Origin of the sequence: Micromonospora sp. LOL_025, assembly GCF_048060285.1 — a bacterium.
In the GTDB taxonomy this organism is placed as follows: Bacteria; Actinomycetota; Actinomycetes; order Mycobacteriales; family Micromonosporaceae; genus Micromonospora.
Genome location: NZ_JBHMIR010000028.1, coordinates 1 through 57472, shown reverse-complemented (window position 1 = coordinate 57472; position 57472 = coordinate 1). Strand labels below are relative to the sequence as shown.

Annotated in this window: 48 protein-coding genes and 1 pseudogene (1 of these 49 cut by a window edge); 14 read left to right on the top strand and 35 right to left on the bottom strand. The window is 73.5% G+C overall.

The genetic code is table 11. The annotated features are described in order from the left end of the window. Both ACFHW0_RS25815 and ACFHW0_RS25810 read left to right on the top strand, forming a co-directional pair. Positions 1 to 1303, top strand: partial view of a penicillin acylase family protein gene (locus ACFHW0_RS25815; RefSeq protein WP_416611612.1) — the 3' portion only. Its footprint begins 767 nt before the window's first position; only the last 1303 of its 2070 coding nucleotides appear in the window; its start codon lies off the left edge, out of view; the stop codon is at positions 1301 to 1303. Next, positions 1300 to 1860, top strand: a complete 561-nt coding sequence (locus ACFHW0_RS25810; protein WP_416611610.1) for a GNAT family N-acetyltransferase — start codon at positions 1300 to 1302, stop codon at positions 1858 to 1860. The genes ACFHW0_RS25815 and ACFHW0_RS25810 overlap by 4 nt, the downstream gene beginning before the upstream one ends. A 212-nt stretch (positions 1861 to 2072) precedes the next feature. Here ACFHW0_RS25810 and ACFHW0_RS25805 read toward each other — a convergent pair whose 3' ends face one another. After that, positions 2073 to 3545, bottom strand: coding sequence for a cellulase family glycosylhydrolase (locus tag ACFHW0_RS25805; protein ID WP_416611608.1), 1473 nt, complete (start codon positions 3543 to 3545; stop codon positions 2073 to 2075). Between the two features lie 289 nt (positions 3546 to 3834). Continuing rightward, the gene (locus ACFHW0_RS25800; RefSeq protein WP_416611606.1) at positions 3835 to 5070 is read right to left on the bottom strand and encodes a S8 family peptidase; all 1236 of its coding nucleotides are present in this window, start codon (positions 5068 to 5070) and stop codon (positions 3835 to 3837) included. Positions 5071 to 5339: 269 nt separating this feature from the next. Between ACFHW0_RS25800 and ACFHW0_RS25795 the strand changes: the two genes are divergently transcribed. Both ACFHW0_RS25795 and ACFHW0_RS25790 read left to right on the top strand, forming a co-directional pair. Further along, positions 5340 to 6446, top strand: coding sequence for a cellulose binding domain-containing protein (locus tag ACFHW0_RS25795; protein WP_416611604.1), 1107 nt, complete (start codon positions 5340 to 5342; stop codon positions 6444 to 6446). Between the two features lie 438 nt (positions 6447 to 6884). Next, positions 6885 to 7751: a hypothetical protein gene (locus ACFHW0_RS25790; protein WP_416611602.1), complete on the top strand. Its 867-nt coding sequence runs from the start codon at positions 6885 to 6887 to the stop codon at positions 7749 to 7751. Between the two features lie 76 nt (positions 7752 to 7827). On the opposite strand, the gene ACFHW0_RS25785 is transcribed toward ACFHW0_RS25790, so the two are convergent. The 10 genes from ACFHW0_RS25785 to ACFHW0_RS25740 form a co-directional block, all read right to left on the bottom strand. Beyond that, positions 7828 to 10497 (bottom strand): hypothetical protein, encoded by a 2670-nt coding sequence (locus ACFHW0_RS25785; RefSeq protein WP_416611600.1) that lies wholly within the window; start codon positions 10495 to 10497, stop codon positions 7828 to 7830. 70 nt (positions 10498 to 10567) lie between these two features. Then, positions 10568 to 10750, bottom strand: coding sequence for a thiomuracin/GE37468 family thiazolyl RiPP peptide (locus ACFHW0_RS25780; RefSeq protein WP_416611598.1), 183 nt, complete (start codon positions 10748 to 10750; stop codon positions 10568 to 10570). Positions 10751 to 10975: 225 nt separating this feature from the next. After that, positions 10976 to 11188 carry a thiomuracin/GE37468 family thiazolyl RiPP peptide gene (locus ACFHW0_RS25775; protein ID WP_416611596.1) on the bottom strand — a complete coding sequence of 71 codons (213 nt, stop codon included), beginning with the start codon at positions 11186 to 11188 and terminating at the stop codon, positions 10976 to 10978. Positions 11189 to 11362: 174 nt separating this feature from the next. After that, the gene (locus ACFHW0_RS25770; RefSeq protein WP_416611594.1) at positions 11363 to 13300 is read right to left on the bottom strand and encodes a TOMM precursor leader peptide-binding protein; all 1938 of its coding nucleotides are present in this window, start codon (positions 13298 to 13300) and stop codon (positions 11363 to 11365) included. Continuing rightward, a complete protein-coding gene (locus tag ACFHW0_RS25765) occupies positions 13293 to 15233 on the bottom strand; it encodes a hypothetical protein (protein ID WP_416611592.1) in 1941 nt (646 codons plus the stop codon). The genes ACFHW0_RS25770 and ACFHW0_RS25765 overlap by 8 nt, the downstream gene beginning before the upstream one ends. Positions 15234 to 15241: 8 nt before the next feature. After that, positions 15242 to 16579, bottom strand: a complete 1338-nt coding sequence (locus tag ACFHW0_RS25760; protein WP_416611590.1) for a SagB family peptide dehydrogenase — start codon at positions 16577 to 16579, stop codon at positions 15242 to 15244. Beyond that, positions 16576 to 17664: a thiopeptide maturation pyridine synthase gene (locus tag ACFHW0_RS25755; protein ID WP_416611588.1), complete on the bottom strand. Its 1089-nt coding sequence runs from the start codon at positions 17662 to 17664 to the stop codon at positions 16576 to 16578. Before ACFHW0_RS25755 ends, ACFHW0_RS25760 begins: the two co-directional genes overlap by 4 nt. Then, positions 17661 to 18560, bottom strand: coding sequence for a lantibiotic dehydratase C-terminal domain-containing protein (locus ACFHW0_RS25750; RefSeq protein WP_416611586.1), 900 nt, complete (start codon positions 18558 to 18560; stop codon positions 17661 to 17663). Before ACFHW0_RS25750 ends, ACFHW0_RS25755 begins: the two co-directional genes overlap by 4 nt. Next, positions 18550 to 19545, bottom strand: coding sequence for a transcriptional regulator protein (locus ACFHW0_RS25745; RefSeq protein WP_416611584.1), 996 nt, complete (start codon positions 19543 to 19545; stop codon positions 18550 to 18552). The genes ACFHW0_RS25750 and ACFHW0_RS25745 overlap by 11 nt, the downstream gene beginning before the upstream one ends. A 424-nt stretch (positions 19546 to 19969) precedes the next feature. Beyond that, positions 19970 to 22876, bottom strand: coding sequence for a BTAD domain-containing putative transcriptional regulator (locus ACFHW0_RS25740; protein ID WP_416611646.1), 2907 nt, complete (start codon positions 22874 to 22876; stop codon positions 19970 to 19972). A gap of 335 nt (positions 22877 to 23211) precedes the next feature. Here ACFHW0_RS25740 and ACFHW0_RS25735 point away from each other — a divergent pair, with 335 nt between their 5' ends. Then, a complete protein-coding gene (locus ACFHW0_RS25735; RefSeq protein WP_416611582.1) occupies positions 23212 to 23508 on the top strand; it encodes a hypothetical protein in 297 nt (98 codons plus the stop codon). A 111-nt stretch (positions 23509 to 23619) separates the two neighbouring features. Here ACFHW0_RS25735 and ACFHW0_RS25730 read toward each other — a convergent pair whose 3' ends face one another. Further along, positions 23620 to 25260 carry an MDR family MFS transporter gene (locus ACFHW0_RS25730; RefSeq protein WP_416611580.1) on the bottom strand — a complete coding sequence of 547 codons (1641 nt, stop codon included), beginning with the start codon at positions 25258 to 25260 and terminating at the stop codon, positions 23620 to 23622. Beyond that, positions 25257 to 25724: a MarR family winged helix-turn-helix transcriptional regulator gene (locus tag ACFHW0_RS25725; RefSeq protein ID WP_416611578.1), complete on the bottom strand. Its 468-nt coding sequence runs from the start codon at positions 25722 to 25724 to the stop codon at positions 25257 to 25259. Before ACFHW0_RS25725 ends, ACFHW0_RS25730 begins: the two co-directional genes overlap by 4 nt. Positions 25725 to 25833: 109 nt before the next feature. Between ACFHW0_RS25725 and ACFHW0_RS25720 the strand changes: the two genes are divergently transcribed. Next, positions 25834 to 26451 carry a TetR/AcrR family transcriptional regulator gene (locus ACFHW0_RS25720; RefSeq protein ID WP_416611576.1) on the top strand — a complete coding sequence of 206 codons (618 nt, stop codon included), beginning with the start codon at positions 25834 to 25836 and terminating at the stop codon, positions 26449 to 26451. A 108-nt stretch (positions 26452 to 26559) separates the two neighbouring features. On the opposite strand, the gene ACFHW0_RS25715 is transcribed toward ACFHW0_RS25720, so the two are convergent. Then, the gene (locus ACFHW0_RS25715; protein WP_416611573.1) at positions 26560 to 29112 is read right to left on the bottom strand and encodes a glycosyl hydrolase family 18 protein; all 2553 of its coding nucleotides are present in this window, start codon (positions 29110 to 29112) and stop codon (positions 26560 to 26562) included. Positions 29113 to 29307: 195 nt separating this feature from the next. Here ACFHW0_RS25715 and ACFHW0_RS25710 point away from each other — a divergent pair, with 195 nt between their 5' ends. Both ACFHW0_RS25710 and ACFHW0_RS25705 read left to right on the top strand, forming a co-directional pair. Next, positions 29308 to 30276: a GlxA family transcriptional regulator gene (locus tag ACFHW0_RS25710; RefSeq protein WP_416611571.1), complete on the top strand. Its 969-nt coding sequence runs from the start codon at positions 29308 to 29310 to the stop codon at positions 30274 to 30276. A 7-nt stretch (positions 30277 to 30283) separates the two neighbouring features. Then, positions 30284 to 31048 carry an HD domain-containing protein gene (locus ACFHW0_RS25705; protein WP_416611569.1) on the top strand — a complete coding sequence of 255 codons (765 nt, stop codon included), beginning with the start codon at positions 30284 to 30286 and terminating at the stop codon, positions 31046 to 31048. Between the two features lie 170 nt (positions 31049 to 31218). Here ACFHW0_RS25705 and ACFHW0_RS25700 read toward each other — a convergent pair whose 3' ends face one another. From ACFHW0_RS25700 to ACFHW0_RS25675, 6 genes are read right to left on the bottom strand one after another with little or no spacing between them, the layout of a single operon-like run. Further along, positions 31219 to 32796: a hypothetical protein gene (locus ACFHW0_RS25700; RefSeq protein ID WP_416611567.1), complete on the bottom strand. Its 1578-nt coding sequence runs from the start codon at positions 32794 to 32796 to the stop codon at positions 31219 to 31221. Beyond that, on the bottom strand, positions 32796 to 33095 hold the full coding sequence (locus ACFHW0_RS25695; RefSeq protein ID WP_416611565.1) for a YciI family protein: 300 nt from the start codon (positions 33093 to 33095) through the stop codon (positions 32796 to 32798). Before ACFHW0_RS25695 ends, ACFHW0_RS25700 begins: the two co-directional genes overlap by 1 nt. Beyond that, on the bottom strand, positions 33092 to 34414 hold the full coding sequence (locus tag ACFHW0_RS25690) for a hypothetical protein (RefSeq protein WP_416611564.1): 1323 nt from the start codon (positions 34412 to 34414) through the stop codon (positions 33092 to 33094). The genes ACFHW0_RS25695 and ACFHW0_RS25690 overlap by 4 nt, the downstream gene beginning before the upstream one ends. A 40-nt stretch (positions 34415 to 34454) precedes the next feature. Further along, positions 34455 to 35216, bottom strand: a complete 762-nt coding sequence (locus ACFHW0_RS25685) for an SDR family NAD(P)-dependent oxidoreductase (protein WP_416611561.1) — start codon at positions 35214 to 35216, stop codon at positions 34455 to 34457. After that, a complete protein-coding gene (locus tag ACFHW0_RS25680; protein WP_416611559.1) occupies positions 35213 to 36193 on the bottom strand; it encodes an alpha-ketoacid dehydrogenase subunit beta in 981 nt (326 codons plus the stop codon). The genes ACFHW0_RS25685 and ACFHW0_RS25680 overlap by 4 nt, the downstream gene beginning before the upstream one ends. Next, positions 36186 to 37121 carry a thiamine pyrophosphate-dependent dehydrogenase E1 component subunit alpha gene (locus tag ACFHW0_RS25675; RefSeq protein WP_416611557.1) on the bottom strand — a complete coding sequence of 312 codons (936 nt, stop codon included), beginning with the start codon at positions 37119 to 37121 and terminating at the stop codon, positions 36186 to 36188. Before ACFHW0_RS25675 ends, ACFHW0_RS25680 begins: the two co-directional genes overlap by 8 nt. Before the next feature lie 132 nt (positions 37122 to 37253). Here ACFHW0_RS25675 and ACFHW0_RS25670 point away from each other — a divergent pair, with 132 nt between their 5' ends. Beyond that, positions 37254 to 38384, top strand: coding sequence for a mandelate racemase/muconate lactonizing enzyme family protein (locus ACFHW0_RS25670; RefSeq protein WP_416611555.1), 1131 nt, complete (start codon positions 37254 to 37256; stop codon positions 38382 to 38384). Between the two features lie 62 nt (positions 38385 to 38446). On the opposite strand, the gene ACFHW0_RS25665 is transcribed toward ACFHW0_RS25670, so the two are convergent. Genes ACFHW0_RS25665 through ACFHW0_RS25640 form a run of 6 tightly spaced genes read right to left on the bottom strand, consistent with a single transcriptional unit; the run spans position 38447 to position 44281 of the window. Beyond that, complete coding sequence (locus tag ACFHW0_RS25665; RefSeq protein ID WP_416611553.1) at positions 38447 to 38914, bottom strand: L-rhamnose mutarotase; 468 nt, start codon at positions 38912 to 38914, stop codon at positions 38447 to 38449. Further along, positions 38911 to 39744 carry a carbohydrate ABC transporter permease gene (locus ACFHW0_RS25660; protein ID WP_101409386.1) on the bottom strand — a complete coding sequence of 278 codons (834 nt, stop codon included), beginning with the start codon at positions 39742 to 39744 and terminating at the stop codon, positions 38911 to 38913. Before ACFHW0_RS25660 ends, ACFHW0_RS25665 begins: the two co-directional genes overlap by 4 nt. Beyond that, positions 39741 to 40700 carry a carbohydrate ABC transporter permease gene (locus ACFHW0_RS25655; protein WP_416611550.1) on the bottom strand — a complete coding sequence of 320 codons (960 nt, stop codon included), beginning with the start codon at positions 40698 to 40700 and terminating at the stop codon, positions 39741 to 39743. The genes ACFHW0_RS25660 and ACFHW0_RS25655 overlap by 4 nt, the downstream gene beginning before the upstream one ends. A 54-nt stretch (positions 40701 to 40754) precedes the next feature. Beyond that, the gene (locus ACFHW0_RS25650; RefSeq protein ID WP_416611548.1) at positions 40755 to 42053 is read right to left on the bottom strand and encodes an ABC transporter substrate-binding protein; all 1299 of its coding nucleotides are present in this window, start codon (positions 42051 to 42053) and stop codon (positions 40755 to 40757) included. 15 nt (positions 42054 to 42068) lie between these two features. Continuing rightward, on the bottom strand, positions 42069 to 43070 hold the full coding sequence (locus ACFHW0_RS25645) for a Gfo/Idh/MocA family protein (protein ID WP_416611546.1): 1002 nt from the start codon (positions 43068 to 43070) through the stop codon (positions 42069 to 42071). Next, positions 43067 to 44281: a M20 metallopeptidase family protein gene (locus ACFHW0_RS25640; protein ID WP_416611544.1), complete on the bottom strand. Its 1215-nt coding sequence runs from the start codon at positions 44279 to 44281 to the stop codon at positions 43067 to 43069. The genes ACFHW0_RS25645 and ACFHW0_RS25640 overlap by 4 nt, the downstream gene beginning before the upstream one ends. Positions 44282 to 44392: 111 nt before the next feature. Here ACFHW0_RS25640 and ACFHW0_RS25635 point away from each other — a divergent pair, with 111 nt between their 5' ends. From ACFHW0_RS25635 to ACFHW0_RS25625, 3 genes are all read left to right on the top strand, one after another. After that, a complete protein-coding gene (locus tag ACFHW0_RS25635) occupies positions 44393 to 45289 on the top strand; it encodes an amidohydrolase family protein (RefSeq protein WP_416611542.1) in 897 nt (298 codons plus the stop codon). Next, positions 45286 to 46266 carry a DUF2804 domain-containing protein gene (locus ACFHW0_RS25630; RefSeq protein WP_416611541.1) on the top strand — a complete coding sequence of 327 codons (981 nt, stop codon included), beginning with the start codon at positions 45286 to 45288 and terminating at the stop codon, positions 46264 to 46266. The genes ACFHW0_RS25635 and ACFHW0_RS25630 overlap by 4 nt, the downstream gene beginning before the upstream one ends. Positions 46267 to 46337: 71 nt before the next feature. Continuing rightward, on the top strand, positions 46338 to 47564 hold the full coding sequence (locus ACFHW0_RS25625; protein ID WP_416611539.1) for a MalY/PatB family protein: 1227 nt from the start codon (positions 46338 to 46340) through the stop codon (positions 47562 to 47564). 56 nt (positions 47565 to 47620) lie between these two features. Here the strand turns inward: ACFHW0_RS25625 and ACFHW0_RS25620 are convergent, their stop codons facing one another. Next, a complete protein-coding gene (locus tag ACFHW0_RS25620) occupies positions 47621 to 48724 on the bottom strand; it encodes a hypothetical protein (protein ID WP_416611537.1) in 1104 nt (367 codons plus the stop codon). 208 nt (positions 48725 to 48932) lie between these two features. On the opposite strand from ACFHW0_RS25620, the gene ACFHW0_RS25615 reads away from it, so the two are divergent. Continuing rightward, the gene (locus ACFHW0_RS25615) at positions 48933 to 49139 is read left to right on the top strand and encodes a hypothetical protein (protein WP_416611535.1); all 207 of its coding nucleotides are present in this window, start codon (positions 48933 to 48935) and stop codon (positions 49137 to 49139) included. Positions 49140 to 49339: 200 nt separating this feature from the next. Then, positions 49340 to 49536, top strand: a pseudogene (locus ACFHW0_RS25610) (hypothetical protein). Between the two features lie 30 nt (positions 49537 to 49566). Here ACFHW0_RS25610 and ACFHW0_RS25605 read toward each other — a convergent pair. From ACFHW0_RS25605 to ACFHW0_RS25575, 7 genes are all read right to left on the bottom strand, one after another. Then, positions 49567 to 50475 carry a hypothetical protein gene (locus tag ACFHW0_RS25605; RefSeq protein ID WP_416611533.1) on the bottom strand — a complete coding sequence of 303 codons (909 nt, stop codon included), beginning with the start codon at positions 50473 to 50475 and terminating at the stop codon, positions 49567 to 49569. Between the two features lie 170 nt (positions 50476 to 50645). Next, complete coding sequence (locus ACFHW0_RS25600) at positions 50646 to 51686, bottom strand: trypsin-like serine peptidase (protein ID WP_416611531.1); 1041 nt, start codon at positions 51684 to 51686, stop codon at positions 50646 to 50648. A 160-nt stretch (positions 51687 to 51846) separates the two neighbouring features. Beyond that, entirely contained in the window at positions 51847 to 53886 is a 2040-nt protein-coding gene (locus tag ACFHW0_RS25595; protein ID WP_416611530.1) for a hypothetical protein, read from the bottom strand. Between the two features lie 320 nt (positions 53887 to 54206). Next, positions 54207 to 55070 (bottom strand): alpha/beta fold hydrolase, encoded by an 864-nt coding sequence (locus ACFHW0_RS25590; protein WP_416611528.1) that lies wholly within the window; start codon positions 55068 to 55070, stop codon positions 54207 to 54209. Between the two features lie 96 nt (positions 55071 to 55166). Next, positions 55167 to 55943 (bottom strand): alpha/beta hydrolase family protein, encoded by a 777-nt coding sequence (locus ACFHW0_RS25585; protein ID WP_416611526.1) that lies wholly within the window; start codon positions 55941 to 55943, stop codon positions 55167 to 55169. A gap of 173 nt (positions 55944 to 56116) precedes the next feature. Continuing rightward, on the bottom strand, positions 56117 to 56323 hold the full coding sequence (locus tag ACFHW0_RS25580; RefSeq protein ID WP_416611524.1) for an MbtH family protein: 207 nt from the start codon (positions 56321 to 56323) through the stop codon (positions 56117 to 56119). Positions 56324 to 56363: 40 nt separating this feature from the next. Beyond that, positions 56364 to 57472 (bottom strand): thioesterase domain-containing protein (locus ACFHW0_RS25575; RefSeq protein ID WP_416611522.1); only part of this gene is annotated, 1109 nt, incomplete at its 5' end.

The window sequence follows — 57472 nt, the reverse complement described above, 5'->3', positions numbered from 1 at the left end:
CCGGGTCCTCGTCCGCGAGGCGGACGGCTGGGCGCCGGCGCACCGGCACGTCGAGCGGATCGAGGTCCGCGGCGGCGAACCGGCGTCCGTCGAGGTGATCGAGACGCCGCGCGGCCCGGTCGTCGACCACGACCGGGCCACCGGCGAGGCGATCAGCCTGCGTACCCCCAGCCGGGTCGAGCAGCGCCTGGGCTTCGACGCGCTGCTGCCGCTGCTGCGGGCCCGCAGCGTCGACGACGTCGCCGACGCGCTGCGCGACTGGGTCGAGCCGGTCAACAGCGTCCTGGTCGCCGACCGGCGCGGAACGGTCCACCAGTTGGTCGCCGGGCTCGTCCCGCTGCGCGACGACCGGTGCCGCCGCGAGCCGGTGCCCGGCGACGATCCCCGGTACCGGTGGCACGGCGGCTACGCCGAGCCTCGTCGCACCGCCGTCGACGGGTTCGCGGTCTGCGCCAACGACCGCCGCCCCGACGTGGCGGACCTCGGCACCGGCTTCGCCCCGCCGCACCGGGCCCGCCGCATCCGCGCCCTGCTCGCCGACGGCGCCCGGGCGGAGGCCGTACACATGGACACCCGGCTGGAGGCCGGGACGCTGCGCGGCGTGCTCGACCGGGTCGACCCCGACGGGCTCAGCGAACCAGCCCGGCGGCTGCGGGACCGGCTGACCACGTGGGACGGGGACATGCGGGCCGACAGCGCCGACGCCGGCGCCTGGGCCGCCTGGCGCGCGGCCCTGGCCCGCCGGCTGTACGACCACCCGTGCCTGCGCCCGCTGCGCGACGCCCCGAGCGCGTTCGACGGCCTGTTCGCGCCGTGGACCGACCCGCTGTCCCGCATCGGCCACGCCCTGGACGGGGTGGCGACCGGGCTGCACCGCCTCGGCGGCGAGATCGGCCCCGTGGCGGCCGGGGCGCTCGAGGACGTCGCGGCGGGCGACCCGCCGGGGCCGTGGGGCCGGCGGCACGTGCTGCACCCCGTCCACCTCGGCGTGGCGGCGGCCGTCGACGAGGCGGTACGCGGCATGCGCGAGCGGGTCGCGCTGGCCGGCGACGCCGACTGCGTGCTGGCCACGTCGAGCGTGCCCGGCGTGTCCGACGCGTGCTGGCGGGGCCCGGTGGCCCGCTACGTGTGGGACCTGACCGACCGCGCGCGGAGCCGTTGGGTCGTCCCCTTCGGCGCGTCCGGGCGCCCCGGCGACCCGCACTTCGACGACCAACTGCCACTGTGGGCCGGCGGCGAGCTGGTTCCGGTGGTCACCGACTGGCGAGAACTCACCCCAGAACCAGGAGACGCGGCACCGTGACATATCAGGAAGACATCCCCGGCTTCGGCAAGCTGTCGCTCGTCGCGCTGGACCCGAAGGCCCACGCGGAGCTGGTGCACGGTTGGGTGACCGAGCCCCGGGCGGCGTTCTGGGGCATGGGTTCGCACTCGGTCGACGAGGTGCGGGAGATCTACGAGTTCGTCGACAGCCTCGACACCCACCACGCGTACCTGATCATGCTCGACGACGCGCCGATCGGCCTGTTCCAGACCTACCAGCCGGAGGCGGACCCGGTCGGCGAGCGCTACACCGTGCGCCCCGGCGACGTCGGGATGCACCTGCTGCTCGCTCCCGGGCGGCGCCCGCCGAAGGGCCTCACCACGGCCATCGGCCCCGCCCTCGCCCGCTACCTGTTCGCCGACCCCACCCAGCTGCGGATCGTCGTCGAGCCCGACGTCCGCAACGAGCGCGCGCTCGACCGGCTGCGGCGGGAGGGCTTCACCTTCGCCGACGAGATCGACATGCCCGACAAGCGGGCCCAGTTGGCGTTCCTGACCCGGGAGCGGTTCGAGTCGGACCACGCCGTACCCGCCTGAGGACGCGTGCGACCGGTCGGCTGCGTCTCATCACGCGGCTGCCGGCCGGATGACGGTGGATCGTCCACGACATCAGCTCGACAGGTCCCGCGGGGCGACCTCGCGGCGACGCAGCCGGCCCCGCCGTGGATCCTCCGCCGGCCGGCGCCCATCCCATGACGAGCACGGCGAGGCCCCGCCGGGTGCGGCGGGGCCTCGCGCGGGGAACGGGATCAGGCGGTGGGGAAGTTGTCCGGCGTACGGATGCGGTCCCGCATCAGGGCGCCCGACTCGGTGAGCACGCCCGGGCCGGTGTAGGTGCTCCCGGCACAGGTGCCCGGCCGCAGCGCGGCGCTGCCCTCGGCCTTGTCCGAGTAGGTCCAGTTCGCGTAGCTGATCTTCAGCCGGTCCAGCAGGTCGAGCCAGGCGTTGCTGCTGGCGACGTCGACCCCACCGTCACCGGTGTAGGCCACCGTGCCGAACTCGGTCACGAACAGCGGCAGCCGGGCGGCGGCCCGCTCCACCTCGGCCCGGTAGTTGTCCCGGTGGGACGCGGCGTAGAAGTGGAACGTGTACATCACGTTGGCGGCGTTCACCGGGTTGTTGATGATCTCGTTGGCGTTGGAGCCGTCGGAGACGCCCAGCGAGGACCAGCCGCGCGTGCCGACCACGACCACCGCGTCCGGGTCGTTGGCGCGGATCACCGGGATGACCTGCTCGGCGTAGCTCTTGATGGTCGCCCAGCTGACGCCGTTGGGCTCGTTGGCGATCTCGTAGATGACGTTCTTCTTGGCGGCGTTGCGGGCGGAGACGGCGGCGAAGAAGGTCTTGGCCCGGTCGAGGTTGTGCATCGGGTCGCCCGGCGTCAGGGTGTGGAAGTCGATCAGCGCGTACATGCCGCGCTGCTCGGCCTCGTCGACCAGGGCGTTGACCCGGTTGGTGAAGCCGGCCGGGTCGGTCTCGTAGCCGTCCTCCTGGACGTACATGGCGATCCGCAGCAGGTCGGCCCGCCAGTCGTCCGCGAGCGCGTCGAGGGAGGCGTCGTTGTAGCAGCGGGCGAACCACTGGATGCCGTGGGTGCTCATGCCCCGCAGCTGGATCGGCCGGCCGTACTGGTTGCACAGGTTGACCCCGCACACCCGTAGCTGGCCGTTGATCGCGACCGGGGTCTGACCGCCCGGCGGCGGGGTCGTGGGCGGCGGGGTCGTGGGCGGCGGGCTGGTCGGCGGCGGGGTCGTGGGCGGCGGCGTGGTGGGGGCCGGCGGGGTGGTCGGCGTGGTCGCGCCGGTGCAGGCGGTGCCGTTGAGGGTGAACGCCGTCGGCGCGGGGTTGGCGGCGCTCCACGTGCCGTTGAACCCGATGCTTGTCGACGCGCCGGTCGCCAGCGCGCCGTTCCAGCTCACGCTGCGCGCGGTGACGGCGGTGCCGGCCTGGCTCCAGGTCGCCGACCAGCCCTGGCCGACCCGCTGGCCGGCGTCGGGGAAGGCGAAGCCGAGCGTCCACCCGTCGACCGCGTCGCCCAGGTTCTTGATCGTGATGTTGGCGGTGAAGCCGCCGGACCAACTGCTGGTGGTGTAGGTGACGGCGCAGCCGGTGGCGGCCTGGGCGTCGGCGGCCGGGACGGCGGCCGACGCCGCGACGGTCAGCGCGCCGACCGCGCCGGCCATGACCAGGGTGCGCCGGGACAGGCGCGGTAGGAGCTTCATGCGGGTGCCTTCGCTTCCGATCGGTGGTGGGGGTGCCGGCAGCGCAGGGCGGCGGGACGCCACGTCCGCCCGGACGGTTACGGCAGTTCGTACGCCGGCGGCCCGCAGGCGGATCGTCCGGCCGGGAGGCTCGCGACAGAACCCTGCCCACGGGCCCGGGAGCGCTCCCACTGAGGGCAGCTTAGGCGCGTCTCGGGCTCACCCGCAACATGGACAACCATCGACCTCTCCGCACGCGCGCCGGCCCCGGGGCGTGAACGCCCCGGGGCCGGTGTGCCGACGGTGTCGGTCAGAAGGTGGGGGCCAGGTAGAGCAGCCGGTTCGGCGAGCCGGTGCCGGGGTTGGTGATCACGTTGGGCGTGGCCTGGCTGACGATGTACGAGTGGACCTGGGCGGGCGTCCAGCTCGGGTTGACGCTGAGCACCCGGGCGGCCGCGCCCGCGACGTGCGGCGAGGCCATCGACGTGCCGCTGATGGTGTTGGTGGCGGTGTTGCTGTTGTACCAGGCCGACAGGACGCCCACGCCCGGGGCGAACAGGTCGGTGCAGGTCCCCCAGTTGGAGAACGACGCCCGGGCGTCGTTGCTCTGCGACGCGTTGACGGTCAGCGCCGTCGGCACGGAGGCCGGCGAGAAGTTGCAGGCGTTGGCGTTCGAGTTGCCGGAGGCCACCGCGTAGGTGATGCCGTCGGCGATCGAGTTCGCCACCGCGGTGTTCAGGGAGGCGTTGGTGGAGCCGCCCAGGCTCATGTTCGCCACCGCCGGCTGGCCCGCCTGGTGGTTCGAGGTCACCCAGTTGATGCCGGCGATGACCTGCGCCCAGGTGCCGCTGCCCTGGCAGTTCAGCACGCGGACGGCCACCAGCCGGACGTCCTTCGCCACGCCGTAGGTGTTGCCGCCGACGGTGCCCGCGACGTGGGTGCCGTGGCCGTTGCAGTCGGCGGCCGGCAGCGCGTTGTCGATCGCGTCGTAGCCGTCGACGGCCTGACCGGCGAAGTCGTTGTGGGTGGTCCGGATGCCGGTGTCGATGATGTACGCCGTCACGCCGGTGCCGCTGCTGTTGTAGGTGTAGGTGCGGCTCAGCGGGAGGTTCCGCTGGTCGATGCGGTCCAGGCCCCACGGCGGGTTGTTCTGGGTGGCCGTCATCGTCACGGTGTGGTTCTGCTCGACGTAGTCGACGGCGGGGTGCGCCGCGAGGCGCTTGGCGGCCCGCTCGGAGAGCTTCACCTCGAAGCCGTTGAGCGCGTCACCGTAGACGTGGCCGACGCTGCCGCCGAAGCGGGCGGCGAGGGAGCCCGCCGCGCTCTTCACCTCGCCCTGCCGGGTGCCGGCGCGACCGCCGACGCTGGTGTCCTTGAGTACCACGATGTAGCTGTCGGCCACGGCGGTCGCGCCACCGGCGCTGAGGATCTCGCCGGTGGCCGAGGCCGCCGCCGGGGCGCCGATCATGGCGGTGACCATGGCGGCGCTGGCGAACACGCTGGCCGCAGCGGCGAGGGTCCGCCGATGAGTGCGAGGGAGTGTCATCTCCCGGTCCTCCTACTGTGGTGGCCCCCGGGTGGCTCGTGGCGCACCCGACAGGCGGTCTGGACGATGAGCAAACCTTAGCCGTTACATTCATGATCGTAAATTTTGTTGATGTTCACGATATGAGGACGATGTTGAGAGAAAGTGGGCGTGAATGCCTTGCGTGAAACGGGGTTCCATTGAGATACGTCTACTTTGCTGGTTGACTGTCGGGGGAGAACCGGGCCGTCACACACCGCACCTCGACCTGTGACAGGAGTTCCTCCACCATGCTCCGAAGGCCCCTGCTCCACGCCCTGCTCGCCGCGCTGGCGGCGGTCCCCCTCGCCCTCGCCGCCGGGTTCGCCTCCCCCGCACCCGCCCGGCCGGCGGCCGCCGCACCGGTGCGGGTGATGCCGCTGGGCGACTCGATCACCGGCTCCCCCGGCTGCTGGCGCTCCGTGCTCTGGAACCGCCTCCAGTCCACCGGCCACACCGACGTCGACTTCGTCGGGACGCTCGCCCCGCAGGGCTGCGGCCAACCCCACGACGGCGACAACGAGGGGCACGGCGGCCACCTGGTTACCAACGTGGCCAACCAGAACCTGCTGCCGGGCTGGCTCGCCGCCACCCGGCCCGACATCGTCCTGATGCACTTCGGCACCAACGACGTGTGGAGCAACATCCCGCCCGCCACGATCCTCGCCGCGTACGGCAGGCTGGTGGGCCAGATGCGGGCCAGCAACCCGGCGATGAGGGTCCTCGTCGCGAAGATCATCCCCCTGGCGCCGCCCACGTGCCCGGAATGCGGCCAGCGGGTGGCGGCCCTCAACGACGCGATCGACAGTTGGGCGGCGGCGACCGGCACCCCCGCCTCGCCGGTGGTGGTGGTCGACCAGTGGACCGGGTTCAGCACGGCCACCGACACCTACGACGGCGTGCACCCGAACGCGGCCGGCGACCAGAAGATGGCCGACCGCTGGTACCCGGCCCTGGCCGCGGCGCTGGGCGGCGTCACTCCGCCGCCCACCGGCACCCCGACCCCCACCGCCAGCCCGACGCCGACACCCACCGGCAGCCCCACGCCGACGCCCACCGGCTGCGTCGCGAGCTACCGCGTGGTCAGCCAGTGGCAGGGCGGTTTCCAGGGCGAGGTGACGGTGCGCAACTCCGGCGTCGCGCCGATCTCCGGATGGACCGTCCGCTTCGCGTTCGCCGACGGCCAGCGGGTCAGCCAGTCCTGGAACGCCCGGCTGACGCAGGACGGGGCCGAGGTCACCGCCCGCCACGTGGACTGGAACGGCGCACTCGCCCCCGCCGCGCAGGCCACCTTCGGCCTCCTCGGCAGCACCGCCGGGGGCGCCGCCGCGGGGACGGTGACCTGCACGGCCACCTGACCCGGCCACGCCCACCGGCCGGACCGGCGCGGTCGGCCCGGACGCCCCGAGCAGGCGCCCGGGCCGGACCGGCGCCGGACGACCCCGACAGCCGGCATCCGCGCCCCCCTCCTAGCCGACTGTCGGCTAGATCTCGGTTCACATTTTGGTGATCTTAGTCACACCCCTGAACCCGGCGACCCCGTCGGCCCGCGCCCGGGGCCACACAACGGAATTCCCTTCCGACGGGCCGGATCCGCGCCGCCCACGACCCCTGGACGTCCGGGCATCTCGCCACGTACTGAGCCGTAACTCGCACACAGAGTCACGCGCGGTGCCATCGGTGCCGAACTGTGCCTCCCCTCGGGTTCAGCCGCCCATCGTCGCGGTTTGCGGCGCTCACTACCCTGAACCCTGATCCCGTGCCTGGGCACACGTCGACAGCGATAAGGGCTTCACATGAGCGACAGTTACCCTCCGTACGGAGGGCAGCAGCCGGACCCGAACGTCACCCCCTGGAGCGGGCCGCCGGCCCCGCAGCAGGGCGGGTACCCGGGATACGGGCAGCCAGCGCAGGCGCCGCAGTTCGGCGCCCCCTTCCCGCCGCCGAAGAAGTCGAACAAGGGCCTGATCATCGGGCTCGTCGCCGGCGCGGTGGTCCTCGTGCTCGCCATCTGCGGCGCCGGCATCGGCCTCGTCCTCGTCAACGGTGACGACGAGGAGCCCATCACGGTCGCCACCGGCGGCCCCAGCCCCGACGCCGGCGCCAGCGGCACGCCGGGCACGGACGTCTCCCCCACCCCGGGGCAGCAGGAGACGCAGGAGCCGAGCAACAACGCGGTCACCGCCCGCTACTCCAGCGACCTGTCCAACGTCTGCGACGGCGGCCAGATCCTGAACGCGGCCGCCTACAACGGCCCGTCCGGCGCCAAGGCGTACACGTTCTCGAACAACCCCGACCGGCCGACCTTCTGGTCGTCGAAGTCGATCGCCTCGAACAAGCCGTACTACGCCAAGAGCGCCGACTTCCAGACGGTGTCCGTGGTCGGCTGCCTCAAGTTCGTCGAGGGCAGCGAGGGCACGCCGAAGAAGTGCCAGTACAAGGACAGCTCCGACAAGCAGGTCACCATCGACTACATCTCGTCGCGCTACACCCTGACCTTCTACGCCGCGAAGACCGGCGAGAAGATCGGCGACGGCGGCACCGTCAGCGCCCCGGCGGCGCGCTGCCCGAGCTTCATCTCGTACAACAAGAACACCTTGAAGTCGTACGCGGCGCCGGACTCCGGCAGCATCGAGGCCGCCCTGGACAAGTTCCTGTCCTGAGCGGCACCGTCGACGGTGGGGAGGGACGGGACACCGTCCCTCCCCACCGTCGTCTCCCCAGCGGGGCGAGCCGTCCTCAGTCGCCGACGTCGAGGACCAGCTCGCTGACGTGATGGTCCGCCCCGGTGCCGGGCGCCATCGGGTCGGGCAGCGCCTCGTCGAAGGAGATCCCGGTGGTACCGGGCCGGCGGACCGCGGCGACGAGACCCTGGACCAGGAACCAGCTGTCGAAGTCGAGGTAGATCGGCTTGTGCCACTTGTTGCCCGCCCAGTAGGCCCCGGTCGGCCCGACCGGCGGGCGGGGGTCGACGCCGGAGTTGCCGTGGGAGACGCGGAAGAAGACCCGGCGGGGCAGCTGCTCCGTCCGCCGCCACTCCGCCAGCCGCAGCAGGAAGCGGCCGTCGCTCTCGTGGGGCCGCGGCACGGGTACGCGGGTGGCGGCCAGATGGATCCGGGAGCGGCGGAGGGTGAGCCGGCCCGCGACGAGGCGGGGCCAGTCGCGCCGCCCGTCCCCGGTGTCCACCGTCCGCACCCCGGCGACCGGCGGCACGGGCAGGTGCGACGGAAGCTCGCCGGGTAGCGTCATCAGCAGTTGGGCGAACATCGGCAGGTAGGCCGACGCCCCCGTCCCGGTGTGCACGACGCGCACGAAGCGCCGGTGCGCCAGCGACCAGAGCGCGAGCAGGCCGGTCTCCTCGTCGTGCCGCACGACGAGGTCAGCCACCGCCAGCCGTCGTGGCTCACCCGGCCCGGCCGGCAGGTACGGGACGTCGACGATCTCGAACGGCAGCCGGGGACGGTGGTCGTTGATCGACATGCCGAAGCGGTTGCGCAGGCCGGCGTAGATTGGGCCGCTCCCGTCGTCGGCGATCAGCCCCGCCCCGGGCACGCCGGCGAGATGGTCGACGCGGGCCCGCGTCGAACCGAATCCGGTACGGACCGAGTTGACCACCGCCCGGGCTTCGCCGGCGTCCGTGACCTGGACCATCACGCCGATCGACCGTAGTGGGGGAACCCAGCTGGGATAGGCCGCGGCGGCCTCCCGCAGCGCCTGCGGCTCGACGTGCACCGGCGACGCGGCCACGCCCGGCTCGCCGGACGCCAGCGGGAACGGGGCGATGGCACCAGCGGCCAGGCGCAGCACGTCGCCCAGGCGGCGCACCGACGCGAACGGGCTCTCCCCCCGCCACGACGGCAGCGTCGGGGCGAGCCAGCGACGAAGTTCCCCGCCGGCCTCACCGTCGGCACCGAGGACCGCCTGGAAGTCGCGGTAGACCTCGAGCACCGGCACGGCTCCCCGGGCGGCGACGCGGTCACCGAAGATCTCGGTGAGCGCCAGCCTGACCGGGAGCAGCGGCGACCAGGGGGCGAGCCACCGCCGCAGCGCGTCGAGGTCGCCGAGGACGGGTTGCCAGGCGGCGACCGAACAGGTCCCCAGCGGCTCCGCGGAGACGACCGTGTCGCGCACGTGGATACCGGCGACAGCGGTGAACACCGCACGTCGCCGGTCGTCCCCGGCGACGTGCGCCGTGAGCCCGTGCACCCGGGCGACCAGCCCGGCGCGGTAATCAGCGTAGGCCGTCGGATCCTCGACGGTGGGCCGTACCGCCAGGGCGTCGGCGAGGGCGGTCAGGTCGGCGGCCAGGGCGGCCCCGGCGCGGGAGTGCGCGCCGGCGGTGCTGGCGGCGAGCCAGTCGGCCGGCGCGGCGGGCACGTCCTCGATGCGCGCGACCGGCAGGGCGCGCACGACGAGGCCGTTGCGGAACAGGTGGTCGAGAAAGGCGTCGACCTGGTCGTGCAGGCGGGGGTCGCCCTCGGCGAGGCGGTCCCGCAGCTCGCCCCGCGGCAGCCCGTGCGGCTGCGGGCCGAGCAACGCGAACAGTCTCCGCACCGACGGGCGGGCGGGCACCGCGCAGAGTGCCTCCGCGCCGGCGAAGGGGAGGTAGAGGGCGTGCTCCTCGGCGAGGTGGGCGGTCGGATTGAGCGTCAGTGGCGCCGCGTCCCGCACGGCGGGGTGGTCGACGACGAGGTCGGCGATCTCCTCGCGCAGGTGGGCGTAGGCGAGTTCGAACGCGGCGCGACCGGCTCGTGGCCGGATGGCCAGGGCGGGGCCGCGCGGGACCCACTCGACCGGCCCGCTGGTCAGGAAGGCACTGAGCGGGCTGGTCTTCGCCGCCGCGCGGGCCAGGTAGCGGGCGATGCTCAGAGTCGTCCTGGCCCGGGGGATCCGGTGCGGCCGACCGAGCCACTTCTCCAGTTCGGCGGCGAGGGTCGGGCTCGTGCCCCCGAGCGCGACCCGGAAACTTGGGTCGGTGGCGGCCTGTGCCAGGGCGGCCCGCCGCTGCTCGTGCTCCGCGCCGAGGAGCGCGTCGACGGCCTCCTCGGCGGCCCCGACCGCCGCGAGGTCGGCCGACCAGCGCGAGACCGCCTCCGCGAGGGCCTCCGGCAGGTGGCCGGCGACCTCGGGCGTCCATTCCCGGCCGGCCGGGCGTCGGCCGGCGTGCAGGGCACGGCGCAGGCCGACGATCCGCGGTCGCAGGGCGGACCCGGCCGGAAGCTGACCGACCACCGCGTGCAGCGCGTCGGCGAGATCCCGGCCCCGCCGGGCGACGTCGGCGCGCAGCCGTACGGCCTCGTCGACCCCCTGCGCCGTACGGGGAAACCGCAACACGTCGAGGACGGCGACCGGCAGCGCGGCGCGGCGCAGGACCGCGGACGTCCGCGCCGGTGCCGCGCGCCGGCTCACCGCGACTCCCGCCGGACGGTGCCGGGAACGGCTCCGTGGCGGCGGGAGGAAGCCGCGATCCGTGCCGTCATCAGTAGTAGAAGTAGCACGCGGAACCGCAACTGCATCCCTGGATCACCGGGGAATAGTGCCCGGAGGCGCCGTGCTCGGGCATACCGTGTCCGGCGGTCAGGGATTCCACCTCCAGCCCTTCGGTCGACAGTTCGAAGACGTCGACCGGCAGGTCGCTGATCGCGAAATCCGGGCCGCTCATCTCTTTTTTCATCTTGCCTCCGACTGATTGTTCTCCGGCCATGACGGGCCGTTGCCCGGCGAGGGTGACACGAACCCTTTGAAGCGTCCAGGAACGGCGTTGGACACCGCGGCGGGCACCGGCGGGGTGGGTCCGGCCGGGCGAGCTCCCGCCCGACCGGACCCGCCTCGGCGCGTCGCCGGCGGCCTGTCGGTGCACCGCCGGCGACGCGGTCGACGCGACGCGTCAGAGGGGCTCGTGGCACGAGCCCGAGCTGCATGCGCAACGCCCGCAGCTGCACGCCAGCACCATGGAGTTGCACGCGTTCGATCCGCCGTGCTCCACCATCCCGTGACCGGCGGTCAGCGACTCGACCTCCAGGCCGGCGGTCGACAGCTCGAAGACGTCCACCGGCAGGTCGCTGATCGCGAACTCCGGCGAGTTCTCGTTCATCGCCATCTCATTCTCCTTTCCCACTTCCGGGAATCCGTAGCGAATTCCGGTGCGCACATCCTGGCAGCCGATCTCACGACCGTCCATGCGCGCGTTGAACGCCGGAAGGACACGGCCGGGCACGCCGAAGAAAGGGCCCCCGATATCGAATGGGAACCCTTCCAGGGGTGATTTCGGCCGTCAGGGAAAGGGGTGCGGATGCGGGTTGATGTCGTCGTCGGCGAGCAGGTTGTCCGTGAGCCCCCACCGGCGGCGGGCCTCCCGCAGGCGCGGCAGGTCCGTGCGGCGGTAGCGGTGGCCGAAGGTCATCGACAGCGTGCCCGGGACGAGGACCTTCGCCGCGTGCAGGCCCGTGCGCCGCAACTCCTCCGGCGTCTGGTCGAAGACGACCACGTCCATGCCGAGCCGGACGTAACGGTCGACGACGGCACGCGTCAACGCCCCGATATCGTCATGGTCGAAGTCGCCGGTGTCGACGCCGACCTCGCCGATGCCCCGGGTGGGCGTACGTCCGGTGAGGAACGACAGCCGTGACGCGGCCCTCGGGTCGTAGTAGAGCACCTGGTGGTCCTCCATCTCCCGCACCGCCGAGGGATCGTCGACCATGCGGGCCGCCCGCGCGAGGACGTCCGGGTCGGCGGACTGTCGCACGGCCCCGACCAGGGTGCCGCCGAGCTCCGCCAGCGCGGCCCGGGTCGCCCGTTCGCCGCTCACGTGGGCACCCGCCGTACAGACCAGGGCCGCCTTGGCGGAGCCGGCCGGGGCGGTGGCCAGCGCCCACACCGCCGGGATGCCCTGCTCGGCTGTCATGTCGAACAGCCGGATCCGGTAGCCGGTCTCCGCCCGCAGCGACGCCACCTGCAACGCCGCCTCGACGTCGAGCGTGCCGAGGTCGATCTCGGGCAGCGGCAGCCGCGCGTACCAGGCCAGCAGGAAGGCGTCGCGCTCGGCGACCTCAAGCGTCCCGTAGAGGACGGCCTCCTCCAGGCTGCTGCCCAGGGCGCAGCCGTTGGAGATCTCGTAGACGAAGCCGTGGCCGTCCGGCCCGTGCGGGTAGTTGCCGTAGTAGGCCAGCGTCTCGGGAACGAGCAGGGGACTCTGCCGCAGGAACGACCAGCCCCAGGTCCAGCGGTAGGCGCGATCCGGGTCGAAGGGCTCGAACTCGACGTCGGGCTCGGCGTACGCCTCGGCCGGGTGCAGCCCGAGGGTACGCGGATCCAGCGCCCGGTCGGCGAGGTCGTGGTAGGAGCCCACCGTGACCGACCGGCGGTCCCCCGGCACGGCCGAGAAGCGTTCCAGGGCCTCCAGCAGGGCGGTCACCCGGCTCGCCCGGCGTTGCGGCGCCCGCCCGTAGCCGTTACGGTCGCCGACGCTGCCCGCCAGCTCCGCCACGGTGACGATCTGCCCGCCGAGGGTGTGGTCACCGAGCTTGCGCACGATCCCGGTACGCGGGTCGACGTAGGTGTCCACCAGGGCGTCCAGCTCGGCCACGAGGTCACGCCCCCGGGGGCTGCCCGGCCGGTGGGTCGGGATCACCCGCCGGTCGGCGAGCGCGTGGTCCGGCTCGTCGACCCACTCCGGCCCGCACACCTCGCACCGGGGGTACGGCAGCATCCGGTGCACCGTGACCGTCAGCTCGCGCAGGTCGACCTCCACGATCGCGGCACGGCTGCGCGGCACCCGCCCCTCGGCGTGGGCGCGCAGGTCGTCGACGACCAGCGCCGCCGCCACGGTGGCCGCCTCCCGGGTGAGCAGCGGGGACGGCTCGGCCAGCCGCCCGGCGTGCCGGTGCCGGACCTCGCTCTCACCGCGCTGCATGGGGTTGGCCAGCCCCCGACGCCGCTCGGCGCAGCGGGCGCAGCCCCGTTCCCCCGCGACCTCCCACGGCCCGATGACGAGCCGGTGCAACTCGACCCGGACCGGCAGGACCGGTCCCCCGACCCGCCGCCGCAACTCGTCGGTCACCAGGGGCACCCAGCCGTCCGCGGCGACGACGACCGGCCCCGCCGGCAGCCTCTCGTCCGGTCCGGCGACCCGGGGGGTCACCCCGGCGCCGGCGGCGACCGCCTCCGCGATCAGCCCGGCGCCGAGCACCGACACCGTCGTCAAATCATCCATTGACGATCACCACCTTCAACGGGTTGGCGGCGATCACGGCGACCGCCGGGTCGTGGTCGAGCGGCACGACGACCGCGCGTCGTCCGGTCGCGGCGAGGCCCGCCACGGCGGCGGCGACGTCGAACCCGGCGTCCACCGTCGCCGGCGTCCCCGCGCGGGTCGCGGCGGCGGCCGGTGGCCGGTAGCCGCCACTGTGGACCAGTTGCTGCACCACGAACGTCACCTCCAGCAGCCCTTGCCGCCAGGCGTCCACCCCGGCGCCGCTGGTGCGGGCCACCGTGACGCCGTCACGCCGGAAGGAGAGGACGCTGACGCCGTGCCGACCGCCGTGGTCGTGCACCTGCGGCACCTCACCGAACTCCCTCAGGAGCGCGAGGCACCGTCGGCCGACGTCGTCGAGGTCCGTCGCCTCGACCCCGACGGGACGCCCCGCCGCGTCGGCGGTCAGCGCGGGGTCGTACGACCAGTGGCTGGCCAGGCCGCGGGCGACCGCCGCGTCCCACGAGGGCCCGAAGCCCTCGCCGAGCCTGACCGGCGCCGCCACGGCGTCCGCCAGCCGGGTGAAGACCGTGGCGACGGGCACCGGCAGTACGGCCCCGCTGGCGAGGTCGAGCCCGTACACGTGGCCGTCCGGCAGCCCCGCGCGGAGCAGCCGGTGCAGGTCGTCCGCCCCGGCGTCGCCGGGCGCGAGCGGGCGGCCGGCCCCGTCGACCAGCCGGCGCGGGTCGACCATCAGGCCGGCGTACCGGGTCAGGGCGCGCCGGGCCGCCTCGACGCGGGCGGTCGGATAGTCGAAGGCCACGGCGCCGACCGCCGCGCCGGCGGCGTCGCGTCCCAGCCCCCGGGCCAGCGGGTCGCGGGCCTGCGCCCGCGCGACCGTGAGCGGGCTCTGCGCGACGGCGTCGTCGGACAGGTACCGGAAGGGGCCGAGGGTGTCGTCGGCCGCGCGCACGGCGGACGTGGAGAAGTCGCCGTCGGTGACGCCCGGCGACGCGCGCAGCGCGGCGACCCGGGCGAGGAAGCCGTCGGGGTCGGGCGCCCCGACGGGGGCGCAGAAGGGGTGCGGCAGGCAGTGCAGCCGACGGGCAACCAGGTCGGGGCCGAGCCGGGTGACCTTCCCGGTCCGCCGCGGGTCTCCGGTGCCGGTCGCCCAACCGAACGCGGCGCGGACGAGCTGGGCGACCGCCACCGTCCGGTGCACCTCGGCGATCGGGGCCGCGGTCTCCGGGGCCTCGGGCAGCCGGGCCAGCAGCGAGGACGGCGCCGGGGCGGCGTCCCCGACGGAGTCGGGCGGCAGCACCGGCGTCAGCCACACGTCCGCCCCGTCGAGCAGGGCGTACGCGGCGGCCGCGCCCCGCCGCCGGGCCAGCCGCTCGGCCCGCCGGTGGCTCTCCCCGTCGATGGCACCGGTCACGTGCAGCAGCAGGTCGACCGAAAGGTCGTCGGCGGGCGGGTCGGCGGCGGCGTACCTGCGCACGTCGACGACGCCACAGCGGCGCAACGCGTCCGCGACCGCCGTCGCCCAGTCGCCGTCGGCGACCACCGCGACGGCGAGCCGACCGAGGCGGGCCAGGGTGGCCCCGGCCGGCACCCCGTGGGCGGCCAGATAGGACAGTTCGGCGGCGGCGTCGCCGGTCGCGTCGCCGGTCGCGGCGTCGCCGGTCGCGGCGTCGCCGGCATCCGGCACCTCCCGGACCACGCCGGCCTCGCGCAGCCGGGTGATCAGCGACGCCGCCATCGCGGCGTGCGCCTCGGGCAGCCCCGAGGTGATCTCCTCGGCGGAGAACCGCCCGTCCAGCCGGGGCGCCAGCGCCTCGATCCAGCGGGCGACGGACGGGCCGGTCAGCGAGACCGGTCCGTCCAGGGTCAGGATGTGCACCCCGGAGGGTGTCGGTGCCACGTAGACGTGGTCGCGTAGCCGTAGTTTCCGCACACGGGCTCCTATCGCGGTGACTGGGCGACGGTGCCCAGGGTGAACTCGCCGACGACGTCCTCGACGAGCGGGTCGACGCCGGTGAGGTGGGTGAAGGCGTGCGGCGCACCGGCGCCGAGGGCGCAGCCGCCGAGCCCCATGGCGGTCGCCGCGAGGTACATCGTCTGGACGAGCACGCCGAGGTTCTTGAGCGCGAGCGCGTACGCCAGGCCCTCGTACTTCCACATCAGCCGGCCGAACCGGGCGGTGACGACGAGCAGCGCCTGCGGGGTGCGCTCGGCGCCGGAGCTGTCCCGGGCCGCGTGCAGCAGCCGGCGAGAGGCGCCGTCGGGCTGCCGGACCAGACCGAGCGCGTGGTCGTGCCCGTCGTAGTGATAGGTGCCCGCCGCCAACCCCGCCACCCGGTCGGCGACCAGGTACACCTCCAGCTCGTGCAGGCCGCCACCGCTGGGGTACGGGCGGGCGCGGAGGTCCACCCCGTCCAGGCCGCCGGCCTCCACGGTCCGCGCGCAGCGGAACAGGAACTCGCCGAGCTGTTCAACGGTGATCGGCTGCTCGTCGTGGTGTTCCCGCGCGGAGCGGCGCGCCTCCAGGACGGCCGTCAGACTCGGGTCGTCGCGCCGCAGCCGGTCCAGGTCGGGGCGGGGCAGCGCGACGACGGGCCGGCGCGCGGGGGGCCGGGCGGGCGGTGGCGGCGCGTACGCCCGACCCCAGTAGGTGGCCCCGTAGCGCTGCCCGACGCCGATGCCCCGGCTGCGCCGGTGGAACTCCAGGTCCACCGGCGACCACTGCCGGACGTGGAAGTCGTGGTCCTCGTCGCCGGTCACGGCGAGGCCGGCCCAGCACAGGTCACGCCGCAACCGCTGCCACGCGGCGGCGTCCACGCCCGGTGCGGGCCGCTCCGTCGCGGGGTCGGCCAGCACGGCGGCCGTCGCCGGCTCGCGCACGAGCACCTCGGCCCAGGCGCGTGACGAGGCCACCCGCAGCCCGCCGTCGGGCGCGGCGGTGATCGACGTGAACCGGGACAGCCGCAGTCCCGGGGGCACGCCGTCCGGCTCCGGCCGGTCGGGGCGGTGCCGCGGGTCCAGGGTGTGCACGGGGCCGCCGGGACCGTGGGTCGTCACCCGCAGCCAGCCCTCGCGGCGCAGCCGGGCGAGCAGCGGGGCGGTGGACAGGGCGAGCGCGTCGGCACGCTGCTCCGCCGCCGCCAGCGCGCGCACCACCACGACCTCCTGCGCGGTCACCGGCTCGTGGTCGGGCAGCCCGACCAGGTGCGTGCCCGCGGGGGTACGCACCACGGACACCCCGGCGCGCAGCCGCAGCGTCTCCCACCGGTCCTGGCTCACGCCGGTGCGCCCAGCGTCCGGACCACGTCCACGGCGGTGCGGCCGGTCCGGGCCTCCGCCGCGCCGGCGACCAGGTGGCAGAGGAAGTAGCGGTTCTCGGGACTCAGTCCCATCCTGGTGAACTGCAGGTACATCAGGTTCAGCGAGAGCCGGAAGAGCGCGAACTCCACGGACGGCCGCACCACGGTGAGCCAGTGGTCGTTCTCGGCGAGGGCGCGGTGGAACGGGCTGAGCCCGCGGAACCTGGTCCTCACCTCGTCGGTCGCCGCGCTGTCGTCCACTCCCCCGCCGAGCGGCAGCAGGCCCCGCTCGTGCAGCCGGCGGCCCCGCGCCTGGTAGCGCTCCAGCACCGCGACGAACGACGCCGGGCCGTACGGATCCGACCCGTCGGCCCCGGCCAGGACGGCGGCGAGGCGGGCCTCCAGCGCCGCCGCGTTCGCCCGGTAGTGCGCGTCCCACGCCCGGCGCCGCCGCCCGCCGTCGGCGGTCTGAGCCAGGTGCGCCTCGGCGTGGGAGCGATAGCTGAGGTGTCCCGCTTCGGGGCCGTCGATCCCGGGCCCGATCAGCGTGACCATGGTGTCGAAGACCGCCGCGTGCAGGTTCCCGCCGGCCACCACGTCGGCGAGCACCGCGAACGCGTGATCGTTCGTGTCGGTCATGAAGTCCGCCGTCAGCGCCGACGCCTCGGCGGTGCCGTGCACCGCCACCCGGTCGTCGTAGCGGTCGACGTGCCACGAGTTGTCGGGACGCCACGGCGTCAGTGGCCCGTCCTCCAGTTCGAGCCGGGCCAACCGGCGGTGCAGGGGAAGCACCGCCTCGACGTCGACCTCGACCGTCGGCAGCCCCGGCAGGTACGCATCGAGCACCGACGCGGTGAGCGGGACGACGACCTCGCGCAGGGCGCGGTCGTCGGCGTCGACGTGCAGCCGGACGTGCGGCCCCCGGCGCCAGTGCCGGGTGAACCAGCTGCGGTGGCCGTGCACGGCGAGCGCGCGGGACAGGGGCCGGACGGCCTCGACGAGCAGCCGGTCGGTCGCCGCCCCGTGGTGGTGCACGTGGATGCTCTGCCACGACGTCGCGGTCACGCCGGTCTCCCCTGGGTCGTCAGGTCGGCGAACGCGCGGTCGACGAGATGCCGCAGCTCCCGCTCCCCGGGCACGGCCACGCCGAGGCGGTTGCAGGTCAGGTGGGCACAGGTGTCGACGACCCGCCACCGGAGGGCCGGGTCCTCGATCCGCGCGGCCAGGGTGGCGATCGCCCCGGCCCACGTGCCGAGGGTGCCGGTCGGCCCGGCGGGCGGCGCCTGGGCGAGCAGCCGCATCCGGCCGACCAGTTCGCCCAGCACGTGCCGCTGCCGGTGGTAGCGCTCCGTCACGGCGCTCGACGGGGTGCCGCCGGGCGCCGCCGGCGGGGTGGCCGAGGGACAGAGCCACCTGCTCAGCGCCAGCACGGCGACCGCCGCCGTGGTGCGCTGGTTCGCGGTCGCGCCGGCGGCCAGCAGCCGCAGGACGGTGTCGCTGCACGTGACGAAGTGGTCCTCGGCGGCGTGCAACGAGGCCCCCGCGCCGTACCGATGCGTCTCGGGCCGGTACGGCACGTGCGCGAAGGAGTTGTTCGGCCGACGCGTCCGCTCGTAGTCGACCATGCCCTCCGCCGCCGCCAGGCCCGGCGCGTACCGGGCGTACTCCTCCTGGGTGAGCAGCGCCGGGGCCGGACAGCGGACGAGGAAGGTCGCGGCCTCGTGCTCGACGATGGCCCGCACGTCGTCCTCCCGGGCGGCCCTGGGCAGGACCCGGATCCGCAGGTGCGGCCCTCCCTCCCAGTACCGCAGGAAGAACGTCCCGGCCGAGGCCCCTTCCGCGTCGAGCCGGGTCCGCACCGCCGCGACCAGGTCGGTGACGACGACGTCGAGGTCGCCGTCGTAGAACACGTGCAGGCTCGTCCACCGCCGGGGCGCCGGCGCCGGCCCGTCACCCCGCATGCGCCGTACGCTCCGGATCGGCGAGTTCCTCGGCGAACGCCCGCCAGCTTCCGGCGCAGGCCACCGCGACGGCGTGCAGGGAGCCGCGGCAGTGGCCGGGCACCGCCTCGGCGATCAGTTCCGTCCGGGGGGCGAAGGCGAGCGTCGCGGACGCCAGCCGGAGCAGCGCTCTGCCCTGGTCCGTGTAGCGCAGCGACGGGTCGCGCACGAGCACCGCCAGCCGCTCCCGGACGGCGGAGGCCGGCTCGGTTTCCGGGCGCGCGGGGTCCACCGGTGCGGTGGTCGGCGCCGGATGCGCGTCGGTGGCGTCGGCCGTGGCGAGCTTGCGGCGGACGTCGAAGGCCGTACCCACGGAGATGCCGGCGCGCCGCGCCACCTCGCGCAGGCTGACGTCGGGTTGCCGCCGCATGATGTCCGCGGCCAGCCGCCGGCCGGCCTCGGCGGAGACCGGGTGGGAGCGGCCGTCGCGCCCCAGCCGGGCGTTCAGCCGACCATCGTCGTCGGTTGAACCCCCCCGCAGGGCGGCCACGGTCCGCGGGGCCACCCGGCACACCGAGGCGATCCACCGGTCCGACCAGTGTGGATGGGTGGTGAGGATGCGCCGCGCCGCGGCGGAGCGGTCCTGCGCCGGTAGGGGCATGCCGTGTGCGGCGTTGAGCCGCACCGCCGCCACGAAGGCGTCCGCGTCCGAGCCGTCGAAGTACACGACGGGCACGATCCGCTCGCCACGGGCGCGGGCGGCCGCGAGCCGGTGCGAACCGTCGATCACCCGTCGCGACGACCGGTGCACCACGATCGGCGGCAAGTCGTCGGTGAGACCGGCGAGCCGCTGGACGTGGGCCGGGCTGATCCCGGTGAGGCGGGGCGAAAGCCCGTCGCGCAGCGACCCGACCTCCACGTGCTCGACCTCTCCCGACCTGACGGCGAACAGGTCCGGCGACCGGCCCGCTCCCCTGTCGTGCCCGCGTTCTGGCTGTCCCGACATCAACGTCGCTCCGTTTTCCTCGTCCTCGGCGGCTGGACGGCGGAACGATACGGCGGGCGACGTACAGACCCCGTACACACGAGGTACAACTTCCGGGCCCGGCGGGTCGGCGCCGCCAGTGCGGTCGGGCGCGTGGGCGTGGCCGCACCGGGAGGGCTCCGACGGCGGTCGGGCACTGCCGACCGTCGCGGCCCGTCGTCGCGTCTCCACGTCAGCGGCGGCCGGCCGCGACCGTCCCCGCACGGCATGTACCCGCCCTGTATCCGGCACCGTACGGTGACCGGGTCTGTCGACGCGGACCGTGGAAGGTGGAGGACGGCCCGAACCGTTCGCGCCGGGCTTCGCGGCGGCGGGTCGCCCCGCCCTGCGTCCGGCGTCCCACGCCTCGGCGGCTCGGCCCCGCGACGGCGGCGGCCGTGGAAGGTCAGAGCTGGCCGAAGAACTCGACGTACTGCGGCTCCCGGTAGCCGGTCAGGGAACCGGCCAGATCCCGCGCCTCGGCTTCGAGGGCCGACGCGACGCTGCGGTCCCCGGCCGCGTCGGCGATCCGGCCCCGTGCCTGTCGCGCGACGGCCAGCAGGTAGCGATCGCCGATCCGGACGGCCACCGTCCCCGCCTCGTCGGCGTCGCGGGCGGCGGCGGCGTGGTCTCCGAGCCGGAGGTGGGCCGCCGCGCGGGACAGCAGCGCCTCGCAGCGCGACGGCAGGTCGCCGGATCGTTCGGTGGCGACCAGCGCCTCGCCAAGGCACTCGCGGGCCTCGGGCCAGCGCTCGGTGCGGCACAGCAGTTGGCCCCGCATGCTGAGGGCGGCGCCCTCCAGGCCGACGGCGTCGATGTCGCGGGCGATGCGCAGCGCCTCCTCGACGTCCGCGAACGCCTCCTTCTCGGCTCCCGCCGAGAGGCGCACCTGCGCGGAGTTGCTCAGGGTCGCGCCGATCATGAGGGGTCGACCCGACTCCCGGCGCAGCGCGAGCGCCTCGTCGTGGTACCTGAGAGCGCCCGACACGTCGCCCATCCGGTGGCGCAGGTTGCCGAGAGCCTCCAGGCAGGTGGAGATCCGATCCCGGTCCTCGAGCGACTGGAGCAGATCGAGGCAGCGCAGCAGATCCGCTTCGACCACAGCCGGGGCGGCGGTGCCCTTGTTGAACGCCGCCCGATAGAACAGCGCGGCACAGTGTTCGAGCGTGAGGCCCAGCCGCTCGGTGGTGGCGGCGGCGCCGTCGACGAGGGTGAGGGCCTCCTGGAGGTAGCCATGCCGCCGCAGCGAGGCGACGCTCGCCCAGGCCAGCCCGGCGGCGAGCTTCGCCGTCCCGGCGGAGGAGTCGCATCCCTGCCGGAAGGCGGCCAGCAGGTTGAGGTGCTCCTCGGCCAGCCACCGGGCCGCCTGCGCGGGGTCCTCCGGCAGTTCCTGCCAGGCGGGTCGGTCCTGGTGACCGGCTCCGGTCGGCGCCCAACCCGCGTTGGTCATCCGCTCGAGTTCCCGGGCGCCCTGCACGTACATCTCCAGCAACCGCCGCAGCGCGGCCTCCCGGTCGTCCGCCGGCTCGTCCTCGGCCCGTTCGACGGCGTACAGCCGGACCAGGTCGTGAATGCCGTAGACGCCCGGTTCGCGGGGCTCCACCAACCGCTCGTCGGCGAGCCGCTCGAGGACGCTCTCGGCGAGCGCGGGCGGCTCGCCGAGAAGGGCGGCGACGGCGCGGCTGGTGAGGGTGGGCAGGCGGGTGCCGCCGATCAACCGGAAGGCCCGAGCGCAGAGTTCCCCGCGGGCGCCGCCGTCGCCGAGGGCGGCGTAGGTGAGCGCGATGGACGGCCGGACGCTGAGGTCGTCGAACTCCAGTTCGTTGAGGCGCAGCCCCGGATCGGCGAGACGCTCGACCAGGCGGGCGATCGGCCAGCCCGGCCGACTCGCCAGTCGGGCGCCGACGATGCGGATCGCCAGCGGCAACAGGCCGCAGAGTTCCATCAGTCGGATCACCGTGTCAGGTTCGGCCGCCACCCGGTCGGCGCCGCACTCGGCGGCGAGCAGCTCGACCGCCTCCGTGCCGGACAGCAGCCCCACGGCCAGGTGCCGGCCGTTGGGCAACGTGGCGAGCATCCGCCGGCTCGTCACCACCACGCCGCACGTCTCGTCCGCCGGCAGCAGCGCCCTGACCTGGGCGGCGTCGCGGGCGTTGTCGAGAACGACGAGCACGTTGCGGCCCGCGATCTCCGACCGGTAGGCGGCGGCTGCCTCACCGACGTCGGACGGCACGGCGCCGCCCGGTACGCCGAGCGCGCGGAGGAACCGGCCGAGGACGTCGACGGGCCGCAGGGGTGGCAGGTCGACGTCCGATCCCTGGAGGTCCACGTAGAGGGTGCCACCCGGGTACCGGTCGGCGAGGTGTTGCGCGATCCGGACGGCCAGCGCCGACTTGCCGGCCCCTCCCGGGCCGTGCAACGCCACGACCGGGCTCGTCGTCGACTCGTTCAGCCAGCCCCGTACGACGTCGAACTCGGCTCGCCGGCCGACGAAGGTCTCCACAGCCGGTGGCAGCCCACGGACCACGACGCGCGTGGGCAGCGACCGCTGCGGCTCGCCGGTCAGATGCGGGCTGTGGTCGAGGATGTCACGGTAGAGGGCCTCAATCCAGGGGCTGGGATCGATGCCGAGTTGGTCGGCGAGCACCCGGCGGGCCCGCAGGTACGCGTCGACGGCGCCGGCGACGTCGCCCGTGCGGTAGAGCGCGGTCATCAGCTGGCCCCAGCCGCGTTGCCGCAGCGGATGGGTCTCGACGTGCTCACGTAACCGCCCGACCAGTTCGGCGGAGGCCCCCAGGTCCAACTTGGCCTGGACGAGTTCCTCCTCGACCATGAGCCGTTGCTCGTGCAGGCGCGCGAGACGCACTGCGATCGTGCGGGGCAGGGGCAGCCCGGCGAGCGGCGAGTCGCGCCAGAGGGTGAGCGCGTGGGCCATGCTCGCTTCGGCCTGACGCAGGTCGCCCCGGGCGCGGGCGTCACGGCCCTGCTGCGCCGACTCCTCGAACTCGTCGAGGTCACGCTCACCGGGGCGCACCGCGAGCAGATAGCCGCCGGTGCCGGTGTGCAGCCGGCTCGCGCCGTCCGACTGGTCGCGCAGGGCCTGGCGCAGCCCGTGGGCGTACGTCCTCAGGTTGGCCGCGGCGGACGCCGGGCGCGGTTCGTCCCACAGCATCTCGGCGAGGTGTTCGGTGGGCAGCACCTCGTTCGGGTTCAGCAGCAGGGCCGCGCAGAGCAACCGCTGCTTGACCGTGCCGAGCGGCACGGACCGGTCGTCGGTCCGAACCTCGAGCGGCCCCAGGAGCTGGAATCGCATGGTGGCCACCCGGGCTTTCTACCACAGGCAAGACGCTGGCATCGGATCGTCGTCCGCTTCCTCCCGTCAGGCTGGAAGCACACCGCCCTCCACCACCCTACGTAGTCTCGAAGTGGCGGTGCGCGGCCCGCCGGCACTGCTTCCGCGACGCCCCTCCGGCCGGGCGCCGAGCACCCTCGGCGGAACACCGTCGACGGCCGTGGCGACGACAGCGGATCGACCAGTACGCATGGCCTCCGGGCGAGTGTGACTCGCTCGTTACCGCGATGGTGTTGACCTCGCCTCCCGCCTGGATCACGCTCGCAGCATCCGACGGACGACTCCAGGGAGGTCACATGCGGACGGTAGTCGAAGCTCGCCTCGTCACACGGCTCCTCGTTCCGGGAGCACTGCTGTTCACGGCGCTCGGATCACCCGCGGTCGCCGGGCTGGCGGCCGACGATTCCCACAGCCGTACCGTCGCCGCGTCCTCGGTCGGCGACCTGTCGGTCGCCCGCGGGGGCGGCCTGGTCCTGCCACCCGGCACCTCGGGCTGCCTGAGCAGGGACAGGGAGTCGGATCTGTGGGACAACCTGTTCCCGAACTGCAACAACGAGACCGACCCGGTGACGACGGGGGGCGCCGTCCACTGACCGTGCCCGACCGGTCGGTGCCGGCGCGACCGTGACGCCGCCCGCCCAACGACAGCAGGCCGCCACCGCCGCTTCCGACGGTGGCGGCCTGCGTTGGCCGATGGTGGCGCGTCAGCGGCGTGCCGGCGCCTCCCGACCGGCGGCGTCCACCGTGACCTGGTCGAAGGCCGGAGCACCGTCGACGGCGTCGGCGGCCACGGCCGTCGACCTGGCGGGGTCGGGCAGATCCAGGCTGCTGCGCAGACCGACCGGCTTCAGCAGGACCGCGGCGATGATGCCGACGACGGCGATCGCGGCGGAGATGAGGAAGATGTGGCCGGTGGCGTCCCCGTACGCCGCGCGGACGATCTGCTGGACCGCGCCGGGCATGGCGTCGAGGTTCAGGCTGCCGGCCGCCGCGCTGCCGGAGGTGGGGATGCCGGCGGCGGAGAGGTCGGTGGTGATCTGGTCGGTCACCCGTCGGGCGAGGACCGCGCCGAGCACCGAGACGCCGATCGTGCCGCCGAGCGAGCGGAAGAACGCGACGGTCGAGCTGGCCGCGCCGATGTCGCGGAGCGAGACGGTGTTCTGCACGGCGAGGACGAGGTTCTGCATCGTCATGCCGACCCCGACACCGACGATGAACATGGCCACGCCGACCAGCACCAGCGAGGTCTCGTGGTCGATGGTGCCGAGCATGGCGAACCCGATGACGAGCACGACCGCGCCGAACACGATGTACGGCTTGATCTTCCCGGTCTTCGTGATCAACCGGCCGGCGATGATCGACGATCCGAGGACGCCGGCCATCATCGGGATGGTGAGCAGCCCGGCCTCGGTCGGGCTGTAGCCGCGGCCGATCTGGAAGTACTGGCCGAGGAAGACGGCACCGCCGAACATGGCCATGCCGACCGCCAGGCTGCCCAGGATGGCCAGGGCGGTGGTCCGCTGGCGGACGAGGTCGAGCGGGACGACCGGCTCGTCGGCCCGGGACTCCACCCAGACGGCCAGGGCGAGCAGCGCGACGGCGCCGCCCACCATGGCGGCGGTCTGCCAGGAGGCCCAGGCGAACGAGTCGTCGACGAAGGAGATCCAGATGAGCAGCACGCTGACGCCGGCGGCGATCAGGGCCGCGCCCAGGTAGTCGATCTTCACGTTCTCGCGACGGACCGTCGGCAGGCGCAGGGTGAACTGGAGGAGGACCAGCGCGATGGCGGCGACGGGGACCCCGACGAAGAAGCACCAGCGCCAGCCGAGCCAGGACGTGTCGACGATGAGCCCGCCCAGCAGCGGGCCGCCGACCGTCGCCACCGCCATGACGCCACCGAGGTAGCCGTTGTACCGGCCGCGCTCCCGGGGCGGGATCATCGCGGCGATGGCGACCTGGACGAGGGCCTGGAGGCCGCCGACGCCGATGCCCTGGAACGCGCGGGCGGCGATGAGCTGGCCGGCCGTCTGGGCGAAGCCGGCGATCACCGAGCCGACCAGGAAGACGACGATGGCGACCTGGACGAGGAGCTTCTTGTTGAACAGGTCGGCGAGCTTGCCCCAGATCGGGGTGGTCGCGGTCGCGGTGAGCAGGGTGGCGGTGACCACCCAGGTGTACTGGGTCTGCGACCCGTTCAACGCGCCGATGATGTTCGGCAGCGCCGTCGAGACGACGGTGCCGCTCAGCATCGCGACGAACAGCACCAGCAGCAGGCCGCTGAGGGCCTCCAGCGTCTGCCGGTGTGTCATCGGCGCGTCGCCGGCCGTGGTGGTGGGTGCGCTCATCGCGCGGCCTCCAGGGTGTCGTGGTGTCCGAGGACGGTCTCGATGTCGCGGGTGAACCGGCCGAGCGCGGTGGCGAACGCCACCACCTCCGCGGGGGTCCAGTCGGCGAGCGCGGTGTCGAGGATCCGGCCGTACCAGTCGTAGGTGTCGGTCAGGGCGGCCCGCCCGGCCGGGGTGACGGTCAGCAGGCTGGCCCGCTTGTCGGCGGGGTCGGCGCGCCGCTCGACCAGGCCGTGGCTGACGAGCGAGGCGACGGCGCGGCTGACGGTCGACGGGTCGAGTCCGCTGCGGGCCGCCAGTTCGCGGGCGTGGCAGTCGGCGGGCAGCTTCTCGATCTGCATGAGGAGACCGGCGAGGCCGACGGGCACGGCCGGCCGGACGTCCGCCCGGTGCCGTTTGATCAACCGTACGCTCCTGATCAGCTCGGACAGCCTCGCACCGAGTTCGCGGCCGGCAGTTTCCACGCCGCCTCCCTTGTCGCAGATGGTTGCCGCACACAAGCATCTGCCGATCTTGCTCAAAGTGCAAGTTTGCCCGATGAGAACTGAGTCACCGGCCCGTAGGCTGTCGCCCATGGAGGAGACCACCGGCCTGCGGGAGCGCAAGAAGGCGGCCACCCGGCTCGCCCTGCACGAGGCGGCCCTGCGCCTCGCCACCGAGCACGGGCTCGACCGGGTCACCGTGGAGGCCATCGCCGACGCCGCGAACGTCTCCCGCCGGACGTTCTCCAACTACTTCTCCAGCAAGGAGGAGGCGGTCTTCCACGGCGACGCCGTACGGCTGCGCCGGCTGCTGGAGCTGGTCCGCCGGCAGCCGGCCGACGCGCCGCCGTGGGCCGTGCTGAGCGGGGCCGCCGAGCGCCTCGCCGTCGAGGCGTACGGCAATGCCCCGCCCTCCTGGCTGCTGCACCGCCGTCAGCTACGGGGGCACCCGGGCCTCGTCGCGCACCAGATCGCGGCCTACACCGCCATCGAGCGCGACCTCGCCGACGATGTCGTTCAGCGGTTGACCGGTCCCGACCGGGAGCTGCGGTCCCGGGTCCTGGCGGCGACCTTTCTGGCCTCCCTGCGCGTCGCCATCCAGCACTGGATCGACCACCCCGACGGGCCGCTGCTCGACGTCCTCCGGACCGCGCTCGCCGAGGCCGCCTCCGCCCGGCCCGGCACCGCCACCGCGCAGACGGCCGGCTGACGCCGAGCGGCGGCGGGGATGACGTGAGACGGCCGCGCACCGTCTGCACCGGTACGCGGCCGTCGTTCGGGCGGGGCCGCCGATCACCGGCGGCCCCGCCCTCGGGGTTCAGCAGGGACCGTTGTCGGTCCAGACGCCCTGGGCGTCGGCTCCCGGCACATCACCCTGGGTCCACCACCGGGCGGTCCACCGGTGACGCTCGTGGGACACCACCGCGCCGCCGGCGTAGGCGGTGCCCGCCGACCAGACCGGCGCGGCGCAGGCGCCGCCGGTCGGGGTCGGGTCGACCGTCGGGGAGACCGTGGGCGAGGTCGTCGGGGACGGCGGGGCGGCGCAGGCCCCCTCGTCGGCCCAGACGGCGGCGCTGCCCGGGGTGTCGCCCTGCGTCCACCACTTCGCGCTCCAGGTGCGCCCGGCGTGCGACACCCTCGCGCCGCCGGAGTACGCGGTGCCCGCCGACCAGGCCGGCGCGGCGCAGGTCCCGCCGCCCGGCGGGGTGCTCGGGCTGGGCGTCGGGTCGACCGGCACGGCCCCGCGGGCGTGGTCGCTGGCCAGCGAGTACGTCTGCCCGCCGAAGCTGAGGGTGAAGTTGGCCGGCCCGGCGATCGGCAGCTGGTAGTTGAGGGTCACCTCCGCGTACGCGCCCGGGGCGATGGCGGCCGGTACGGTGAGCCGCACCCGGTTGTAGTCGCCCCTGAGCCCGCCCACGTTACTGCCGGTGTGTCCCGTGGACACGGTGGTCAGGGCCCAGCCGGACTGCTGGGTGAGGGTCGGTGTGGTGGTCGGGTAGTCGAACTCCAGCTGCGCCCCGGCCGGGATCGGGCTGCCGGTGTTGTTGGTGAGCCGCAGTTCGGGGTTGATCGGGTAGTTGTTGTCGCCGAGAGCGAAGCCCCCGACCGTGGCGGTCACGTCGATGGTCCGGGTCGGCAGGGTGACGGCGGCGCGACGGGCACCGTACGCGGGCGCCGTCCGGAACTTGTCGTAGAGCAGGGTGGTGAGCGTCTCGCCCATGCCGTACTGGCCCTTGGCCTGGTCGTACGCGTAGTCACCGGCGAGTTCCCAGATCATCACGCCGCCGATGCCCTTGTCCACCACGTAGTCCGCCTTGGCGCCGAGGGACTGCTCGTCCTCGGTGGAGAGGAAGACGCCCTTCTGCGCGTTCCACAGCCAGGGCGCGACCAGCGCGGCGGAGTAGTGGCGGGCGTAGCTGCCGCTGATCCGGTCGGTCGGGTCGGTGGCCGGCGTGAGGCCGTACGCGGACAGGTAGTCCGGGGTGATGCCCCGTTCCAGGTTCTTGGCGTGCCACATCGGGTTCGCCCCGGCTGGCACCTCCCCGCCGGCGCCGTCCAGGTCGTGCCAGAGGTTGTCGATGCCGACCGCGCCGTTTCCACAGGGGGTGGTGGAGCCGATCGAGGAGCCGGTGCCCGGCGGGCACTTGGTCTGGTCCGGCAGTGCGGCGCGGCCCCACAGCCCGTTGGTGCCGCCGGTGACGCCCTGCCAGCCGCGCGTGTAGTAGGGGACGCCGATGTTGACCCGCCCGCTGGGCAGCGCGCCACGGAAGTAGTGGTAGGCCCAGTCGGTGTTGAGGTAGCCGATGTTGCCGTAGGTGCCGTAGACGCCGCCGGCGGCCAGCTCGGCGTCGTCGCCGTTGTCGTAGAGGGCGGCGTTCGGGCCGACATGGTGGTTCCAGGACCCGTGCAGGTCGTACGACATGATGTTGACGTAGTCGAGGTACCGCAAGGCCTGCGAGGACTCCATCCCCCGCAGCAGCCACCCCGAGGCGGGTGCGGCCACCGTGAGCAGGTAGTGCTTGCCGTCGGTGGCGGCAGCCGCGTCGAGCTTCTCCCGCAGCGTCTTCATCAGCACCTGGTAGGAGGCGTTGAGCCCGGCCCGCTTGGCGTCCGCCTGGGCGAAGTCGAGGGGGTTGCCGGCCTTGTTGTTGGAGGTGGGGTACTCGTAGTCGATGTCCACCCCGTCGAAGCCGTAGGTGCGCAGGAAGGCGACCACGGAGTCGGCGAAGGTGGCGATGCCGGCGGTGTTGACGGTGTTGCTGCCGGTGGTGGTCATCCGGTAGAAGCCGCCCGCGTCGACCCGGTCGCCGTTGTCGTCGAAGTAGCCGCCGGTCTCGGCCCAGCCGCCGACGCTGATCAGCGTACGCACGTTCGGGTTCTGCTTCTTGTACTTGTTGAGCAGGTTGAAGTGCCCGGTGTAGGCGTACTGCGGATCCATCTCGGCACCGGCGACGCCCGGCCAGGTCATGTTGGTGGCCGGGTTGTCCGCCGCCTTCGGGTTGCCGACCGAGATCCTGTTGCCCGCGTCGACGTGGGCGAAGGCGTAGTTGATGTGGGTGACCTTGTCCCAGGGGATCTGGCTGGCCAGGTACGCCGGGGCGCCGTTGCGTCCGGTGCGCCAACTGGTGAAGTAGCCGATGATGCGCCGGGAATGGTCGGCGCCCAGCTTCTCCCGGCCGTCGGTGTCGTAGACGGTGCAGTACGGCACCGCCGCGCCTGGCGTCCGGTACAGCCCGTCCGGCCGGCACGCCTCGTCCTGCCCGACGGAGGAATGTGCGGCGGGGGCCACGGTCAGCGCCGTCGCCACGGCCAGCAGACCGACCGCACCGCCGACGAGGAGCTTGCTCAACCGCTTCCGCAACGCGTCCACCTCCAATACTAAATAAACTTTACTATTTACGGTCCTGAATATATACCTGCTCCAGGCGCATCCGCGCAAGGGCGCGGCCGGCCGGATGGCCGCTCCCGGGGCTGCTCGTCACCGGCGCCGGGGGCATCCCCGATGTCCGGATGTGCGGCCCGGCCGTCCTTGTCGAGGCCGCGAGGAGGTGACCAGACTGCTGGTGTGGAGATCGCCCGGACCCGCGAGGTGGTCGTGGTGGTGCACGACGGCGTCGTGCTGCTCGACGTGGCCGGACCCGTGCAGGTGTTGCACGGCAGCGGCGGCTACCGGGTCCGGCTGGCCTCCGTGGACGGTCGCGCGGTGCGCACCGACGTGGGCGTACCCCTCGACGTGGAGCTGCCCGTGCACCAGGTGCGGCACCGGTTCGACACGCTCCTGGTGCCCGGCTACGCCCTCGCCACGGCGCAGCCGCCCCCGGCCCTCGTCGCCGAACTCCCCCGCCTCAGCGGGCTCGCCCGCCGTACGGCGGCCATCTGCACCGGCGCGTTCCTGCTCGCGGCGGCGCGCCTGCTCGACGGCCGCCGCGCCACCACGCACTGGGCGGCCTGCGCCGACCTCGCGGCGCGGTTTCCCGCGGTCCGCGTCCGGCCCGACGCCCTCTACGTGCGCGACGGTCCGCTGTTCACCTCGGCCGGCGTGACCGCGGGCATCGACCTGACGTTGACGCTGGTCGAGGAGGACCACGGGCCGGAGCGCGCCCGCACCACCGCCAAGTACCTCGTGGTCTTCCTGCACCGCCCCGGCGGCCAGTCCCAGTTCACCGTCCGCGGCAGCACCACGGCCGTTCCCGGCAGCGCGCTGCGCCGCGTGCTGGACGCCGTCGCCGCCGACCCGGCCGCCCCGCACACGCTCGCCACGATGGCGGCGCACGCGTCGGTCAGCGAACGGCACCTCACCCGCCTGTTCCGCCACACGGTCGGAACGACCCCCCTCCGATACGTCGAGCAGGTCCGGGTGGAGGCCGCGAAGACCCTGCTCGAAGCCACCCACGACGGCGTGACCCGCATCGCCCGCGCCTGCGGCTTCGGCTCGGACGACAGCATGCGCCGCGCGTTCCTGCGCGGCATCGGCATTACCCCGGCCGAGTACCGCCAACGCTTCCGGTCCGCACACCCGACACCCGAAAGATGAGGTACCCGTGACACCTTCCCTCTCGCGGCGAACCGCCCTCGGCGCCGGCCTGGCCGCCGGCGCCGGCATCCTCACCGGGCTGGCGCCCACCGCTGCGGCCGCCGCCCACGGCGGAGCCGACGGCGACCTGTCCTTCCCGTCGACCCGGCTGACCCGCGAGGCGGCCCGGCTGATCGACGAGGCGCAGGAGGCATACCTGCGCAACCACAGCCTGCGCAGCTTCCTGTTCGCCCGCGAGGCCGCAGCGCGCGCCGGCCGGCGGCCCGGCCGCGACTACGACGAGGAGATCGTCTTCCTGATCTGTGCCCTGCACGACATGGGCCTGACGGCACACGCCAACTCCGACCAGCGGTTCGAGATGGACGGCGCCGACTTCGCCGCCCGTTTCCTCGAACAACGGGGTGTCACCGACCACCGGGTCGACACGGTGTGGGACGCGATCGCCATGCACACCACGCGCAGCTTCCGCGACTCACCCGTCTTCCAGCGGCGCCGGCCGCCGGAGATCGGCATCGCCCAGACCGGGATCAGCATCGACCTCCTGGGCACCAACAGCCCGGTGCCCTCCGAGTACGCCGACCGCGTCCACCGGCTCCTTCCCCGCCTCGGCGGCGCCCGGGCCGTCACCGACGCGATCGTCGGGCAGGCGCTGGCCAACCCCCGCAAGGCCCCGGCAGCCACCCTCCCCGGCGAGATCCTGCACCAGCGCCACCCCGAGCTGCCCTACCTGACCTGGGACGCGCTCCTGGACTCCAACGCCTGGGGCGACTGACCACCGGGGCGGCGAACCCGTCAGTGCGCGACCGACGCCGACGAACCTGGAGGACTTCCACGCGACCGCGTCCGCCCGACGCCGGCCTCTGCCAACCGGAACCGGAGGTCCTGACCGGCCTCGCGGGGTGCGGGGAGGCCGGTCGGGCCAGCCGGCGGCGGGTGGCGGGATCAGCCGGCGGAGTGGGCGTGGCGGGTGGCCCGCTCGGCCAGCCACAGCCACCGGCGCTGCACCTCGCCACCGGTGGCGGCGACCATCGCCAGGGCGTCCCCGCGGACCGCGACGAGGGCGGCCGCCGTCGCCGAGCTGTCGTCCAGCACGGCCGCCCCGTCGCGGAACGCCTCGGCCTCGGCCGCGCCGCCGAAGCGGGGAGCCACCTCGTCGCGCCAGAAGTCCGCCCAGGCCAGGTCGGGATTCCAGGTGAAGCGGGCGTACGCCAGATAGCTGATCTCGTTGGTCGGGTGGTACGCCGACGCCTCGGCGAAGATCGTCAGTCCACGCATCCCCGCGCCGCCGGCCCGGATACCCATGTCGGCGTACATCTCGGGCACCCAGGAGTGCCGCTGCCGGTTCCACTGCGAGCCGGCGTGGGTGCGCAGCACGTTTGTGGTGTGCGGGAGCCGCTCGACGTGTGCGGCGGTGAGCCGGTGCCGGTTGTCGTACCAGAAGCCCCGGTTGACGCAGTACTGGTAGGCCACGTCGTCGGGCAGCTCGGCCAGCGGCTTCTGCGCGTCGAGGTCGAGGATGTTGTCCCAGTAGACCTCGACCAGGTGCCGCAGCGGCACCCCCGCCGGGCCCTTGCGGCGGGCGGTCTCCAGCAGGGTGGGGTAGACCGACCGCATCGCCTCGTACGACCAGGAGGTGCGCTCGCCTCCGGTGCGGGCCGCGCAGCGCTGGCAGGCGCAGCTGCCGTAGTCGCCGGTCTCGAAGTTGATCCCCCCGATGGGCAGGGTGTCCAGCAGCCAGTCGACGGCGTCCCGGTGCCAGGCGAGGTTGTCCGGCTGCGAGGGGCAGGCGGCCATCATGTACTCGCTGGCCGGGAAGTGCAGGTCGCCGAAGTCGTCGATGTCGAAGCCGACCTTCTTCGGCAGCTCGGCGGCCAGGTCGGGCCGCTGGCGCAGCCAGGTGGCGAGGTTGTAGCGGTGCCGGCCGTCGAAGTAGATGCCGCCGTAGGCGTTGACGCCGATGCCGGCGATGATGCGCACGCCCCGGGCGTTGGCGTACTCGCACAGCTCGCGGGCCGCCTCGACGCCGCCGTGGGCGTCGCGCAGCAGCCCGTAGACCACGATGCCGCCGATCCGCTCGCGGCTGCAGAAGTCGACCAGCCGGCGGTAGTCGGCGCCGAAGGCGTCGGCGGACTTGGCGTACGGGTTGAGCGCGCCGATCTCCTGCTGGCCGAGCTGGCGCAGGTCCCAGTTGGTGGAGTGGTCCCAGGTCCACAGTGTCCGCAGTGGCAGCCCGGGCGTCCCGGTGCGCACGCCCAGGGGAAGACCGGCCGGTGTGGCCAGGTCGGTCAGCTCCCTAGCGGCGTAGATCAGGCCGGCGAAGGGGTCGCCGGTGAGCCGGATGTCGCCCTGTCCGGGCACCTCGATGCGGTAGCCGCCCTCGGGAAGCGCCGGGTCGACGTCGAGGTCGACCGTGACCCCCTCGGGATTCTCCCCCCATGCCTGGGTCAGCAGCTGGGCGGCGTACGGCGCGGACGCGGCGCCCCGCACCCGGATTCCGGTGATCTGGCGGTACTGCGACATCATGACCTTCCGTCAGGTGGCGGGACGGCGGCCAGGTAGTCGGCCACCTCGATGGCCGTCCACACCCCGTGCCGCCAGTAGGGATCCTGTTCGCACAGCTCGCGGGCGGCGCCGGCGTCGGCGGCCCGCAGGACGAGGACGGAGGCGCCGAGGTCGGCCCGGGCCCCGGCGAGCAGGGCGGTGCCGTCGGCGAGCAGGGCCTCGACGCGGGCGAGGTGCGCCTGCCGGTGGGGTTCGCGCCGGACGGCGGCGTCGGCGGCGAACGTCGCGGTGACCAGGAAGGTGGGTTCGAACCTCACACGCCACCGCCGATCTCGTCGAACAGCCGCTGCATCTCCACCCGGTAGACGGTCTGCGGCCGGCCCGCGCCGGTGCTGACGTGCACACCGATCTCCTCGGCGTAGCCCGCGGCACGCAGGGAGTTGAGCAGCCGGCGGGCCGAGCGGACCTCCACCCCGTACGCGTCGGCCAGGCCCCGCGCCGTCACCTCGTTCGGGTCCGTCTGGTGCAGCGCCTCGAGCAGCCGGCGGGTCGACAACGGCCCGAGCCGCAGTTGCTCGGAGATGCGCAGCACCCCGGAGGCGGTCTCGCGCAGCCGTTGCTTGACCGGGCTCTGGCGGCTGGAGTAGATCTCCCCGTCGGGGAAGACCACGTGGGTGTCGCCGCTGGCACGGCCGAGCGCCAGCGCCTTGCGGGCGTTGTCCTCGGCGGCGGCGATGGTGGTGCCGGCGCCGAAGCCGACGGTGTGCTCGACGTCGACGCCGCGCAGGGTGAGCAGCGTCGCGTGGCCGGAGCGCTGTCGGGCGATGGCGCTCTCCACGGTGCCCCGGGTGGTGGTGATCAGCAGCGTCCGGTCGTCGATCGTGCTCAGCCTGCCCCGCATCCGCTCGGCGTGCTCCAGCAGCGCCTCGCGCAGCCGCAGCCGCTGCCGTTCCACCTGGTACGGGTCGTGCCCGCGACCGGCCTGCTCGGCCACCTCGATCATCATCACCGCGATCTGGGTGGCCCGGGACTGCCGGATCTCCGCGGCGAGCCAGGCCCGGCGCAGGGCGTCGCGGACCGAGGCGCGGGTGTGTTCGACACGCCAGACCGGCACGCCGCTCTCGCGCAGGTCCCGGTGGACCGCGCCGAGGCACGTCAGGCACGCCTCGACGGCCCCGGAGGCGTACCGTTCCCGGTGGAAGGCGACGATCTCGTCGAGGCCGGAGAAGAGCAGGCCGGAGGAGTCGGCGATGGGCAGGATCTCGGTGGGCGGGGTCAGCTCGATGTCGTGGTAGGTCTCCCGGACGGTGTCGGCCTCGATGGTGTCCACGCTGACCGTGGGCAGCCGTCCACCGTTGGCCAGCAGCATCCGCGACAGCGTGCGGTAGAGATCGATGCCGGCGTGCGGCATGTAGTCGATCTCGGCGCGCAGCCCTCCGGCGGAGGCCGCGAAGGCGTGCGGGATGCGCCCGGTGAACAGCAGCACCTGGCACAGCTCGTCGAGTTCGCGGGCCAGCTCGGGTGCCTGCTCGGGTCGGGTGTAGGCGCGGGCCGTGAGGTCCCCGGCGCGCCCCTCCCCGGCGGAGACCTCCTGGACGAGCCGGATCGAGTCCTCCGGTCCGATGATGCCGATCACCTTGTCGCCTCCACGTCGTCGCCGCCCTCGGATTGGCTGCTCAGCCGGTGTGGACGGTGCCCACGACACCGTCGCTGACCGGCGATGCCAGCAGGACCAGCGTGGACGCGACGTCCTCCGGCCGACCAAGGGCGGCCTCGATCTCCGCGACCCGGTCCCCGTCCGCGCCGTTGGCCCGTGCCTCGGCCAACGACCTGCGCATCAGCGGCGTGTCGATGTCGCCGGGGCAGAGCGCGTGCACACGGATCCCGTGCGGACGGAGTTGTCGGGCCAGGGTGAGCGCCAGGCCGTGCAGCCCTCCCTTGCTCGCGCCGTAGGGTACCGACCCGGATCCGTTCTGTACGCCCGCCTTCGACCCGACGAGCACGAGGACACCCGAGCGGTCGGCGAGGTGTCGCACGGCGTGCTTGGCGACGAGGAACGGTCCGGTCAGGTTGACGGCGATCACGTGGGCCCAGAGTTCGGCGCTGACCTCCCGCACGTCCAGGCCCTGCCCGCGCATGACGCCCGCCACGTGCAGCACGGCGTCGATCCCGCCGAGTTCGGCGGCGGCGTCGTCGAGAGCGGCGGCGACCTCGGCCTCGACGGTCACGTCGACCTGCCGGGCGCAGGCGCTCGCCCCGCCGCCGCGGGCCTGCTCGGCGGCTCTGGCCGCGCCGTCGCCGTCGGCGTCGAGCACGGCCACCGACGCGCCGGCGTCGGCCGCGGCCCGGACGGTGGCCAGGCCGATGCCGGAGGCGCCGCCGACGACGACCACCCGCCGACCGGCCAGCAGCCCGGCCGGCGGGGCGTCGACGGTCACGGACGGACCGTCCGGCGTACCGCCGCCACCACGTCGGCGGCCTCGGGCACCACCGCGGCCTGCAGGGCCGGGGCGGCGGGCATCGGCACGTCGGGGGTGGCCACCCGGGCGACCGGGGCGCGCAGGTCGGCGAAGCACTCGGCGGCGGCCCGGGCGGCGATCTCCGCGCCGAACCCGCCGGTCAGGTTCGCCTCGTGGGCGACGACCAGCCGGCCGGTGCGCGCCACCGAGGCGGCGACGGTGTCGAAGTCGAGCGGGTTGAGCCAGCGCAGGTCGATCACCTCGGCCTCGATGCCCTCCTCGGCCAGCTCACCCGCCGCGTCGAGGGCGGCGCCGACCATCCGGGACCAGGCGACCACGGTGACGTCGTCGCCCGGTCGGACCACGCGGGCACCGCCGACGGGTTCGACCGGGGCGTCGGTGCGCACGGGCCCGCGCGTCGGGTAGAGCATCCGCGCCTCGGCGACGACCACCGGATCGTCGCTGACCACGGCGGTGCGCAGCATCTGGTACGCGTCGTCGGGGGTGGCCGGCAGCGCGACCCGCAGGCCGGGGGTGTGCGCGAAGTACGCCTCCGGCGAGTGGGAGTGCTGGGCGCAGGCGCCGGGTGAGTAGCCCTGCTGCATCCGGATCACCAGCGGGGCCTTCCACCGGCCGTTGCTGGAGTAGTGGACGGTGGAGATCTGGTTGACGAACTGGTCCATCGCCACGAACGAGAAGTCGGCGTACATGATCTCGGCGATCGGGCGCAGGCCGGTCATCGCCGCCCCGAGGGCCATGCCGAGGAAGCCGGTCTCGGAGATCGGGGTGTCGAAGATGCGGGCGGAGCCGAACCGCTTGTGCAGCCCCTTCGTGGCGCCGAACGGCCCACCGGGCAGGGCGACGTCCTCACCGAAGTAGACGGTGTCGTCGCGGCTGTCCAGGGCCCAGGTGAGCGCGGCGTTGACGGCCTGGATGTAGCGCAGGGACTCAGACATGGACGTGCTCCTTGGCGGTCGCCGGGTCCGGGAACGGCACGGCGCGGGCGGCGGTGACGGCGGCCTCGACCTCGGCGGCCACCTCGGCGTCGATGGCGTCGAGCCGGGCGGTGAGCGCGGGGTCGGCGGCCTGCCGGATCCGGGCCAGGGGCTCGCGGCCGCGGGCGGCGGCGATCTCGCCGGCCGGCCGGTAGTGCTGCACGTCGCCGCTGTAGTGGCCGACCAGCCGTTCGGTCATGGCCTCCACGATGGAGGGTCCGGCGCCCTCGCGGGCCCGGGTGACGGCCTCGGTGACGGCCTCGGCCACGGCGTCGGCGTCGTTGCCGTCGACGACCCGGCCGGGGATGCCGTACCCGGCGGCGCGTTCGGCGAGCTGGCGAACGCGGACCATGTCCTCGATCCGGGACATCTCGGAGTAGACGTTGTTCTCCACGACCAGCACCAGCGGCAGGTCCAGCACGGCGGCGAGGTTGATCGCCTCGTGGACGTTGCCCTGGTTCATCGCGCCGTCGCCGATGCTGACCAGCGAGACCGCGCCGCTGCCCGTGCGCTGCGCGGTGAGCGCGGCGCCGGCGGCGACCGGCACCCCGGCGCCGACGATGGAGTTCTCCCCGACGAACCAGCGACTCGGGTCGGACAGGTACGGCGAGGCGGCCCGACCGCCGCAGAGGGCGGAGTCGCGCCCCATCATCTCGGCGAAGAGCCCGACCATGTCCACGCCCCTGGCGACCGCCCAGCCGTGGCCCCGGTAGGTGGCGGTCACGTGGTCGCCGTCGCGTAGCGCCCGGCAGGCACCGACCGGGATCGCCTCCTGGCCGTTGCACAGGTGGATCGAACCCGGGATCTCGCCGTCGTCCTTGAGGGCGGCCAGCCGCTCCTCGAACCGGCGGATCCGGGCCATGAGCCGATAGTCGTCCGGCAGACCCATCACACCCCCCAAAAGCAGTTAGAGCCTTATTGCGGCTCGTTCGTTCCGAAGCCTAGACCAGCCCCGCAAGGCTATGGAAGAGTGCAGGAGCAAGTTTCTGACCGTTATTGGTCTCTAATTTTGGGGGCAGGTATGGAGATCACCGCCGTCGACTCGGTGGTGCTGGGCGACGCGCACTTCGTCCAGCTGCACACATCGGACGGGCTGGTCGGCGTCGGGCAGTCCGCCTGCTGGGGCTACCCCGCCGCGGTGCACGCCGTGGTGGAGGCGTTCCGTCCCCATCTCCTCGGCGCCGACCCCGGCCGCATCGAGCACCACTGGCACCACCTCTACCGGATGGGCCCGTTCCGGGGTTCGGTGCTCTCCGCCGCCGTCGCCGCGGTGGACATCGCCCTGTGGGACCTGCTCGGCAAGCGCCTCGGTGTCCCGGTCTGGCAACTGCTGGGCGGCCGGGTACGCGAGCGGATCCGCCTGCACCTGCTGCTGCCGGGCACCGGCGCGGAGGCGCTGGCGGCGCAGGCGGCGGCCGCCGTGGCCGACGGCTTCACCGCGGTCAAGTTCGACCCGCTGCCGGCCGACCACGCCGACCTGTCGCTGGCCCGGCTGGTCATGTCCACCGAGGCCACCACGGCCGCCGTCCGCGACACCGTCGGCCCCGACGTGGACCTGCTCGTCGAGCTGCACCGCAAGCTCACCCCGTTGCAGGCGGAGGCGGTCGTGCCCGCGTTGGCCCGGCACCTGCCGTTGCTGGTGGAGGACCCGATCCAGATCGACAGCGTCAGCAGCCAGGCCGACGTCGCCCGCCGGGCGCTCGGCGTGCCCATGGCCAACGGGGAACGGCTGCACACCATCTGGGAGTTCAAGGAGCTGCTCGCCCAGGGCGGCGCCCAGTACGTCCGCCCCGACCTGGGCCTGGCCGGCGGCATCAGTCACGCCCGCAAGATCGCGGCACTGGCCGAGGCGCACCACGCCGCCGTGGTCAGCCACAACTGCCTCGGCCCGCTGCTGACGATGGCCTCGGTGCACCTGGACACCGCCATCCCCAACTTCGTGGTGCAGGAGTACTCCCCCCTCGACGACCAGCTGGCCGACGGACCGGCGCGGGCCTGCGTGCGACGCGAGGGCGGGTTCCTGCCGGTGCCCGAGGAGCCCGGGCTCGGCGTGACCCTGGACCTCACCGACGCCACGCCCCTGGACCTGACGGGCCGCCCCCTGCACCGCATCCCGCTGCGCGCGGACGGCTCCGTCGCCTACGCGGTCTGAGCACACGCGACGGTTGCCCGGCGGGTGAACCCGCCGGGCAACCGTCGTACGGACCGCCACGCTCACGCCGGTGGCGGCCGGCCCGCGTGGTGGAAGACCGGGTGGGCCCACAGCGGCTCGCCGTCGGCGTCGGCGATCTCGGCGAACAGGTGTGCCAGTGACCGCGTCCACCGCGCCTGCACGGCGGAGGCCGCGGTGACCCGGCGCGCCCGCGGGTAGCCGTCGCGGGTCCGCAGCACGCAGATCAGCAGCAGTCCGTGCCGGTAGATGTGGTAGTCGTAGACGCCGGCCTCGTCCAGCAGCGCCGACATCTCCGGCCAGATCTCGGCGTGCCGGCGCTCGTACTCCCCCTCGGCGCCGGGGCGCAGCCGGTAGAGGTGGCACAGCTGCGCCCCGGGCCCCGAGACCCCGGGATCGGCCGCCGGCCCGGCGCCGCGGAAACCGGGCACGATTTTGCCGGTGCCGATGCCGGGCACGGGGCCGCCGGAGCCGGTGCCGCCGGGGCCGGGGCCCTCCGCCGGCGGGCTCACTTGCCGGAGCCGGCGAGCGCGCCGGAGACGAGCTGACGCTGGAAGACCAGATAGATGATCAGCACCGGCAGCAGGGCGACGATCAGGCCGGCGCTGACCAGCGGCACCGACACGTCGTACTGGCCGCTGAGCAGGGAGACGCCGACCATCAGGGTCTTGCTGTCCGAACCGCCCATGATGACCAGGGGCAGTAGCAGGTCGTTCCACATCCAGACGAAGTTGAAGATGGCCAGCGCCGCGAGTGCCGGCGCGGCGATCGGCGCCAGCAGGCGGAACAGAATGGTGAAGTGGCCCGCGCCGTCGACCCGGGCCGCCTCGATCAGCTCGTCGGGCACCTGCTGGAAGTAGCCGGCGAGCTGGTAGGTGCCCAGCGGCAGCCCGAACGCCGCGTACGCCAGGATCAGCCCCTGGTACTCGCCGGACATGCCCAGGTCCAGCACGGTCTGGTAGAGCGGGTAGATGATCGCCTGACCGGGAATGGTCAGGGTGATGATGATCAGCAGGAAGACCACCTTGCCGCCGCGGAAGCGCAGCTTCGTCACCGCGTACGCGACCAGCAGCGCGGCGAGCACCGACAGCACCAGCCCGCCCACGGTGGTGATCAGCGAGTTGAGCAGCAGCCGGGGCATGTCCATCCGGCGGAACGCCTCGAGGTAGTTGTCGAGGGTGATCCCGCTCGGCAGGCCCAGCGGGTCCTGGGCGAAGCCCGTCTGCGTCTTCAGCGAGCTGACCACCGTGAACAGCAGCGGGTAGACCGCCGCGACCGCGACGACGACCAGCGCGAACGTGAGCAGGTAGCGCCCGGCCCGGGCGAATTGGCGCTGGTTCATCGCGGCTTCCTGGTCCCCTCTGTGAACATGTGCCGCACGCTGAAGACGGAGAGCACGGCGACGAAGACGAACAGCGCGATGCCGATGGCGGAGCCGTAGCCGCGGTCCAGGAACTGGAAGGTGGTCAGGAAGACCAGGTACTCCGGCAGCATCGTGGCGTCGCCGGGCCCGCCCTGGGTCAGCGCGTAGATCAGCGGGAAGAGCCAGATCAGGACGCCGGAGGCGCACAGCACGCTCCAGTACGCCACGGTGGGCCGCAGCATCGGCACCACCACGGAGAGCAGGCGCCGCCAGAACCCGGCGCCGTCGAGGTAGGCCGCTTCGAGGGTCTCCTCGGGGATCGTGGCCAGCCCGGCCAGGTAGGTCATCACGCCCAGGCCGAAGAAGCTCCACAGCGCGACCGCGACCAGTGCGAACAGCGCGCTGTACCGGCCGTTGAGCCACTGGATCGCCAGCGGTTCGAGGCCGACCGTGCGCAGCAGGGCGTTCAGGGGTCCGTCGGGGGCGAGGATCTGCCGGAACATGATCCCGACGACGATCGGGGCGATGGTGTACGGGACGAAGTAGACGGCCCGGAAGAACTTCCAGCCCGGCGACCGCTGGTGGATCAGCAGCGCCAGCACCAGCGGCAGCACGATCCACACCGGCAGGGTGGCCACCACCAGCAGGGCGTTGCGGAAGCTGGTGAGCACCATCGGGTCGTCGAGCATGCGGGTGTAGTTGTCGGCCCCGGCGAACGAGCTGCCGCCGAACCCGCTGGACGACTCGGTGCTGGTGATCACGCCCCGGATCAGGGGCACCACCTTGAACATCACGGCCAGGACCAGCGCGGGCAGCACCAACAGGGCTCCCAGCCACCACTCGCGGGCACGGCCGGGGCGCGGGGGCCGCCGGGCGGGTCGGGTGGGCTTGTCGGCGGCCACCGGCTCCGGCACCGGCGCGGTGGAGATCGTCATCTGGCTTCCTTCTCCGGCTGGCGGGGCGGGGCGTCGCCGCCCCGCCCCGTACGGCTAGTTGCCCTGCTTCTTGGTGGGGCTGCGCTCCAGCGCCTGCTGCATCTGCTCGGCCCACTTGTCGACGGTGAGCTGACCGAGGCTCACCTGCTGCCAGCCACGGGCCAGCGCGTCGGCCTCGGGTCCGGAGAGCATCACCCCGGCGTGCAGGGTCGGCTCGGCGACCAGCTCCTGGATCTTCTGGAAGGCCGGCGAGGAGGGCAGCAGCGCCTTGTCGACGTTCTTGTTCAGCGGCTGGCCCTTGGCGTGCTTCACCCACAGCTCGCCGTTCTCCTTGCCGGCGAGCCAGGTGATGAACTCCAGCCCGGCGTCCTTCTTCTCGCTCCACTTCGTCACGCCGTAGACGGCGCCCTCGATGCCGGAGAACTTCTGCGCCAGCGCGGCGGTGGGTTCGGCTGCCGGCCAGCGGGTGACGCCGAGCTTGTCGTCGCCGAGGGCCTTGCCGAACGCCTCCCAGTTCACAGCGTCGGAGATGATCGTCCCGGCGAACGCGGCGTCGCCGCGCTGGAAGATGTCCGCGCCGTCGGGAAGCATCGTGATCGACGGCGCGTTGCTGTTCGCCCAGCCCTTGGTGGTGATCTCGGCGAGCTTCTCCAGCACCGCGACCAGCTTCGGGTCCTTCCACGACAGGGTGCCGGCCAGCAGGCCGCGGATGTCGTCCTCGCTGAGGTAGCTGCGGGCGATCTCGGGGAAGTCCCAGTAGGCGGGGAAGGTGCCCGACAGCCCCAGGGCCAGGCAGGTCTTGCCGGCCTTCTTCACCGCCTCGCAGGCGGCACTGAACTCGGTCCAGGTCGCCGGCGGCTTCTCCGGGTCGAGTCCGGCGGCGGTCAGGATGCTCTTGTTGTAGTAGAGGACGTTGCCCTGGTACGAGAAGGGCACGCCGTAGCAGGGCTTGGCGGTGTCGAAGCCCTCGCAGGCACCGCTGTAGGTGACGAGGTCCTTGTTGATCTCGGCGGCCTTGTCGCCCAGCGGCACGTACGCGCCGCGCCGGTCGAACAGCTCCAGGCCGGCGTTGTTGGCCATCACGTCCGGCCCCGACTGGGACGTGATGTAGGGGCCCTGCACCTCGGGGTACTTGTCGAACGGCACCGACTGCATGTCCAGCTTGATGTCCGGGTGGCTGGCCTCGAAGCTGGTCTTGACCTGCTTCCAGTACTCGGTGCCGCCCGGCTCCCAGGTCAGCACCTTGAGGGTGACCGGGTCGTCCGAGGCGTCGTCACCTCCGCACCCGGAGAGCAACGCGGCGGCGGCCATGCCGGCGGCGACGACGCCGGCGGCCAATCTACGTCGGATCATCAGCAGAAGCTCCTGTCAGCGAGGGGGATGGGGAACTCGGCGGGGGGCGCCGTCGGCGGTGGCGCTGTCGACGACGGCGGCGGCGATCTGCACCACGTGCAGCCCGTCGGCGAGGGGAACGACCGGGGTGGGCTCGCTGCCGTCCAGCCGGCGCAGGAAGTGCCGCAGCTCGGCGGCGAGCGCGCCACCGCCGTCGGCCGGGGAGAGCAGCCAGTCCGGCGCCTCCGTCCGCTCGGCCTGCACGAGCAGCGTGGGGTGCCCGAGGTCGACGTGGCCGACCCCGTCGGTGCCGTACACCTCGACCAGGTCGAAGGTGTGGTTGGGGGTGTGTTCGGGCAGGAGATAGCTGTTGCGGACCGACGACACGACGCCGTTGGCGTGTCGAAGCTCCGCCCACACCAGCACCGGCGTCGCCGATCCCGGGCGGGTCCGGGCCGCCGCGCGTACCTCGACCACCGGCGACTGCGCGTACCACAGCGCCAGGTCGATGTCGTGCACGGCGGTCAGCAGGGCGGGATGTTCCTCGGGGAAGAGCCGGGTCAGGGTGCGGGGGCGGTCCCGGCGCGAGGAGACGGCCAGCACCTGACCCAGCCGGCCGTCGCGGACGGCGTCGTGCAGCGCCCGGTGGGCGGGGCTGTACCGCAGGATGTGCCCCGGCTGGCAGAGCACCCCGTGCGCCTCGGCGGCGGCGACGATGGCGGCGGCGTCGGCGACGGTCGCGGCCAGCGGCTTCTCGACCAAGACGGGCACCCCGGCGGCGATCAGGGCGACGGCGACGGCACGGTGCGCCGAGCCGGGTACGCACACCGACGCGGCGTCCGGCGTGCCGGCGGCGAGCAGGTCGGCGACGGTGGGATAGGTGTGCGGGACGCCGTGGCGGGCGGCCACCCGTTGCCGGGTGGCCGCGTCGGGGTCGACCAGCGCGTCGACGCGTACGCCCAGGGCCTGGTAGGCGGCCACGTGCCGGACGCCGAACGCGCCCCCGCCGACCACCGCCACCCGCGGTCCGTCCTTCATCCGTCCACCGCCCCGGCGGACGCCGGCGCGGCCTGCGCGACGCCGGCCCCCAGTCGACCGTCGAGGACCGCCCGCGTGAGCCGTTCCAGGGCGGCCACCCCCGTCACGAGGCACCGCTCGTCGACGTCGAACGCGCCGGAGTGCAGCGGGGCTCCGCCGCGCTCGCCGGTGACGCCCAGCTTGACGTAGAGGCTCGGGCCGAGCGCGCCGAGCAGCGCGAAGTCGTCCGTGGTCAGGGGCGGCACCGGCAGGTCGACGACGTCGACGGTCCCGGGCAGCTCGGCGTGCGCGAGGGCGACCAGCTCGGCGGCGTTGCGCACCGGGGGCATCTCGTTGGCCCAGGTGAAGCGCACGCCGAGATCGAGCGCCGCGGCCTGCTGGCGGGTGACGCGTTCGATCACCGCCTTCAGCCGTTCCCGGACGGCCGGGTCGTGGGTACGCAGGGTCCCGGTCGCCTCGGCGCAGTCGGCGACCTGGCTCTGGCTCGCCCCGCCGGAGATGGTGCCGATGTTGAAGGCGACCAGTTCCTCGGGGTTGCGGGCTCGGGCCACCGCGGCGTGCAGGGTGGTGACCATGGCGGTGAGGCCCAGGATGGCGTCGCGCCCCAGCGCGGGGGTCGCGGCGTGCGCGGCCACCCCGAGCAGCTCGACGCGGAACGCGTCCTTCGCCGCCATCGCGGTGCTCCGGTCGACACCGAGCGTGCCCGCCGCCAGGTCGGGCCAGCAGTGCAGGCCGAGCACCGCGGCGAACCGGCGGTCGCGGAACGCCTCGTCGGCGAGCACCGCGGCGGCGCCGGAGTCGGCTCCGAACGGGATCTCCTCGGCGGGCTGGAACAGCAGGGTCACCGAGCCCCGGGCCGGTGGGTCGGCGGCGAGCCGGGCGGCGACTCCGTAGGCGACGGTCATGTGCACGTCGTGCCCGCAGGCGTGGCAGACGCCGGGGTTGCGGGAGGCGTACGGCTCCTGCTTGGCGTCCTGAACGGGATAGGCGTCCATATCGGCCCGAAGGAGAACCTCGGGTCCGGGCGTAGCTCCATCGATCTCCAGGGCCAGGCCGGTGCCGGCAATTCCGGTCCGGATCCGGCCCAGTGGCCGCAGCAGATCCACGAGGGTGGCGGCTGTTTGTCGCTCAGTGAACCGCAGCTCAGGGTGTCGGTGAAGCTGGCGCCGCAGCCGGACCAGCTCATCAACGTCGTCGCCTTCCAGCGTCACGCGGTTCACCCCTTGCTCGCGTCCTCAGTTACGGACCTAATTGAGACAAGAACCTAAGTCAGGGGTGCCGTCACGTCAATGGCCTGCGGAAATTTGGGCTAGGGTCCGACCATGCGACGCGCTGACGCCCACCTGCACCTGTTCGCCGACGGCTACCCCGGCCGCTACGGCCGCTCCCCCGCTGGCGGCGACGAACTGGCCGTCTACCAGGGCATACGTCGCGAGCACGGCATCGGACGGGCACTCGTGGTCGGCTACGAGGGCGAGCCGCGCTTCGCCGGCAACAACGACCATCTCGCCCGCCTGGCCGCCGCGCACAACTGGATCGCCCCGGTCGCCTACGTCCCACCAGGCGGACCGGCGGGAGCGGGCGGGACCGGGACCTGGCTGTCCGCCGGATTCGTCGGCGTCGCCGCGTACCTGCCCGACGAGGCGGCCGCCGAGGCGTTCGCCGCCTGGACGACGCACGAGGCGCCAGCGCTGAACGACGCCGGGGCGGTGGTGAGCCTCAACGCCACCCCCGCGGCGACCACGCGGCTCGGCCCGGCCCTGGCCGCCCTGGACGGCTGCACCGTGCTGTTCAGCCACCTCGGCCTGCCCGGGCAACACGCCGAGGTGCCCACCCGCGAGACGGCGGGGGCCGTCCTCGCTCCCCTGACGCGGATGGCCCGGCTACCCCACGTCGGGGTCAAGCTCTCCGGCCTGTACGCGGTCAGCCACCCGGCACACGCCTTCCCGCACCGGGCGGCCCGCCCCTTCGTCGAACTGCTCCTCGACCGCTTCGGCCCACGGCGCCTGTGCTGGGGATCCGACTTCTCCCCCAGCCTCGACCATGTGTCCTTCGCCCAGGCGGCCGACCCGACCGGCCTCGACGGGCTGTCCGCCGGGGACCGCGACGCCGTCCTCGGCGGCAACCTCCTGCGCGCCCTCGACCGCCACGCCGCCGCCACCGGGCGACGGCCGGCGGCGTCCCCGCCGGAGCCGGGCCGGATAGCCTGCCCGTCGTGACGCGCGAGAACGAGATCACCGAGCCGGTCGACCTGTGCCTCGCGGGCGGGCGGCTCGCTCCCGCCGCCGTGGGCTGGAGTCGCCGTCCACTGCACCGGGCGAACCTGCGCGGCTGGGGCCGCAACAAGCGCTGGGAGTACTGGGGCGTCGTCACGCCGACCCACATCGTCGGCCTGGTCGCCTCGTCGTTGGACTACGCGGGCGTGCACAGCCTCTACGTGCTCGACCGCGCGACGAAGGCCGAGATCGACAGGAACGCGGTGGTCCCCTTCGCCCGGGGCACGCTCTTCCCGCCGGTCAGCGGGGCGGGCGCGGTGCGGGCGCGCGGCGGTGGGCTCTCGATCGACATCGACCAGGCGGCGTCGGGCACCACCATCCGCGCCACCGCCCCCGGCCTGGAGGTCGACCTCGTGGTGCCGCTGCCGGCGGGTCACGAGTCGCTCGGCGTGGTGGTGCCCTGGAGCACCCGCCGGTTCCAGTACACCGTCAAGGACCTCGGCCGCCCCGTGCGCGGCACCCTGCGCGTCGACGGGGTGGAGCATCCGGTCGCCGAGGCGGACTCCTTCGCCGTCCTCGACCACGGCCGCGGCAGGTGGCCGTACGCGATCCGCTGGAACTGGGCCGCCGGCAGCGGCCCGGGTCGGGCGATCCAGCTCGGCGGTCGGTGGACCGACGGCACCGGCTCGACCGAGAACGGCCTCTTCGTCGACGGCCGGCTGCACAAGATCGGCGACGAGCTGCGCTGGGAGTACGACCGCGCCGACTGGTTGCGGCCGTGGCGGATCAGCGGTGAGCGGGTGGCGGTGGAGTTCCACCCCTTCCACGAGAAGATCGCCAGGACGAACTTCGGTGTGCTCGCCAACGAGACGCACCAGTGCTTCGGGCACTTCACCGGCTGGGCGGCGGCCGACGACGGCGAGCGCGTCGACCTGGACGGACTGGTCGGCTGGGCCGAGGAGGCCCGCAACCGCTGGTAGCGGCGTCGGGGCCGGACGTGGGCGCCGGGCGGGCGGGACCGGTGGCGGCGCCTGGTCCTATGGTGGGCGGTATGGCAAGCCCTGGCCCCTCCGCCGACGGCTCGGCGGCCCGGAACCCGCTGACCCTGCTCACGCTCGACGACCTCCGGCAGCGCACCAGCGTGAAGTGGCGCATGTTCCCGCCCGACGTGCTCCCGCTCTGGGTCGCGGAGATGGACGTGCCCCTCGCTCCCCCGGTGGCCGACGCGCTCCGCCGCGCGGTCGACCTCGGCGACACCGGCTACTCGTACGGGACGGCGTACGCCGAGGCGATCGGTGGCTTCGCCGCCCGACGCTGGGGCTGGCCCGACTTCCCCGTCGCGCACACCTCGGTCGTCCCCGACGTGATGATGGGCATCGTCGAGGTGCTCCGGCTCGTCACCGACCCCGGCGACGCGGTCGTGGTCTGCTCCCCCGTCTACCCGCCCTTCTACGCCTTCGTCAGCCACGCCGACCGGCAGGTGGTCGAGGCCCCGCTCGGACCCGACCGGCGCATGGATCCCGCCGCCCTCGACGAGGCATTCCGCCGCGCGCGGGCCCACGGCCGCCGGCCGGCGTTCCTGCTGTGCAACCCGCACAACCCGACCGGGGTCGTCCACCGGCGCGACGAACTCGAAGCGGTCGCCGCGCTGGCCGACCGGCACGGCGTACGGGTGATCTCCGACGAGATCCACGCCCCCCTGGTGCTGCCGGGGGCGCACTTCACCCCGTACCTCACGGTGGCCGGCGCCGAGAACGCGTTCGCCCTGACCTCCGCCTCGAAGGCCTGGAACCTCGCCGGCCTCAAGGCGGCGCTCGCGGTCGCCGGCCCGCAGGCCGTGCCCGACCTCCGCCGCATGCCGGAGGAAGTCAGCCACGGGCCCAGCCACCTCGGTGTCATCGCGCACACCGTCGCGTTCCGCGAGGGCGGGCCGTGGCTCGACCTTCTCCTCGACGGTCTCGACGGCAACCGCACGCTGCTCGCGACACTGCTGGCGAAGCACCTGCCGTCCGTCCCGTACCACCGCCCCGAGGGCACCTACCTCGCCTGGCTGGACTGCACCGGGCTGGGCGTCGACACGGAGCAGCCGGCCGACGACATCGGCGTGGTCAGCGACGTCGCCGGGCCGGCGAAGATGTTCCTCGACCACGCGCGGGTCGCCCTCAGCTCCGGGCACGTCTTCGGCACCGGCGGGGCGGGCTTCGTCCGGCTCAACTTCGCCACCTCGCCGGCGATCCTCACCGAGGCCGTCGCCCGCATGGGCGACGCCGTCCGCTGAGGACGCCCGCCGTCAGCATGGGCCCAGCGACGTCACGTCCGGCGCGGCGCCCGCGTTCAGTCACCGTCAGCGCCGCCGGAGCGGTCGGCGTCGGCCGGCTGCTCGAACAGCCGCTGGTAGTGCTGCACCGCGAGCAGGACCGCCAACTGACCGAGCGCGCTGACGGCGGCGGCGAACTGGTCGAGGTAGAACACCAGCAGGTTCACCACGCTCAGGGAGGTGACCAGACCCGCCCGGGCGATCTCCACGGCTCGGCGGGCCACCCCGCGGAGCAGCAGCCCGGCGGCCACGACGAGCGCGGTTCCCACGCAGGCGTCCAGCAGCGCCCGGACCAGCAGGAGCAGCACCCCGCGGCGGTCCTGGATGTCGATGCGGGCGAACTCGTTGGCGGTGGCGAGCACCCCACCGGTGGTCCCGTCGCGCAGGTCGAGAGCGACGGCGACGATCGTGGTGAGGTCGCTGAGGGTGGCGAAGCCCAGCAGCCCGAGTGCCACGACCAGCCCGACGCGTAGCCGACCCCGGGTCAACGACCGAGCCACCCACGCCCGCACGGCGACCGCGATCCGGGACATCCGTCCTGATCGCCGCACGTACGGCGGCAGCACCCCGGGCCCGGTCAGCTCCAGCAGCGCCGCAGCCAGCGGTCGCAGCTCATCGCCGTCCGGACCCGCGGCGGCGGTGCCGAGTCGTCGCCGCAGCTGCGCCCGGTCCCGTTCGCCGAGTCTCCCGTCGACGGCCTCGCCGAGCAGCTCCAGCGCGGCGTGCAGTTGTGCACGCGTGCCCTCGACCCGCGTGCTCCGGGCACGCACGTACAGCCACACGGCGATGAGGAAGGCCGCGTAGGCGATGGGCGCGGCGGCCGGGAAGAAGTAGTCGTTGTCGGCGGTGATGAACTTGCCGACCTCGTCGATGAAGAGTCCTGCGCCGATCCCGGCCAGCAGCGCCGCCCAGAGCAGCGCGGCCCGGTTGACGACGAGCAGCGGGACGAGCGAGGCGACGAACAACGACAGGCCACCCCACAGGGCGTGCGAGATGTGCAACGTACCGCCGCCGACCTGCGGATAGCCGGTCAGCGCCAGGAACGCGCGGGTGCCGAGGACCGCGCCACCGAAACCGATCAGCATCAGCAGCATGTAGCGCTCCGCGTCCAGTCGTGCCACCAGGCGCCGAGATGACCGGCGCCGACGCTGCCGGTGGGACGGGAAGCTCATGTGGACAGCAAACACCGGACGACCGGGTGCCGGTGGCGCCTCCGCCGAACGCGAGCTTCGGTCACGGGCAGCGAACAGTCGCACCGCAGGAGTCACTCGTGGGCCGGCATGGGCGTGGGCACGGCACTGCCTGAGCACCGGCATTCCGGGCTCGGCGGTGGCGGCGATCGCGGTGGGCACCACGAAGATCGTCTACACCCTCAACGGCGGCCGGATCTTCGCGGCGGCCAGCAACGCGGGCTGGCGCAATCTGAACAGCGGGGCCCGGGGCTCCACGGCGGCCGTGCTGGTGGTGGGGAACAACAGGTACATCCGCTGCCCGCCTCCCCCACGTTCCCGTTCCTCGACGATCTCTCCGAGCTGACCGAGTCGGCCGTCGCGTTCCTGGCTCGGCGTGCCTCCTGACCGGGGTGTGGCTGTGGTTGCGGAAGCCACCGGAGCGGTCGTCGCATCCGGTGACCGGCGCGCCGCAGGTCGGGCGGCGAGGCCGCAGCCGCCCGGAACGCCCGGCCTCCTTCCGGAAGTCCTGACGTCACCCCGGCGAGCGCGGGTAGCGTCGCCGGTGTGAGGGTGTTGCTGCGGCACGGCCCTGACGACGGGCAGGTGGTCGACGGCCAAGGCGAGACGGTGGTGTGGGGCGCCTGCCTGTACGAGCGGACCGGCGACCGCGAGGAGCGCCACGGTCACACTCTGATCGTGTTCGGCACCGGCCGGACTGCTGCGAGCCGTACGGGCGGGGTGGCGAGGACCGCTGCGAATGACGCCTCGACAGTTCGGTCCTCGCGTCGGCCTCAGCGCCGGGCCCCGCCGGGGCGACCTCGGCCGGTTCCCGGGGCCCGGTGGCCGATGCGCGGAGCCCGTACCACCGCGGCGTTGCCCGCCCCGGGGCGGAAGTTCCGCGCCGCGCCGGCAACCATCTCGTCGGGATCGCTGCCGAGGGCCTGCCGGATGTGCGGCGGAACCAGCTCCGACGTCGCCAACGCCATCCGCACCTGCACCGAGCGGTCGTCGACCAGGCGTCGCAGATCCGCGTCGTCCAGCTCGACCGCGAGCACCAGCGCGACGCGGACGTCCACCACGGGATCCTGGGCGAGCGCGCTGCGCTGGGCGGCGGTGGTCCGCGGGTTGCGGGCGAGCCCCTTGCGTACGCGCGCGGTGCGGTCGGCCATCAGGGCGGTGATCACGTCGGAGTCGTGGGTGTGGGTGGCGAGTCGTTCCCGCACCTCGGGAGAGACGTCGTCGGCCAACCGCGCGGCCAGTTCGGGCTCCAGTCCGCGCGTCTCCGCGAGGAGACCGCGAAGCTCCTTGTCGGGGGCCTCCGCCATCACCCTGCGGACCGACTCGTCGCAGGCCGGGTTGCCGGCGACCGCCCAGCGGACCCACCGGTCGGCGTCCTTGACGAGCAGCAAAAGATTGCCGATCGAGGTCGAGGGGTTTCTCGCCACGGCCTCCCGGACGTGGCGATCATGGTCCCGGGCCAGCGGTCGCAGTGCCTGCGCGGGCGCGTCGGTGCGCGTCGCGACCGCCTTGCGGACCACGGCCGACGGATCGGACGCCAGGTCGATGAGGGTCATCTGTGGCGTGGCGGGGTCCTGGGCGACGGCGAGCCGCGCGTCGACGCCGCCACCCGTCGCGCCGTCCGCGGCGGCACCTGACCCACTGTGACGGTCGGGTCCGCCGACGTCCTGCTGTTTCCCCATGGGCGCCATCATGTCACGGGCCGTGCCGTGCACCGGCCGGGCCGGGTCGGCCGCCCAGGGGTGATCGACACCACCACCTGGACGGCCGAGGATCTCGAAGGCGTTGCCGTGGCAGCCGGCGCCACGGCGGACGCCTCAACTCCCGGCGCGGCTGGCCCGGCCCGCGCCGGTCAGTTCTTGGCCTTCGCGTAGTCGAAGAGGTCGGCGACGTCCTCGTCGAAGTACGGACCGTACATGTTGCCGGAGAACTTGTACGAGGCCACCGAGTTCACGTACCCGAAGCCCTGGGAGTTGTTCCAGGCCCGCAGGAACGGCCCGCCGCTGGTGCCCTCGTTCAGCGGGCAGTTCACCAGCTTGACCCGCTGCGTTCCCGCGGCCTGCGTCGTGCTCTGGCAGTAGTGCTGCCACCTGCCGTCGAAGGGCGCGGCGCCGGGATAGCCGAGCAGGGTGGTGGCGACGCTGCGGGGGTAGTTGAAGCTGATGCCCTCCCCGCCGGTGACGTCCACCAGTCGCTTGCCGTTGCGCGGCCACACGGTGACGAAACCGTAGTCCCACCACAGGATGTCGTGGTTGACCCAGCCCTTGGTGGAGGTCATGCTCCGGGCGCTCCACAGCCCCCAGGCGGACGGGCCGTCGGCGTAGTTCGGGGCGAAGACCCAGTTGGTGTACCAGTTGTCGGAGCCGTCGCCGGGGTGCAGGCAGTGCCCGGCGGTGGAGACCAGGTTCGCCTTGGCCGTGTTGATCGCGCTGGCGGAGCAGTAGTGGTCCTCGTTGTTGACGTCGGTGAAGAAGACCCGCCCGACGCCGGGTGAGGGATTGACGGACTGGGTTCCCACCCCGGCGGAGGCGTTGCGGGCCGAGACCGACGCACCGCGGACCGCCGTGCCGGTGCCGCGCGGACCGATGGGGTCCGCGCCCGAGCGCGGTTCGCCGATCCGACCCGGCCGGTCCACGGCCTCGCCGGCCAACTCCTCCCCGCCCACCAACGGTTCCAGCGGCGTCGCGGCTCGCATCCGCTCCGGCGTCCAGTACGCGTCGGCCAGGGCCTGCGCGGTTGCCGCGTCGCGGATCGGCCGGCCGTGGAACGTCGCCTCCGCCCCGGCGGGGGTCCCGTTCGGCGTGGTCGTGCTCGCCTGTGCCGGCGTGCCGGCCAGCGCGAGCCCGCAGAGCATGGCGGTGGCCGCCGAGATGATGCCGTAACGCCTTCGCACCCGTGCCTCCTTAGGAGCCGGCCCGGGTGGCCATCCGCCACGGGTCCGGCACCGCTGACGCTAGGGCGCCGACCCGCCACGGGCGACGGTCTGTCGGCATTGATCCACAGACGCGTATCTGCTTGTGGCCGGGGCGCTCCCGGCGTGACCGGTCACCGCGTCACGGGCACGGCGTCCCCGCGCAGACGTCGATGACCTTGCCGGTGAGCAGGAACACCGCCTTCTGTCTCTGGGCTCCGGTCTGCGCGCGCGGGAACTCGTGCGAATCCTCGCCGTACTCCGGCCCGGCCGGGGCGAGGTTGGTCGGCGGTGGCGCGTACGCCGCGCCGCTGTTCCAGATCACGATCGCCGAGCCGGTGTACGGGTACCTGCGGATCGGCGCGATCCCCCAGTACGGCCGCACGTCCGGTGACCAGCCGTCGGCGAGCGCGGGGGTGTGCAGGCGGGCACCGATGGTGCGCGCCTGGACCTCCGCCGCGGCGGGGGAAACCTGCTGGTCGCCGAAGGCCACGTGCATCAGCACCTGGTGCGCCGGGGTGCCCGGCAACGGGCGGTCGGTCATGTGCTGGGCGTACCCGTTGGCCTCGGACCGGTCCCACAACATCTGCAGCAACGCGAGAATCAGTTGCTGGTCGGCCTTGTCCGGGTAGTGGCCGTTCATGACCGTCTGGAACGGGGTGAAGGCCACGCTGCGTTGCAGCAGGGTGGAGTAGTTCATCGCCGGCACGCCGAGCACCGACCGGGTCCAGTCCTGGGCGATGGCGGTGAGCGCGCCGCCGTTGATGCCGCCCTGGCTGTTGCCGTCGTAGTGCAGCCCGCCGGCCACGTCGATCAGCGGCCGTCCGGCGGTGTCCCGGAACGCCGGGTGGGCGGCGAACCCGCCCGGGTGGATCATCGTCCGGCCCAGGAAGAGGAAGTTCAGGTAGCTCTGCTGCAACCGGTCGACCACCGCGGGGAAGGCTCTGAGGTCGGTGAAGGCGCCGGCCACGTATGAGATGTCGGCGGCGGCCATGCCGATCCAGCTGGTGGCGCAGAAGGTGAAGTCGTACGTGTGCGACATGGTCTTGACGTTGGCGGCGTTGATCTCGGTCGGCTTGCCGAGCAGGCCGTGGCCGTAGAGGGACAGGTGCGCCGGCCTCGGCGCGGAGGCGCTACGCGGGATGTTGCAGACGAAGTCCGCCGCCACCGTCGCGCCGGACGGCGTGGGCAGGGCGTCCGGCGTCGGTGGCGTCCCGCCGCCGCCGGCCGGACCGTAGTGCAGCCGGGAGCCGGGCAGGCCGTCGCCGGTCAGATAGGACGGTACGCCGATGGTGCCCGTCACCTGCCGGGCGATCAGCGGCTCCTGCTCCGGCGGGTAGTCGGTCACCTGTGTGACGGTGAACGACGGTGCGGCCCGGCGGAGGGCGGCGAACGCGCCGTCGCGGATCGCCAGCATCCGCCCGGTCAGGCCCTGCCGGCTGGCCACCGTGAAGTCCCAGGCCAGGTAGAGGCTGTGCCGCTTGACGCCGGCCCGGGTCAGGTCGGCGAGGATCCGCTTCATCTGCGGGACGCGACGGTCCCGATGGCCGAGACCGGCACCGGTCACGTACGCCGTGAACGTCTTCGGCGCCGGGATCAGCGCCCCGTCGCCGTCGCGCAGGCCGCGCAGGCCGACGACGTACCGGGTGCCCTCGGTCAGCGCCACCGCCGGCCGGATGATCAGCAACTGCCGCTCCGGCTGGCCGGTCGCCCGCGCGTCCAGCTCGGCCCAGTACGGCGTGCGCCTGCCGGTCCGGGCATCGAGCAGCACGATCGGCGCGTCCGGCGCGAGCGAGCGGCCGATGTCGGTGACCGGCGCGATCCCGGTCGCCGCCGCGTCGAGGCCGGGCACGCGCACCAGGATCGGCGAGCCGGGACTGAACCCGTCCTGCCGGTTCCACTCCGTCGGGTCGATCGGAGTTCCTGTCACGTTGGCCGGCATCGCGGAGGCCGCGAACCGCACCCGCTTGCCGGTCGGGCTGGTCCGGTCCGGCACGGTGAAGTAGTCGTTCGGGAACGGCAGCAGGCAGGCCGTCGGGTCGATCGGGTCGCAGTCCTGGTGCCCGGCCGGCGCGGGCGTCGCGGGCGGTGCCGCGGCGGCGCCCGCGCCGAGCAGGACGGCGCCCGCTGTCACCAGCACGGACACGGCGAGACGGAGCCGTCTGGGTGTGGTCACGCGCATCTCCTTCGACACTGGACCGTGGTCCGATGCGGGGCCGACGATGGCAGGTGGGGCGTGATGTTCTTCCTACGCTCGTCAATGGATCTCGGCAAGGGGAGGGCCGCTACTCCCCGGACCTGGTGGCGAAGCCGGACAGGTGCGCGTGTACCCGCTCGCGCCGCACGGCCGTACCGTCGGGGTCGGCCTTCGCGGCGTTGACCAGGACCTCCGTCAGGGACCGGTATCAGGACCTGCGTGACACCGCGGGCCAGCCTTCCGCCCGTCGTCGCAGAACGGGCCCCGCCCCGACGAGCAACAGCGCGCCGCCGCCCGCGCAGGCGTCATGACGTCCACAGCGCGCGCATCGCCGCGGCGACCTCGTCGGCGGCCTCGTCGGGGATCGCGGTCGCGGCCTGTTCGAGTACGAGCAGCCGCGCGCCGGGGATCTCGCGCGCGAGCGCCTCGCCGTTGCCGACCGGGAAGAACGGGTCGCGGCGACCGTGCACCACGAGCGTCCGTAACCCGAGTTCCGGCAGACGCCCGCGCCAGCGCGGCTTGCAGTCCAGCCTGGAGAACACCATGCCCATCTGGTTGGCCATCTGGACCGCGGGCTCCGTGCCCGGCGTACGGTCGAAGATGCGCTCGGCCTTCGCGCGCGCCGCTGCGGGGTCGTCGCCGAGGATCTCTGCGCCGGCGGCGGCGAACTCCGCGACGGCAGCGCGGTCGGACCAGTCGGGCATCGGGAGCGCGAACCGCCGGCCCATCGTCGCCGCGTCGTGGTCGGGCAGGTCGTCGTCGACCGCGCCCGGTGCGACGGGCCGCGTCCCGGCGAGGGTGAGCGCCGAGAACGCCTCCGGGTGGTCGAGCGCGGCGACCTGGGCGACCATCCCGCCGACGCCGATGCCCGCCAGATGCGCCGGCCGGTCGTCGAGTCCGCGGGCGAGCGCCGCCGCGTCGGCGGCAAGGTCGCGCAGCGTGTACGCCGGCGCCTCGGGGTCGACGGTCGTCGACGCGCCGGAGTCGCGCAGGTCGTAGCGCACGACGTGACGTCCGCCGCGAGCGAGCGTCTCGCAGAGCGCGTCGGGCCAGGAGAGCATGGTCGGGCCGCCCGCGAGCAGCACGAGGGGCGCCGCCGCGTCGCCGAAGTGCTCGACCCCGAGCGCCACGCCGTCGGACGTGCGGAACGAGTTGGCCGTCGAACGCATCGTCAACCTCCAGGTCGGCTGCATGACTGCGGCACACGCTACGCGCGCGACATCGCCCGCCGCCTCGACACAGCACCGACTCGCGATCGTCCCGTCTCAGCCCTCCGAGGTGGCGGCGAAGAGCCGCAGGCGGTCGGCCCGGGCCTGCGGGGGCGTCGACGTGTCGTGTCCGCAGGGGTATTCACGCCACTCCTTGGGTTCGGCGGCCGCGTCAAACAATCGCCGCCCCTCCGACAGGTAGACGACATCGTCGTCCCTGCCGTGCTGGAACAGCAGCCGCCGGGCGCCCGGCACCGCGACGTAGGGCGCAGGCTCGTAGCGGTGCAGGAACTCCAGGTAGGCGTCGGCTGCCGGAGCGTTCTGCGGCAGGCTGGCGGCGGCGACGCGCTGAAGGGTTCCGGCGCCGTAGGACGCGAGGGCCAGCGCGAACAGGCGCGGGTCCACCGCGCTGAGGATGGCACCAAACTGCGCGCCGCCGCTGTGCCCGAAGTAGCAGAGCCGGTCGGCCCACGCGGTCAGCAGGTCGAACCCGCGGAGCTGGGTCAGCACCGCGACCCGCACGGCGTCGGCCACGGCCCGCTGGTCGCCGTGCGGCGGCAGTCGGTAGGCCGTCAGCAGCGCGGTCATGCCACGCTCGGCCAAGCTGGTGGCCTCGTCGACGAAGAAGTGCCGGCCGTCGTCGGTACCGCCGTGGGCGAGGATGACGCCGGTGCCGTTCGGCCGGGCCGGGACGATGAGGGTGGCGCGGGCCCGTCCACCGGCGCCGTGGTCGTAGGTGAGTTCGCTGATGGTGAGGTCCACCCTCACCTCATGGTCGTGGCGTCGGACCTCGAGCGGGGCGTCGTGGTCATGGTCGAACACAGCCGTCTCCATCGACCCTCCAGCGTGCGGCTTCCGTGCCGCCGTACGTTCGCACCGAAGCCGGGATCGGCCATCCCAATTGGGAGCAGCTGACCGCCCCCCAGGGTGCGGGGCCGCCGCGCCGGGCCGGGAGGGTGAGGAGGACCGGTCCAGTCGTCGTGCCCTACGTCATCTGGCGGGGGATGTCATGGCTGGTGCTCCAGTAGGCTCTTCGGCCGGATGTCGGTCCATGACGCCTCGACATACGCCAGGCACTCCGCCCGCCCGGCGGGCCCAAAGACCGACTGCCAGCCATCGGGTACGGCGGCGAAGACGGGCCAGAGGCTGTGCTGACCTTCCGCGTTCACCAGGACCACGAACGTGCCGCTCTCGTCGTCGAACGGGTTTGCCATGTCATTTCCCTTCTCGTGGTTCGGGGTAGCCGTCACGTTCTCAGGTGAGTTTGGCGGCGAGGATCTGACCGATCTCCGCGAGCGGCGCCTGCTCGGTCATCCGGTGATGAGTGGCGGCTACGGGGTGGCATTCGATGGTGCCGTCCAGGTGTTCCTCCCAACGCTTCGCTGACAGGTCCTCGTCGGCCTCGACCCGGTCGGCGGAGAAGAACAGCAGATCACCGGAGAAGACTCCCGGCCGGTGGGCGGCCATGATGTCGGCGTGGTTGACAGCGGCGAGGACCAGCGCGTGCACCTCCTCGTGGGTGAAGCTGGCGAGTACCGGGTCGCGCTGGCGCAACACCTCGACCGCCACCGCCGGGTCGTACCGGTCGAGGATTTCGTCGGGCACGTCCCCGGGCTGGTCGTCCTCGCCCATCAGCATCAGCATGGTGTCGCGGTCGCTGCGGGGCCGGGCCGCCTCCTCGGCGCGGACCGGGTAGGCGTCCATCATGGCCAGCAGTTCGACCTGCTCACCCGCCTGCTGCGCGGCGGTGGCCACGGCGTGCGCGACGACACCACCGAAGGACCAGCCGAGCAGCCGGTAGGGGCCGTGCGGCTGCACCCGCCGGATCTCCTCGAGGTACTCCGCGGCCAACTCCGGCAGGCTCGCCGCGCGGTAGCCGGGCACGGTCAACGCCCGGGTCTGGAGGCCGTAGATCGGCTGGTCCGCGCCGAGGTGCCGGGCCAGTCCGGCGTACGACCAACTCATCCCTATCCCGGGATGCACGCAGAACAGAGGACGGCGCGTCCCGCCGGATTGCAGCGGCAGCAGCACGCCGAGCGTGTCGACGCCCCGCTCCTCGCTGAGAAGTCCGGCGACGGTTGGCCGCTCGAACAGATCGCGGACGCTGAACTCGCGGCCCAGGGTGTTGCGGATCCGGCTGACCAGCCGGGGCGCCAACAGCGAGTGACCGCCAAGCTCGAAGAACCCGTCGTCGAGACCGACCTCGGCGACTCCGAGGACCTCGGCGAAGGCGTCACACATGAGCCGCTCGCTCGGCGTCCTGGGGGGCCGCCCGGAGTTCCGGTCCTGGTGCGGGGCGGGTAGTGCTGTCCTGTCGAGTTTGCCGTTGGCGGTCAGTGGTAGCCGGTCGAGCAGCACGAAGG

Coding starts and splice junctions, on each gene's coding strand:
- ACFHW0_RS25595 (WP_416611530.1), bottom strand. CDS start 53,886: ATGCGCGTGACCACACCCAGACGGCTCCGTCTCGCCGTGTCCGTGCTG.
- ACFHW0_RS25585 (WP_416611526.1), bottom strand. CDS start 55,943: ATGGAGACGGCTGTGTTCGACCATGACCACGACGCCCCGCTCGAGGTC.
- ACFHW0_RS25775 (WP_416611596.1), bottom strand. CDS start 11,188: ATGGCGATGAACGAGAACTCGCCGGAGTTCGCGATCAGCGACCTGCCG.
- ACFHW0_RS25780 (WP_416611598.1), bottom strand. CDS start 10,750: ATGAGCGGCCCGGATTTCGCGATCAGCGACCTGCCGGTCGACGTCTTC.
- ACFHW0_RS25625 (WP_416611539.1), top strand. CDS start 46,338: ATGGCAAGCCCTGGCCCCTCCGCCGACGGCTCGGCGGCCCGGAACCCG.
- ACFHW0_RS25675 (WP_416611557.1), bottom strand. CDS start 37,121: ATGGGTCTGCCGGACGACTATCGGCTCATGGCCCGGATCCGCCGGTTC.
- ACFHW0_RS25680 (WP_416611559.1), bottom strand. CDS start 36,193: ATGTCTGAGTCCCTGCGCTACATCCAGGCCGTCAACGCCGCGCTCACC.
- ACFHW0_RS25750 (WP_416611586.1), bottom strand. CDS start 18,560: ATGCGGGGTGACGGGCCGGCGCCGGCGCCCCGGCGGTGGACGAGCCTG.
- ACFHW0_RS25700 (WP_416611567.1), bottom strand. CDS start 32,796: ATGTCGCAGTACCGCCAGATCACCGGAATCCGGGTGCGGGGCGCCGCG.
- ACFHW0_RS25645 (WP_416611546.1), bottom strand. CDS start 43,070: ATGAAGGACGGACCGCGGGTGGCGGTGGTCGGCGGGGGCGCGTTCGGC.
- ACFHW0_RS25650 (WP_416611548.1), bottom strand. CDS start 42,053: ATGATCCGACGTAGATTGGCCGCCGGCGTCGTCGCCGCCGGCATGGCC.
- ACFHW0_RS25790 (WP_416611602.1), top strand. CDS start 6,885: ATGAGCGACAGTTACCCTCCGTACGGAGGGCAGCAGCCGGACCCGAAC.
- ACFHW0_RS25735 (WP_416611582.1), top strand. CDS start 23,212: ATGCGGACGGTAGTCGAAGCTCGCCTCGTCACACGGCTCCTCGTTCCG.
- ACFHW0_RS25730 (WP_416611580.1), bottom strand. CDS start 25,260: ATGAGCGCACCCACCACCACGGCCGGCGACGCGCCGATGACACACCGG.
- ACFHW0_RS25660 (WP_101409386.1), bottom strand. CDS start 39,744: ATGAACCAGCGCCAATTCGCCCGGGCCGGGCGCTACCTGCTCACGTTC.
- ACFHW0_RS25590 (WP_416611528.1), bottom strand. CDS start 55,070: ATGCGTTCGACGGCCAACTCGTTCCGCACGTCCGACGGCGTGGCGCTC.
- ACFHW0_RS25635 (WP_416611542.1), top strand. CDS start 44,393: ATGCGACGCGCTGACGCCCACCTGCACCTGTTCGCCGACGGCTACCCC.
- ACFHW0_RS25740 (WP_416611646.1), bottom strand. CDS start 22,876: ATGCGATTCCAGCTCCTGGGGCCGCTCGAGGTTCGGACCGACGACCGG.
- ACFHW0_RS25605 (WP_416611533.1), bottom strand. CDS start 50,475: ATGGGGAAACAGCAGGACGTCGGCGGACCCGACCGTCACAGTGGGTCA.
- ACFHW0_RS25770 (WP_416611594.1), bottom strand. CDS start 13,300: ATGGATGATTTGACGACGGTGTCGGTGCTCGGCGCCGGGCTGATCGCG.
- ACFHW0_RS25800 (WP_416611606.1), bottom strand. CDS start 5,070: ATGACACTCCCTCGCACTCATCGGCGGACCCTCGCCGCTGCGGCCAGC.
- ACFHW0_RS25795 (WP_416611604.1), top strand. CDS start 5,340: ATGCTCCGAAGGCCCCTGCTCCACGCCCTGCTCGCCGCGCTGGCGGCG.
- ACFHW0_RS25805 (WP_416611608.1), bottom strand. CDS start 3,545: ATGAAGCTCCTACCGCGCCTGTCCCGGCGCACCCTGGTCATGGCCGGC.
- ACFHW0_RS25670 (WP_416611555.1), top strand. CDS start 37,254: ATGGAGATCACCGCCGTCGACTCGGTGGTGCTGGGCGACGCGCACTTC.
- ACFHW0_RS25720 (WP_416611576.1), top strand. CDS start 25,834: ATGGAGGAGACCACCGGCCTGCGGGAGCGCAAGAAGGCGGCCACCCGG.
- ACFHW0_RS25580 (WP_416611524.1), bottom strand. CDS start 56,323: ATGGCAAACCCGTTCGACGACGAGAGCGGCACGTTCGTGGTCCTGGTG.
- ACFHW0_RS25745 (WP_416611584.1), bottom strand. CDS start 19,545: ATGTCGGGACAGCCAGAACGCGGGCACGACAGGGGAGCGGGCCGGTCG.
- ACFHW0_RS25655 (WP_416611550.1), bottom strand. CDS start 40,700: ATGACGATCTCCACCGCGCCGGTGCCGGAGCCGGTGGCCGCCGACAAG.